This is a genomic window from Allobosea sp. UNC402CLCol (assembly GCF_000745475.1).
In the GTDB taxonomy this organism is placed as follows: Bacteria; Pseudomonadota; Alphaproteobacteria; order Rhizobiales; family Beijerinckiaceae; genus Allobosea; species Allobosea spartocytisi.
In genome coordinates this window covers 1-54823 of record NZ_JQJJ01000002.1, presented here as the reverse complement: position 1 = coordinate 54823, position 54823 = coordinate 1, and the positions used below count along the sequence as shown (strand labels likewise).

The following is a 54823-nucleotide window of genomic DNA, read 5'->3' as shown; positions in this document are numbered from 1 at the left end:
CAACGCGCTCGGTATCAAGGGCGTCGGCGAGATCGGCATTACAGGTTCGGCCGGAGCCATTGCCAACGCGGTTTGGCACGCGACCGGCATTCGCTGCCGCCGCTTCCCGATCGGGCTGGAGCAGCTGATCGGAACGGCCTGAGCCTGGCGCGCCTGTATCAAGCACAACGTCATCGCGGCCGGGCGCTGGACGGCTCCGAAACGCGGCCACGATGCTTCAGTGCGCCATGGTCCAACCGACGCCGGCTTCATCGATTTGGAGCCGCGGTCCGCCGGCGCTCTGCGCCAAGCCAGCGTTCGAGGCCAGCTGGAAAGCGGAAGTTGGTAGGTCCAAGCCATCTCCGTGCGCTTCCAACCGGGGCGGTGATTGGGTGATCTTTGGCGCTCAACCGCAGACGGAAGCGCTCCAGCTCAGCTTTCTCGGTAAAAGATCGCCGGTTCATGGGCGCGGCTACGCGACGATCTCGTCAGGCTTGTGACGCTTCCTCGGCATCGCGGTCCTCCTGTCTGCCAAAAGACATACTTCAGGGTGGACCAATTCAACGGGGGTGGATCAGTGCCACAGCCATCCGGGCGCAAGGGGAGTAAGAGCCCGCATTTGACTCCACTGACGCGCGCAATGGATTGTCATCCCCTACGGATCGGGAGGAAACCATGGCTAAGAGCAATGAGATCCCCGCAGTTCGCGTCGCCGGATTCCAGGTCTTCCGAGGACCTGACGCCATCGCTGTTCGCTTCGAACTGATGACCGCGCCTGGCAGAAACGAGTCGATTACCATCGCACTGACACCGACCGGGGCGCAGGAGTTGGCCAAACAACTCGCGCACGAGCCTACTGCGGGAACCCCGGAGACCACGCCTGATACCTCGCGCCAGTAGCTGCCGAAGGCGCCCTCGCCCCGGGCTAAAATCGCCGAAGACTTGATGACGAGCGACATGCGGATGGGGAGTGAGATGCCTGATCCCGACTACGAGGCCAAATATGGTAAGGGTCCGCACCTAACGGCCGATGCAGTGGTCGTGCGCGGGAACGAAATTGCGCTGGTCCGGCGAAAGAGCAGCGGGCAATGGGCTTTGCCTGGTGGTTTCCTCGACCAGGGCGAGACCTTCAGCGATTGCGCGATCCGGGAGTTCAAGGAAGAGGCAGGGGTCGACTTGCGGGCCACGCCGGGGCTCATCCTCCGTGTCTATCGGCCTCTGGCGTTCGATGCGATCGAGAGAGATCCGCGGAGCCGCATCATCTCGGGTGCCGTTCTGATCACCCTGTCGGAGGAGATTAAGCGGCCGGAGCTCTTTGCCGGCGATGACGCTGAAGCGGCGCAATGGACGAGGTGGTACGCTATCCCAAAGCTCTATGCCGACCACAACACCATAGTGGAGGCATTGTTGGCACCTTACCGCGCCCAGGAGATTGGTGAGGTCGGCGAAGACACTGGCTTCTAATGGCTCCGAAGAGCCTCGGCAGCGAAGCGCCGCAGATTCACGGGCTTGGCGAATGGGTCGCGCTCTCCCCAGCAGCCGGTCCGTGGAATGTGGCAAAACCTTGCTAAGCAGGTGAGTGAATGCTTGTCTGCGCCTCGTGCAAGGGGGAAATGGGGCAAAGCGGCGGCATGGCGTCCGAACCACGGTTCGACAACTTGCAGGGTTTGAGAGGATTTGCCGCCCTCCTGGTGCTCGTTGAGCATACCGCGAACGCCATTTCGACGCGCTTCCTGGGCGTTAGTCCGTACGACTCGCCGTTGGCGATCTTTCCCTTCGCTGCCGGCGTAGACATCTTCTTCGTCATTTCCGGTTTCATTATTGCTTTTTCCAGCCGTTCGCTGTTCGGAAAGCCGGGGGCGTGGAAGAGCTTCCTCCTGCGTCGTCTTGCGCGGGTCGTGCCGTTATACTGGTTGATGACCGGCGTCATGATCTGCGCCTTTATTTTGATCGGGAGCCGTGCCTGGAGTGACACTTCGTGGTCGTCAGTTGCGGCATCTTTCCTTTTTCTACCGGCCGTTAATGTCGACGGGATTACCTCTCCTATCCTCGCCATCGGCTGGACGCTCAACTACGAGATGGCTTTCTATGCCTTATTCGCGGTCGCACTTTGTTTTTCCCAAGGGATAGCGTTGGTATTTATTGTGGGAATGCTTGTGCTGCCGGCTGTGCTGGGAAAGCTATTTGAGCCGGCGACACTGGCGCTGCAATTTTGGACCAATCCGATTGTCCTGGAGTTCGCAGCAGGTGTTTGCCTCTACGAGCTCCATCGCTCCGGCAAGCTTGCCCTCCCCGGCATAGCGCAAATCTGCCTCTCCCTGACAGCTCTTTTCTGTTTCGCCATGACCGCTAGCGAGCCCGGGCCATGGCGCTGGATCGTGTGGGGCGGCCCCGCGGCGCTTCTCGTGGCCGCCGCGCTTGGAACGGCTGCGTTGCAGGGCAAACTCGCCAGGGGCGGCAGCCGGGCCGGGGACTGGTCATACGGCATCTATCTCACGCATTTCCCGATCGTGATGATTGGTTCCATGACCTGCCAGGTCCTGTTCCCGCAGACGAATTGGGTTTGGTTCGGCCTCTTTCCTGTTTTCGTACTGATTGCAACGCTTGCCGCCGCGGCGCTCCTGTACCGCGTCGTCGAGCGGCCTTTCATGGATCTGGCGAGCCAGGCCGGTGCCCATCAAAATCGGCCACAAGGTCCGCATGCAGGGGAAGCGCTGATCTCGGCTACAAGGCCGAATATGGTAAGGGACCACATCTGACAGCCGATGCCGTGTGGCGCGGGGAACGATCACCGCTTCAGCGAAAGACCGGCGGCCTAAGACGATGGCTTCTAGACAATCTCGAAGAGCCTGAGCAGCGAAGCGGCCATCACGATCCATGCCGCTGCCACAAGGGCCGCCCTTCCCTGATTGCCCAAAGCCCGGCGCCAGCGAGGCAGGGCCGCCCTGCGCGCCCTCCCCTCGGCATTGTCTCGGCCGATCTGCTCCCAATGGCCCATCTACAACTCGCTTATTGCCGGCCGAGGGCGGACAACGCGAGGCTTGACCTTCGCGCCGGCCGAAATGACTCAGGCTGAAGCCTTGGCCCGATCACGCTTCGGAGCCGCCGGCACCGTCTTCCGACGCTGCAGGCCTAGGCCCAGGGACTTGGCCAGATTAGAGCGGGCCTCAGCGTAGTTCGGCGCGACCATCGGATAGTCCGGAGGCAGATTCCACTTCACGCGGTACTGATCGGGCGTCATGTCGAACGCTGTACGAAGGTGACGCTTAAGCGATTTAAACTTCTTGCCGTCTTCCAGGCAAATCAGGAAATCGGACGTAATGGATTTCTTGATTGATACGGCCGGGGTCGCCTTTTCTTCGGGAGCCGACGCCGGAGCCTGACCAAGCCCAGTGAGCGCTGCGTGCGTGCTAGCAATCAACGCCGGAAGCTCGGCCATCGGCACGCTATTGTGCCCGACGAATGCCGAAACGATATGCGCGACCAAGTCGACGAGCGCTTCGTTGTTTTCCGACATTTCCAAACTCCGTGGGCATTGCAGAGAGCTTACGCTTCGCTCCTTTTATTATAGAGTTTTCATTTGGCAATAGATCTGCAAAACCCAGCTTTGATTTCTGACGTTCAGAACAGGTCGCCTTGCTGAGGCGGGGCGACTGCGGGGGGGCAGCACCTCGCCTGGGCCATCCTGCTTGACGCCGCGCGCTACGATGTCGAGCGACCCATTTGGGAGCGGACGTTGCAGCGTCCTGGCCTGTTCCCATGGCGCCGTCACCCCCGGGCAGAGCGTCGGCAGCCAATCAGCTCAGGTCTATCGGTATCGCTGGGACCACCACGGCCGCAAAGGCCAGCGCTGTTGGGTCTTCGCGCGCGGCACGATGAACAGCGTCGATCTCGAGTTCGAGGCCGGCTTTCGCATGGTCTCCTCCGGCAACGCGCTGAGGAGGGCATAGCCATGGCGCGCGCTCAGGTTCAGCGCGTCTTCGTCGATCGAAAGACGGCCGCTGAGATGCTGATGATCAGCGTCGATACCTTCGACACATGGCTTCGCGCTGACTTCATCCCACAGCCGCAGATCGATCGCGGCCAAATCTCTTCAGTCGAAGCTTGCCGGGGAGCCGGCACCTAATCGACTATCTGAGGGGTCAATGGGGAGCCTCGCACATCTGATCCCTTGCAAACCTCGGACTCGGCAGATCAGGCAACAGGTCATGGGCCCGATCTTGCCAGATGTCCCGGACTCTGCCCTCGTGAAGTCAGCGCCGCTTTGCCGCGATGACCTCAATTTCCACGAGCCAGCCCGGCCAGACAAGGCTGGTGACCTGGGCACGTGTGCGGACCGGAATATTGGGGTTCTGGGATGTGCCAAAGAATTCGAGATAGGCTTTCGAGAAGGCCTGAAAATCGGCTTTGCCGCCTTTCGCAGGATCGCCGACGAGGAAAGCCTGCATCTTGACGACATCGCTCATCGCAAATCCGCGCTTGGCGAGCGTGGTAGCGATGTCTTTGAGTATCTCTCGCGTCTGCGTCTCGGTGTCGCCGTAGGCGGCGACGGTGTCATCTGGAACCGTCGCGTCGACGATCGGCGGAGTCACGCCGCTCAGCATCAGAAGATCGGTCCCCGAGGGAACCAGCAGCGATTCCAGGAACTGGTTCTTGTACGGCGATGCGTCATCCAACCGGAAACGTTCGATATCGGCACTCATGGCAACCTGTGTTCCTGTCAACAGCCATACGACGGCGAAAGCCTTGAAGCCCGGCATGATTGTCCCCTCGTTTCGTTGCCTGAAGCAGCACCGAAGCAGAGCCGGTTCACAATCGAAAAAATAGCCGCTTATCTATGAGGCTGGCTCATGCATCATCGCTGGCAGCGCCTCCCGCGCCCGGAAGGCCTCGGCGAGCGCCCAGGAGCGGAACTGTTGAACGTGGCGCTCATCCAGCCGTGTCTCGTGGATCAGCAGATAGTACTCGCCTGCGCTTTCGAGATCGCCGGCCACCGGCATGACGAGCCCCCGCATCCCGTCCGGATGCGCCAGCACGATGTCGGGCACGAGCGCGATGCCGCGGCCCTGCCGTGCCGCATCCAGCGACATGAAGAAATGTCCGAACTGCAGCGTCTGCTCGATCTCGACCGCTGCGCGGACGCCATGGGCCTTGAGCCAATCCGGCCAGGCATGGCGGCGCGTCGAAGTATGGATCAGCGGCCAGCGCACCAGATCGGCCGGAGTGATCTCTGTTTCGCCGATCAGGCCCGGTGAACAGACCGGCACGAGCCGATCCGGGAAGAGTTCGTCGGCATGGACCCCGTCCCAACGCGTCAGCATCGACAATTCAATGCGCGGTTGGTTGCGCTCATAGTGCCGACCCGGCAGGCGGCCGACTCGGATCGCGACATCCGCGTCGTGCGCGAGCAGGTCGGCCGGCTCGATCGACGAGACGACGCGCAGCTCGATCTCCGGGTGCTGGCTGGTGAAGTGATGGAGCCGCGGCATCAGCCAGACCGAGGCGATCGTCGGCAGGACGGACACCGTCAACGTCGCTCGGTCGCGGCGGCGGGTGAAACGGCCGGCGGCGCGCTCGAGCTCGTCGAGCATGCTTTCCACGCTCTGGAAGAACTGCTCACCCTCGGCGGTGAGCTCGATCCTGCGGGTCAGGCGGTGAAAAAGCTCCTGCCCGAGATGGAGCTCGAGTTCCCTGACCTGCCGGCTGACCGCGCCCTGCGTCAGGTTTAGTTCCTGGGCCGCTTTGGTGAAGGAGAGGTGCCGCGCAGCGGCGTCAAAGCCCCGCAGCGCATTCAACGGCGGCAGTCGCCTCTTTCGCATGCATCACCTCACTCATGCATGAGAGTAGATCATGCATGAGCGCCGAACAATTCGTTTGTGACGATCGAGCGGCAGTCCCATCGTCACGACAACACCGGTGCAGCCGAAAGGCCCGCTTCAGGTGAATGGGGAATTGCCGATGACGATCGAGCCAGCGATCGCGCTCGCCATGCGCGACATCGCCAAACGCTATGGCGCGACCTGTGCGCTGCGCAGCACTGATCTCACGCTGCGCGCCGGTCGCGTCCATGCACTCCTCGGCGAGAACGGCGCTGGCAAGTCGACCTTGGTCAAGATCATCGTCGGCGCGGTGAAACCTGACAGCGGCAGCCTCTCCCTTGGTGGGAAGCCGGTCGCCTTCCACTCGGTGGCCGAGGCGATCGCCGCTGGGATCGTACCGATCTACCAGCATCTCAGCCTGTTTCCCGAGCTCTCCGTCCTCGACAATCTCTCTGCCTTCCAGCTCGCCGCCGGCCAGGCCGGCCTCAGCGGCAGGGCACTGGTGCCGCGCGACGAGGCCAAGGCGTGGCTCGCCCGGGTCGGGCTCGACCTCGATCTCGATCGCCCGGTTTCGTCGCTCTCGCTCGGCGAACGCCAATTGCTCGAAATCGCCCGCGGCGTCGGTCGGAATTGCCGGATCCTGGTCCTCGACGAACCTACCGCAGCGCTGAACGGCGCAGAGGCCGACCGGCTCTTCGCCGTGGTCCGCGACCTCTGCACGCAGGGTGCAGCCGTCCTTTTCATCTCGCACAAATTCGACGAGATCGAGCGTCTCGCCGACGAGGTCACGGTGCTGCGCGACGGCGCGACCGTAATCGACGCCGCCCCGATCGGCCGGCATGACAGCGCCACGCTGGTCAAGGCGATGCTGGGCATGCACATCGAGCACGAGCATCGTTCCGGCAGCGCCCGGACGGAGCCTGTCCTGACTGCAGTCAATGTGCGCATGGCGACCGGCCACAGCCTCGATCTCTCGGTGCGTGCCGGCGAAATCGTCGGCCTTGCCGGACTGGTCGGCTCCGGAGCGCTTGCCATCGCCGCCACCATGGCCGGCGCCGCGCCCGGCACAGGCGAGATCGCCGTCGGCGAGCGGCGCTTCGCGCTTGGAGACCGGCGTGAAGCCGTCCGGCTCGGCGTCGCCTATGTCCCGGCCGACCGCCATGCCGAGGGGCTGTTTCCCCCGGTCAGCGCGATCGGCAACGCCTCCGCCAGCGCCCTGTCGCGTTTCTCCGCCCGCGGCCTTCTCGGCAAGGCACGCGAACGCACGGCGATCGAGCCGCTGCTGCGCCGCCTGCACCTTCATCCGGCCCGTCCTGATGCCGAGGCCGCAAGCTTCAGCGGCGGCAATCAGCAGAAGCTGCTGATCGCGCGTTGCCTTGCGCTGCCGGACCTGCGGGCGCTGGTCCTGCTCGAGCCGACGCGCGGTGTCGATGTCGCCGCCCGCGCCATGATCCATCGCGCCGTCATTGAGATGGCCCGCAGCGGCGTCGCTGTCCTGATCACATCGAGCGATCTCGATGAGCTGACCGCGCTCTGCGACCGTTACCTCGTGGTCCGCGACGGGGTGATTGCCAAGGAATTGCCCGGCGACACCTCGACCGAGACGATCATGGCCGCGCTCGCCGGAAAGGCCGCCGCATGAGCAGTTTCCCTCTCGGCGACCGGGGCCCGTCCGGCATGCCCGCCTTCCTGCGCCCGCCCGCCATTCTGATCGTGGCGGCGCTGCTCTTCGGGCTGGCGGCCCTCGCGGTGCCGCGCTTCGGCACGCTCGGCAATGTCGAGAACGTCCTGCGCATCGCTGCGATCCTCGGCATCGTCGCCTGCGGCCAGGCTATCGTCGTCATCCTCGCCGGCATCGAGTTCTCCTTCGGCGCCTCCGCGGCGCTGGCGAGCGTCGTCATCGTCATGGCCCTGCCGACAATCGGCGTCGTCGGTGCCTTCCTCCTCGGCAGCCTGCTGATCGTCGCGATCGGGATGATCAACGGCCTGCTCGTCGCCCGCTTTTCCGTGCCGCCGGTGATCGCGACGCTGGGCATGCTGATGATCGCCTCGGGCCTCGCTGCCTGGCTCGCCGGCGGGCTGCCGATCGATGCGCCGCCCTCGAACGCCTTCTCCTTCCCAGCCCGCGGCCGTGTCTTCGGCATCCCCGTGCCGATCCTGTGTGCCGCCATCGCCTTCGCCGCACTGCATCTGCTGCTGGCGGAGACCCGGCTGGGGCGCGGCTGGTATCTGGTCGGCGCCAATGCGACGGCCGCCAGGCTCGCCGGACTGTCCGTGCCTCGCCTCGTCTTTGCCGGTTATGCCGTGGCCGGCCTGTTCTGCGCGCTCGGCGCCGTGATCCTGACCAGCCGCGTCGCCTCGGGCCAGCCCATGCTCGCGCCGAACCTGCCCTTCGAGACCATCGCCGCCTGCGCCGTCGGCGGGCTGCCGCTCGGCGGCGGGCGCGGCAATGTCCTGCAGGTCGCCTGCGGCGTGCTGATCGTCGCCATGCTCAACAACATCGTGGTGCTGCTCAACCTGCCGACGGCCTACCAGCTCATCCTGCTCGGCATACTCGTCATCGGCGCCGTTTTGCTCCAGCGCGACTGGGCCTTCCTCGGCAACGCGGTCCGCGTGCTGACCGCCGGGAGGCGCGGATGAACCAGATCATCGCTCCCCGCCTCCTGGTCGCCCCTGCCGGCATCCTCGCCGCCAGCCTGATCTTCGGCGCGATCGCACCCGGCTTCCTCTCGCTCGGCAATGCCGCCAGCATCGCCGGCCAGGCCTGGGTCCTCGTCCTGCTCGCAACCGGCCAGATGTTCGCCCTTGCCGCTCGCGGCTTCGACATCTCGGTCGGCGCGATCGCGGCGCTCGCGGGAACGCTCGCCGCCATGGCGGCCAACAGCTTCGGGCTGGCGGGTCTGATTGTCGCCCCACTGGTCGGCCTGGCCTGCGGCACGCTGAATGGCTGGCTCGTCGGCCGCCTTGCCCTCCAGCCCATCGTCGCGACGCTCGGCTCACTCGTCGCGCTGAAGGGCGTCGCCTTGCTGGTCAGCGATGATGGCCAGGCCGTGCCGCTCGCCGAGGCCGGCCATGCCACCAGCCTCGCCTTCGATCCCGCGCTCGGACTGCCACCCTTCGCCTGGCTCGCCCTTGCCTGCGTCCTCGGCGCCCAGTTCCTCCTGGGCCATGCCACGCTCGGCAAGCGCATCCTGATGCTAGGCGCCAATCCCGAAGCCGTGGGCCTGGTCGGCGCCGATGCCGGCGCCCTCCAGATCCGCGCCTACCAGCTCTGCGGCCTCTTCGCCGGCCTGGCAGGCGCGCTGATGACGGCCCGGGCCGGCGCCGGCCTGCCGACCGAAGGCGCCGGCATGGAGCTGCAGGCGATCGCCGCGGCGATCATCGGCGGGACCGCTTTGTCGGGTGGCGTCGCCAACGCCATCGCGGTCGCGGCCGGTGCCTTCTTTGTCCAGGTCGTGCTGACCGGGCTCAACCTCACCGGTGTCTCGCCCTTCCTGGCGCAGGTCACCGTCGGCCTCGTCATCCTCGGCTCCGGCCTGATGGATACCGCCCTCCGCTCGCTTCTCACCCGCAACCGCCAGCCCAAGGACGTATCGCCATGACATTCCTGTCCCGCCGTAGCCTCCTGCTCGCCTCGATCGCTGCCGCCGCGCTGGCGCAGCCGGCCCTCGCCCAGGAGAAGACGATCGGCATCGCCGTGCCGAACCTCGCCTCCTCCTTCTGGATCTCGGCCGTCTACGGCATGGAGAGCGAGGCGAAGGCGGGCGGCGCCAAGGTGCTGAAGCTCAATGCCGGCGGCGACGCCAACGCCTCGCAGCAGATCGCCCAGGTGCAGGACCTGATCCAGCGCAAGGTCGCGGCGATCGTGATCGGCGCCACCAATGGCGATGCGGTGAAGCCGATCGTCGAGCGCGCGATCGAGGCTGGCATCCCGGTCGTCGGCATCTCCTCGCCACCGAACACGCCGAAGCTCGCTTCGCTGGTCAGCGCCGACCATGCCGACATGGGCAAGCTCCAGGCTGAATGCCTTGCCAAGGCGGTCGGCGGCAAGGGCACGATCGCGATGATGGCGGGCCCCGCCGGCCAGGCCTGGTCGGACCTGCGCGCCAAAGGCTTCCGCGAGGCGCTGGCGAAAGCCGCGCCGGACGTCAAGATCGTCGCGGAATCACGCCTCGCCGACAACCGCAATGCCGCGCTCGGCACCGCCGAGGACTGGACGCAGCGCTTCCCCGACCTCGCCGGTATCTATGCGGCGACCGATGACATGGCCGCGGGCGTCGTCTCGGCTTTCAAGTCGGCAGGCAAGCCGGTGAAGGTCTCGGCCTCGAATTTCAGCCCAACCGCCCAGCAGATGCTGAAGGACGGCGACCTCGCCTGCACCTCGATCCAGCAGGTTGTCGCCCAGGGCAAGGCCGCGATGGCGCAGGCGCTGAAGGCCGCAGCCAAGCAACCGGTCGAGGCCCGCGTCGTGCTGCCGGCCCTGCTGGTGACGCGCGAGAACGTCGCGACCGTCGATCTCTCCTCGGTCGTCGCGCCGGCCGATTATCGCCCCTGACGGACGCACGCTCATGCTGCCTACCCCCGGACGCTTCCCCTACTCCCCGATCGTCGACCGGCCGGACTTCACCTGGCCGGGCGGCAAGCGGCTCGCGGTCTATGTCGCGCTCTGCGTTGAGCACTTCGCCTATGGCTCGGGGCTCGGCCTGCCTTATTCGCCCGGGCTCCAGCACCCCAACACCTACAACTGGGCCTGGCGCGAATACGGCAACCGCGTCGGCGGCTGGCGGCTGATCGAGCTGTTCGACGAGTACCGCCTGCCGCTCTCGGTGCTGCTCAACACCGAATGCTACGAGCACTGCCCGGAGCTGGTCGCGGCCCATCGCCGCCGCGGCGACGAGATCGTCGCCCATGGCCGCACCAATTCCGAGCACCAGAACGGCCTGGAGATCGAGGCCGAGCGGCGCCTGATCGCCGAGGCGACGCAGGCGATCGCGAGCCATGAGGGCGCCGCGCCCGCCGGCTGGATGAGCCCCGGCGCCCATCCCAGCGCCAACACCGAGGACCTGCTGGCTGAGGCCGGCTACGGCTACACCATGGACTGGCCGATGGACGACCAGCCGGTCTGGCTGAAGACCAAGGGCGGTCCCCTGCTGGCGATGCCCTATCCGCACGAGGTCAACGACGTGCCGATGGTGGTCCTGCATGACGGCACGGCGCAGGCCTTCGCCGATATGGCGATCGACAATCTCGAGGAGATGCTCGTCCAGTCCGAGCAGCAGGCGCTGGTCTACGGCATGACGATCCACACTTTCATCGTCGGCCAGCCCTTCCGCATCCGGCAGTTTCGCCGGGTGCTCGACCATCTCAACAAGCACCAGGACCGCATCTGGTTCACCACGGCCGGCGCCTGCGCGCGCCACTATGCCAGCCTGTTCCCGGCACCGTCTGCCGGCTGATCGCAAGGAAACGCCCATGACTTCCCCTTCCTCACCCGGCGCGCATCCGCGCCGGCGGGTCGCCATCGCCGGTCTCGGCGCCGTCGGCCTCAAGATCGCCAGCGTGCTCGACCAGGGCGTGCCCGGCTGCGAGCTCGTCGCTGTCTCCGCCAATGACCGCGACAAGGCGCGCGAGCGTCTCGCCCATCTCTCCCGGCCGATCCCGGTCGTCGCGATCGAGGAGCTCGAAGCCCTCGCCGACATCGTCGTCGAATGCGCGCCGGCCGCGCTTCTGCCGGCCATCGCCGAGCCCTTCCTGCGCGCCGGCAAGACGGTGATCGTGCTGAGCTCCGGCGCCATCCTCTCGCATGAGGGGCTCATCGAGATCGCCCGCCAGCATGGCGGCCAGATCGTCGTGCCGACCGGCGCCCTGCTCGGCCTCGACGCGGTCACCGCCGCCGCCGAGGGGGTGATCCGCTCGGTCCGGATGATCACGCGCAAGCCGGTGCGCGGCCTCGTGGGCGCGCCCTATCTGATCGAGAACAACATCACCCTCGACGACGTGACCGAGCCGACGCGGGTGTTCAGCGGCACGCCGCGCGAGGCCGCCATCGGCTTCCCGGCCAATCTCAACGTCGCCGTGGCGCTCTCGCTCGCCGGCATCGGGCCGGACCGGACGACGCTGGAAATCTGGGCTGACCCGGCGCTGACCCGCAACACCCACACGATCGAGGTCGACGCCGATTCCGCCAGCTTCTCGATGACCATCGAGAACGTGCCGAGCGACAACCCGAAGACCGGCCGCATCACCGCGCTCTCGGTCATCTCATATCTGCGCAAGCTCGACGCTCCCCTGCGCATCGGCTCGTAAGCCAGGACTCACAAGGAACCCATCATGGATCTGGGAATTGCTGGACGCACGGCGCTCGTACTGGGCGCCGGAGGCGGGCTCGGCCGCGCCATCGCCAGGATGCTCGCAAGGGAAGGCGCCAGGGTCGCGCTCGCCGACATCGACGAAAAGGCTCTCGCCGCGACGGCGGCGGATCTCTCCGCCCTCGGTGCGCCGCATCTGGCGCGGCGCTGGGACATCGGCCGCCTCGACGAGGCTGACGGGCATCTTGCCGCGATCAACGGGGCGCTCGGACCGGTCGACATCCTCGTCAACAACACCGGCGGACCGCCGCCGAGCCTCGCTGCCGGCGTGCCGTCCGAGACCTGGACGGCGCAGTTCCAGGCGATGGTGCTCTCCGTCATCGCGCTCACCGACAAGGTGCTGCCGGGCATGCGCGAGCGCGGCTTCGGGCGGATCGTCACCTCGACCTCCTCGGGTGTCGTCGCGCCGATCCCAAATCTTGCGATCTCGAACGCCTTGCGGCTGTCGCTGGTCGGCTGGTCGAAGACGCTGGCGCGCGAGGTCGCGGCGTCCGGCATCACCTGCAACATCATCCTGCCGGGGCGGATCGCCACCGACCGCATCCTCTTTCTCGACGAGCAGAAGGCCAAGCGCGAGGGCCGCCCGCTCGCCGACATCGTCGCCGAGAGCACGGGCTCGATCCCGCTCGGCCGCTACGGCACGCCCGAGGAATACGCCGACGTCGTCGCCTTCCTCGCCAGCGCCCGCGCCGCCTACATCACCGGCTCGGTCATCCGGGTCGATGGCGGCTATCTCCAGAGCATCTGAAAGGACTTGAGATCATGACCGAATTGCCCCAGCGCGACGCCATTTGGCGCGAGGACATCCGCCGCCGCTTCCTTGCGGTCGACACCTCCAATGTCGCCGACGTGCTCGACACACTCGGCCTGCCGGACCAGGGGCTGGCGCCGCAGTTTGCGCCCTATCCGGCGACGACCGGCCGGCTCGCCGGCTTCGCCTATACGATCCGCGGCCAGATGACGCCGTTCCCGCTCGGCGGCGACGCCGAGAAGATGAAGGCCTGCCAGGGCGTCTCGCCCGGCGAGGTCACGGTCTGGAGTGGCGACGGCGAAGGCATCTGCTATTTCGGCGAGCTGATCGCGATCGGCATGAAGGAGAAAGGTTGCGTCGGCGCACTTGTCGATGGCGGTATCCGCGACATCCGCTGGATCGGCGAGCAGGCCTTCCCGGTCTATGCGCGCTACCGCACGCCGGTCCAGTCGATCGGCCGCTGGAAGGTCAATGCCAGCCAGGTTCCGGTGCTGATGCGCGGCGCGACCAGCCGCTATGTCGAGATCAAGCCCGGCGACTTCATCCTCGCCGATGAGGACGGCGCCATCGTCATCCCGGCTGACCGGATCGAGGAGGTTCTGGCAGAGGCCGAGCGACTAACCGCCGTCGAGGTCAAGATCCGGCAGGAGCTCTCGCGCGGACTCTCGCTCGCCGACGCCCTGGCGAAGTACGGACACGTCTGAGGTTCGGACAAGCAGCGCCCGGATGCTGGTCCGGGCGCTTCACCTCGCTGTTCTGAAGACGAAAATCAGCAATCGGTCTCAGAGCCTGTAGCCGCGAGCAACAGCGAACTGAACAACAACGGTGCGGTATTGTCCTGAGAAGGTCATTATCCAGGGGTGCGCGCATGCTCCGACTTTATGGCCGCTCGATCAGGCTGGCGACAGGGATCAGTGATCATGGAGGAATGTCTGCGGCCACTCCAGCCGGGCGCCAGGATGGGAGCAGTCAGGCAGCCCAGCGCCACTTGCCGACGTTGGCGCTTCGGCTGGGGGAGGAAGCTGCGACCGCGATCGGCCCCGAGCAGCGCTATAGGCACCAGCGACCTGACGATCTCGTGAGCGGAACATTTTAGAACGATATTGAACTAGTCGCTCTTTCGGTTGTTCTCTTCCGCGAAGCGGCCTGCTCGGAAGCGAGCCTTCGCCGCGGTTTGCCAAAATCGGAGGCGGATATGCCAACTCCCCGAGAACTGGACATGAACCGGCGTGACTTGATGGTCGTCGCTGGCGCTTGTGCCGCCTTTCCCGCCACGGTGACGGGCACGCGGGCGCAGCCGGCGCCGAGCGGGAAGCCAGTGCTGAGCGAGGTCTCGTTTAGCGTAAATGGACAAAGCTACCAGCTCGAACTCGATACGCGCACGACGCTGCTGGATGCGCTGCGCGAGCATCTTCACCTAACGGGCACCAAGAAGGGCTGCGACCACGGTCAATGCGGCGCTTGCACGGTGCTGGTCGATGGGCAGCGGATCAATTCCTGTCTGACGCTGGCGATCATGAACCCTGGAGCCGAGGTCACAACCATTGAGGGGCTGGGTGGCGTCGAAAACTTGCACCCGATGCAGGCTGCCTTCGTGAAGCACGACGGCTTCCAGTGCGGTTACTGCACCCCCGGGCAGATCTGCTCCGGCGTTGCCGTGCTCGACGAGATCAAGGCCGGCGTCCCGAGCCATGTGAGTGCCGATCTCACCGGCGCGATGGCGGTCACCGAAGCCGAAATCCGCGAACGCATGAGCGGCAACATCTGCCGCTGCGGCGCCTATTCCAACATCGTCGAGGCGATGACCGAAGTCGCCGGGAGGCGCGCGTGAGAGCTTTTTCCTACGAGAAAGCGGCTTCGCCCGCCGATGCGGCAGCGGCTGCAGCTAAGCATCCGGAAGCGAAGTTCATTGCCGGCGGCACCAATCTGCTCGACTTGATGAAGCTGCAGATCGAGACGCCGGCGCACCTGATCGATGTCAACGGGGTCGGCCTGGACAAGATCGAGCCGACCTCAGAAGGCGGTTTGCGTATTGGCGCGTTGGTGCGCAACACCGCTCTGGCAGCCGATGAACGGGTGCGGCGCGATTACGCCGTGCTGTCGCGGGCTTTGCTGGCAGGCGCATCCGGCCAGTTGCGCAATCGCGCGACGACCGCCGGCAACCTGCTGCAGCGGACGCGCTGCCCTTATTTCTACGACACGGCGCAGCCTTGCAACAAACGCCAGCCGGGCAGCGGCTGCTCGGCGATCGGTGGGTTCTCGCGCCAGCTCGCCGTCGTCGGCGTCAGTGATGCGTGCATCGCGACGCACCCCTCCGACATGGCCGTGGCGATGCGGGTGCTCGACGCCACCGTTGAGACGGTCAAGGCGGATCGATCGACGCGTTCGATCCCTGTCGGGGAACTGCACCGTCTGCCGGGCAAGGCCCCCGATCTCGACACTATTCTGGACAAGGGCGAACTGATCACGGCGGTGACGTTGCCGAAGCCAGTTGGCGGCACGCAGATTTATCGCAAGGTGCGCGACCGGGCCTCCTACGCTTTCGCGCTGATCTCTGTCGCGGCGATCGTGCAGCGCGACGGCAGTGCGCGGATCGCGCTCGGCGGTGTCGCGCCCAAACCCTGGCGTGTCGGAAAGGCCGAGACCGAGATCGGCCGCGGGGCGAAAGCGGCGACGGACGCGCTTCTGGCCGATGCGAGGCCGACCCATGACAACGCATTCAAGCTGCCGCTGGTCGAGCGCACGCTCGGCGCGGTGCTGACGCAGGCGAGGGGTTGAACTTATGAAATTCGACAAGCCCGCAACCAACAACCCGATCGACCGACAACAGGTGGTCGGCCGGCCGCATGACCGGATCGACGGGCCGCGCAAGGTGACCGGCACGGCGCGCTATGCCTATGAGCAGCACGATGTCGTTCCGAACCAGGCCTACGGCTATGTCGTCGGCGCCGGCATCGCCAAGGGCCGGATCGCTTCGATCGATTACGAGACCGCGCGCAAGGCACCGGGCGTGCTTGCTGTCGTGACGGCGAAGGAGGCGGGCAACCTGAAGAAGGGCAAGCGCAACACGGCTCCCCTTCTCGCCGGGCCGGAGGTGGGGCACTATCACCAGGCCGTCGCGCTGGTCGTGGCCGAGAGCTTCGAGCAGGCCCGCGCCGCGGCGAGCCTGATCAAAATCGACTATGCGGCCGCCAAAGGCGCCTTCGATTTGAAGGCTGCGAAGGATAAAGCCGCCAAGCCCGAGGGCGACGATCCCAGCCTCGACGATACCCATGTCGGGGATTTCGCAGCGGCTTTCGCGAGGGCGGAGGTGAAGCTCGACGAGACCTATACGACGCCCGACGAGAGCCATGCGATGATGGAGCCGCATGCCACGCTCGCTGCCTGGGAAGGCGAGAAACTGACGCTGTGGACCTCCAACCAGATGGTTGCCTGGGGTGTCACCGATATGGCGACGACGCTCGGCATTCCCAAGGAGAACATCCGTATCGTGTCGCCCTTTATCGGCGGCGGCTTCGGCGGCAAGCTTTTCCTGCGCGCCGACGTGCTGCTGGCGGCGCTCGGAGCGCGCCTCGCCAAGCGCCCAGTCAAGGTGGCGCTGACGCGTCCGCTGATGATCAACAACACGACCCATCGACCGGCCACGATCCAGCGGATCAGGTTGGGCGCGACGAAGGAGGGAAAGCTCACAGCGATTGGCCATGAGAGCTGGTCGGGGGATCTCAAGGGAGGTGGGCCGGAGCTCGCGGTACAGCAGACGCGGCTGCTCTATGCCGGTGCCAACCGGATGACGGCGATGCGCCTGGCCGAGCTCGACCTGCCGGAAGGCAATGCCATGCGCGCTCCGGGCGAGGCTCCGGGTCTGATGGCGCTGGAAATGGCGATGGACGAGATGGCCGAGAAGCTGGCGCTGGATCCGGTCGCCTTCCGCCTGCTCAACGACACACAGGTTGATCCCGAGAAGCCGGAACGACCCTTCTCGATGCGGCGGCTCGACGAGTGCTTCAGGATCGGCGCCGAGCGCTTCGGTTGGTCGCGCCGCCCGGCACGGCCAGGCCAGACGCGCGACGGCAACTGGCTGGTTGGCTTCGGTGTCGCGGCCGCCTTCCGCAACAATCTTGTGATGAAGTCCGGTGCGCGGGTCAGCCTCGACGCCGGGGGCGTCGTCACGATCGAGACCGATATGACTGATATCGGGACCGGCAGCTACACCATCATCGGCCAGACCGCCGCGGAGATGCTGGGTGTCGGGCTGGACAAGGTTGTCGTGAAGCTCGGCGACTCCGCCTTTCCCGTTTCGGCCGGATCCGGCGGTCAATGGGGTGGCAATAGCTCGACGGCCGGCGTCTACGCAGCCTGCGTCAAACTGCGCGAGGCCGTGGCGCAGAAGCTCGGTATCAATTCGGACGAGGCAGTGTTCGCCGATGGCGAGGTCAGAGCCGGCAATCGCAGCCTACCTCTGGCGAGCGCGGCCGAGGGCGGGCCGCTGACCGGGGAGGATACGATCGAATATGGCGATCTCGACGAAACCCACCAGCAGTCGACTTTCGGTGCCCATTTCGTCGAGGTCGGCGTCGATGTGGCAACGGCCGAGACGCGCATCCGGCGGATGCTCGCCGTCTGCGCAGCCGGGCGCATTCTCAATCCGAAGACGGCGCGCAGCCAAGTCATCGGCGCAATGACGATGGGCGCAGGCGCGGCGCTGATGGAGGAACTGGCGGTCGACAAGCGCCGCGGATTTTTCGTGAACCATGACCTCGCCGGCTACGAGGTACCGGTGCACGCCGATATCCCGCATCAGGAGGTCGTGTTCCTGGACGAGACCGATCCGATGTCCTCGCCGATGAAGGCCAAGGGCGTCGGCGAACTCGGCATTTGCGGGGTCGGGGCGGCGGTTGCGAACGCCATCTACAACGCGACCGGCGTGCGCGTGCGCGACTACCCGATCACGCTCGACAAGCTGCTGACCCGTATGCCCGATGCCGCTTGAGTGCCGCTGCACCAGGTCGGGTGGCACTTGCCCATAGGAACTGTGCGACAACGGATCCTGCAGGTGCGCGGCGAACATGCGCTGAGTCAGTTCTGCACGGGCAGAGCGGTTCGGCGAGACCTAGAGCCGTGCCCTTGCGGGTTGAATCGCTTGGGATAGGCGATCTTGGACACGGGCACGTTTGGCCGCCCCAGTAGGGCTAGAAAAATTGTAATCTTCGTGCTACATATCTAGCCAGTCTGTAGTGCGAAGGTAGCAAATGCCTACTCCACATACCCCCCCAGCGGCCGTGCGCCGCGCCCTGCGGAAGCTCGGCGCGGATATCCACGACGCCCGCCGTCGCCGCAAGCTGCCTATGGCGGTCGTGGCGGAGCGTGCTTTCACCTCGCGCTCGACCCTGCAGAGGGTCGAGGCTGGCGACACCAATGTCAGCATCGGCATCTATGCCGGCGTCCTTCAGGCCCTCGGTCTACTCGAAGCGCTGGGCCAAATCGCCGACATCAGCAACGACAGCGTCGGACAGGCGCTGGCCAGTGCCGATCTGCCCAAGCACGTTCATCTCAAGCGGCCAACCAGATCGTCCCGCGATGGCTGACTTCGAGGTGCACATCGATCTGCACGGTCGCACGCGCCCAATCGGATTGGCGAGGAGCAATCGCGTCCGCGGCGCAGAAACCATTCTCTTCGAGTACGACGGTCCATGGCTTTCGGATCCGGATCGCTTCTCGCTGGAACCAGCACTTGCATTGACGCGCGGCGCGTTCGCTCCTCCTGCTGGCCTTGCGACCTTCGGCTCAATCGGCGACTCCGCGCCAGATACGTGGGGCCGCCGCCTGATGCAGCGCGCCGAGCGTCGCTTCGCCGACCGCGAGGGCCGCGCAGTCCGAACGCTTGCGGAAAGTGACTACCTGCTCGGGGTCGCAGATGAGACGCGACTCGGCGCGTTACGGTTTCGCTGGGTCGGCGAAGAGGCCTTCCAGGCGCCGATCAGGGCCGGCGTGCCGGCCCTGATCGCGCTTGGCCGTCTGCTTCAGATCACCGAGCGAATTCTCCGGGACGAGGAAACGGACGAAGACCTTCAACTGATCTTCGCGCCCGGCTCCTCCCTCGGCGGTGCGCGGCCGAAGGCCTCGGTCATCGACCAACATGGCCATCTCTCCATCGCCAAGTTTCCGAAGGAGACCGACGACTACAGCATGGAAACCTGGGAGGAGATCGCGCTGCGGCTGGCCGGCCAAGCCGGCATCGCCACCCCACAACACGAACTTGTCGAAGTCGCCGGCAAGTTGGTGATGCTATCACGACGCTTCGATCGCGATGGCGCGATCCGCATCCCGTTCCTGTCCGCCATGGCGATGATGGGCGCTAGGGACGGCGAGCGTGGCAGCTATCCCGAGATCGTCGACGCCCTGGCTCAGCATGGCGCGCAGGGAAAGACGGACGCCCAGGCACTCTATCGGCGTGTCGCCTTCAATGTGCTGATCTCCAATGTCGACGATCATCTGCGCAACCACGGTTTTCTCTGGCTCGGTAAGGCGGGGTGGTCCCTCTCGCCCGCCTATGACCTCAATCCGGTGCCCACCGATCTCAAGGCGCGCGTGCTGACGACGAACATCGACCTCGACGAGGGCACCTGCTCGCTCGATCTGCTCGAACAAGCGTCGGAATATTTCGCGCTCACGCTGGCGCAGGCCCGAACGATCATCAAAGAGGTCGCGACCGTGACCGCGACATGGCGCGAGACCGCGAAGGCCGTCGGCGCCCGATCGGCCGAGATCACCCGCATGGCCAGCGCCTTCGAGCACGACGATCTCGCGCGGGCGCTGGCGCTATGACGAGGACCTTCTTTCATAGCTTCGATCCGCCAGCCTCAAGCCCGGTCTCCGGGGCCACCGTCGATCTGGAAGTCTCCGAGATTGAGGATGCCGGTATCCGGGAGGTGCTCCAGACGCCGGGCGCGACCTATGGCGCCTGGTCCATTCTCGATGCGCTGCTGACGCCGACCGGCGCAGGCACGCCGTTCGGCTTCAGGGAGCCGCTCGGTCAAGCACGGGAAGTCAGCGCCTGCTGTCGCACAAACTGGCGCCCTATCAGCATTGCTGCCTGGCATCGCCGGCCATCCTCAAGGCTGTACGAGCCGTCCGGCGGCGAAGTCGCGCGCGAGCGCGATGAAGGCCTGAAAGGCTGCCGAGGAGTTGCGCCGATTTGCGTAGTATAGGCAAAGCGGCGCGAGCGACGTCGAGCTGGCGCCGGATGATCCCCGCACCGTTGATCGTGTCCTGACCGCCGTTGCGGATTGTCTGGATCGGCCGGTCATCGTCATTGGTGGCAAGTTCGGCGCCGACGCTGAGCAGGGTTGAAAGTCGGCCGCCTTTGCGTGAGAAAGCGAAGGATGGTGCATAAAAGCAGCGTGGGTCCGCTTGCGCAGGGCTGGCGCCCAGGAGAGCAAATGGCGGTCTGAGGGGGCGCGTGATGGCCAGGTTGGACAAATATCAGGGCACAGATGCAGGAGCCTCATCCCTGTCACCGGCTGGCCAAGGCCAAGGGTCCACATCGCAGTCCTCGGTGAGCAGGCCGCCGTCTTCGCCCGCCGCGGCCGACAGCGCTCTCGCACCGGACCCGCGTGATTGGCTTGCAGCCATTATCGAGGGGTCCGAGGACGCCATCGTCAGCAAGAACCTCAACGGCATTATTCAGAGCTGGAATGCCGGCGCGACGCGGCTGTTCGGTTATGCGGCCGAGGAAGTCATCGGCAAATCGATCACGATCCTGATCCCGCCGGACCGACTCGACGAGGAGCCGATGATCCTGGCGCAGATACAACGCGGCCAGCGTGTCGAGCATTTCGAGACCCGGCGTCGCCGCAAGGACGGCACGCTGGTGGATATCTCACTGACCATCTCGCCCATTCGCAACGCGAACGGCCTCATCGTCGGCGCGTCGAAGATCGCGCGCGACATCACAGAGAGGCTGATGGCGCAGGAACAGCAGCGGCTCCTGATGGGCGAGATGCGTCATCGCGTGAAGAACCTATTCGCGCTGGCCAACGCGATCGTCTCGATCAGCGCGAAGTCGTCGGCGAGCGAACGCGACATCATCGCGAATGTGCAGGCTAGGTTGTCCTCGTTGGCGCGAGCGCATGACTTGATAATGTCGGACCGATTGCTCGGCCCTGCGAACGAACAGCATGTCGCGCTGCTCACGCTCGTCCGGACGATCCTCGAACCCTATGCGACGGACAACCGGATCAGCATCCACGGCGACGATTGCGACGTGGGCGGCAAGGCGGTCACCAACCTGGCGCTGCTGCTGCATGAACTGGCGACGAACGCCGCGAAATATGGATCGCTATCGGTGGAGACCGGCCGGCTCGACGTTAACGTGACGATAGACGGCGATCAGACCCGCCTGGTCTGGTGCGAAACCGGCGGCCCTGAGCCTTCGCTTGGCGGTGCCGCCGGGTTCGGCAGTCGCCTGGAACGGGGACTGGCGAGCGCATTGGACGCTACGATTGAGCGCGAATGGCGGCCGACGGGGCTGGTCGCCTCTATCATCACGTCCCAGGCGGCGATCTGCGTCTGAGTGGAGGCCCTTTGGGCGGCATCGGCTGGTCGTGTGTCGAGGACATGCCTGCGGGCCTCAGGCCTTGGTGAGCGGCTTGAAGACGTTGATGGCGTTGCTGTCCGGATCGCGGAACAGCGTCGAGCGATTACCCCAAGCCATGTCCTTAGCTGTTGCAGCCACCCAGTCGACGGGCTCCGACGCTTCGGCCGAGCGTTGCTTGTTGGCGTAGGCCTTGATCAGGCTGGCATCGATCGCGAAGCCCTCGCCACCGACGAGCCCCTCCGCGATGCAGCGCCGAACGGTCGTCTCAAATAGCTCCCTCAAGAGATCGCTCTCGCGGAAGTGGTCGTGCCGGCTCCTCGAAAAGGTCGAGTGAGCGGGAACGGCCCCGAGCCCTTAAGGTGTTTTCAAACAAAGGAGAGTTTCGATAGAGTCTCTGCCCACGATGTCGCTATTGCTGCGCCTCCCTCATGCTTACTCGAACGACGCATTCGTCGGCACGAGGCACCGGCCAGTGCTCATTGGATCAGGCGTGGGCTTTCGCGGTCAGCTCGACGCCAAGGGCCTTCATCACCGCGATCGTCGTCTTTAGCGTCGGATTGCCGCTAGCGCTGAATGACCGGTAAAGCTGCTCGCGCGAGAGACCGGTCTGATGGGCGATCTGCGCCATCCCCTTCGCCCGGGCTACCACGCCGAGCGCGTGCGCGATATAGCCGCTGTCTTCCGTTTGAAAGGCTTCAGCCATGAAAGTCGCGACAGCCTCATCAGAGGTCAGATCCTCAGCCGGGTCGTATGTAGCCAGTTTTTCAGCCATTTGATTTACTCCATTCTGTCGCCAGCCGTTTGGCAATCCTGATATCTTTGGCCTGGCTGCTTTTGTCGCCCCCAGCACAATCACGGTCGTGCCGCATTTCTGGAAGTAAACCCGGTAGCCAGGACCGTGATGGATCCGCGGCTCACTGATCCCCTCTCCGACAGGCTCAGCATCGCCGGCATGTCCATAGGCGAGACGTTTCGGTCTGCTTAAGTTCGAACATGGATCGATGTAGTTTTCAAACTACAAAATGTCAACCGGCAACATTGACGGGTGTTCCGCGGACCCGAAACCAAACCAGCGCCGATCTCAAATTGGCTGACAGGTCCAACCTATAAAATCCCCCAAGCCCGATAGCGCTTTCGGCCGGTGAGTTCGCGCGGCAGGCTGCCACCGAGCTCCTTCAGCATGGCCTCGACCGCCTGCGACGTCACATTTAGCCGCGCCGCCGCCAGTTGCACCGTGACGAGTGGCGAGGACACGAACAGGTCGACGAGATCGACAAGTCTCGAATTCCCCCGCCGGCCCTCGCACCTCCGTAGCATCAGCGTTCGCGCCAATGACAGCCGATCGAGATCCCGTTGCCCGAACGCAGCGGCCTCGCCAAAAGCGCCGAGCAGCCCCTCAACCCGGGCGCTGAGCGCCAAATGCGGGCTCCACCTGAACTTTCCCCGTCTCAGCCCAACCCCGACTGTTGGCAGATGCGCCTGCGCCAACTCGCGCTGTCGCAACACGGTCGCCGCGAGCGCGAACCCGAGCTCGCCGGCGCGTTCCGACGGCTCGAGCCACAGCCACGCATCGAGCGCGACCGCGGCTGCGAGCGCCGCCGGCAGCCCCCTGCCCTCCTCCAGGATGTCTTGCCACCGCGCGAACCGCCCGGCGGCGTCATAGGTGGGATCGCGTAGCATCAGGTTTTTGCGGCCCTCGTCGGAGGAAAAATCGTTCCAGGCGTCGAGTTTTTTCCGCGTCCGGACCAACAAGGCGTCGATGTCGGCGAAGGCCGGATCGCCGAGCCCCTCCTCATCCTCCAGGCCCAAATCATCCTCGCCGGCGGGATCTTCATCGTCGTCATCCCGTTCGATCCGGTCCCAGGGGGCCACGACCTGTTTCGCGGTCCCGGGCGGGCTCGTCACCCTGTCCGTCCGATCCGATTCCTCTGATTCTGCGATGCCTAGCCGCTGCCGCAGGGCCGTCGGGCTCAAGATAGCGGCGGGCTCGCGCCGGGCCAGGCGCCGGCGCTCGTCCAGCATGGTCGCGGCGCGGGTGATCTCGCGGGTCGGGCTGCGCACGTCCATGCCGGAATCGTGCAGGACGAGATCCTCGAGCGGACAGAGCCCCCCAGAGAGCCCGACCAGGGCTTGAGCCTCAAAAGCGTGGCCGCGCTGGCGCGCGCCATCGGCCAGGACGGGCTCGGCCCGAAGCAACCGCTCATCAAAGCGGACGAGCGCGATCGCCGCGGCTTCGGCGGCTGCGGCGCAGTCCGAAACCAGGGCTTGGCGGCCCGCCCGGGAGAGTTCGTACCTGACTGAATTCACATCCATCTCTATATCATAGCCAACCAAAATTGCCATTAACTTGCTTCACATCGACACCCGCTTTCGAACCAACATCACTATCGATAATTACCTCTTATCGATAGTCATGGACACGCCTGCGGAAATCGGCGATTCTGGCGTTCCAAAAACCTGCCGGCGACGTCAGCCGAGCGTCCGGTCGACGAAATCGGCCCTCGTGAGCCACAGCAGGAGCGCTGCTTGACAACAACCGCCTTGCTCTCGGCCGATTCCGAGACCCGCCGAGCTCTGCAGCTCGACGCGCTTGCCGCGATCCTGCCGCTGGAGCGGCGCGATCAGCTCGCCAAAATCCTGACCGACGACGATGTCGCGACGCTGCGCCACCTGGCCCAGGAAGGCCTGGGCGAGAATTCTTTGCGCGCGCTCGCCTCGGATCTGGCCTATCTCGAAGCCTGGGCGATCGCAGCAACCGGCTCGCCCCTGCCCTGGCCGGCGCCGGAAGCGCTGACGCTGAAGTTCGTCGCGCAGCACCTCTGGGATCCTGCGCAACGCGAAACCGATCCCGCGCACGGCATGCCCGACGCGATCGCCGCAGCCTTACGCTTGGACGGTCATTTGCGCAGCGACGGTCCCCACGCGCCCTCGACCGTCAAACGCCGGCTCGCCCACTGGGCGACGCTGCACCGCTGGAAAAGTCTTACGGGCCCGTTCACCGCGCCATCACTGCGGACGGCGGTGCGTCTGGCGGTGCGGGCCAGCGCCCGGCCCCGCCGGCGCAAGAGCCAGCGCGCCGTCACCCGCGATATCCTTGACCGCTTGCTTGCGACCTGTCGCAGCGATCGCCTGAGCGACACGCGCGATCTGGCGCTGCTGCTGATAGCTTTTGGCTCAGGCGGTCGTCGCCGCAGCGAAATCGCACGATTGCGCGTCGAACAGCTTTCGGAGGAGGCGCCGGTCCCGCTCGATCCCGAGGATCTCAATTCCCCGCGCCTGCCCTGCCTGGCGATCACGCTCGGTAGAACCAAGACGGCAATGGCCAATGACGATGCGCGCGTCCTCATCGTGGGGCCGCCGGTCGAGGCCCTGCGCGAATGGCTCGAGCGCGCCAATATCAGCAAGGGCGCGGTGTTTCGGGCGATCGACCGCTGGGAGGGTCTCTCCGACCGCGCCCTGACCCCGCAGGCGGTCAACCTGATCCTTAAGCGCCGCTGTGCTCAGGCCGGGCTCAATCCCTGGGAATTTTCCGCCCACGGCCTGCGCTCCGGCTACCTGACCGAGGCCGCTCGCAACGGCGTCTCGCTCCCCGCGGCGATGCAACAGTCGCAGCACCGCTCGGTGCAGCAGGCGGCGTCCTACTACAACGACGCCGAGCGACAATTCAGCCAAGCCGCCCGCCTGGCACTTTGAAACGTTGAGTCGACGTGGTCGGCGCGAGCTCCGTCAGGCTCAGCCGAGATGGACGGGCGCCTCGCCCGGAATGCCGCTGCGAGCGACCGCTAGACACCCAGATGTTTCTTGAGCTGATCACCCACCTCAGCCATCAGGGCGGGGTTGATACGGCCAAGCTGCTGAGCGTGGGCGGCCTCGATAGTCGTGACCTTGACAGTACGGATCACACTCGGAGCCGGCAAGCCGGCCTCCTGATAGAATCGTCCCAGCGACACATCCCCGACCCATGGCCGGTTCTCGGCGCTGGTGATCATGACAACCCACAGCAGTGCATTCCCCTCCCCGATCGCGCCGTTGCTGACGACAAGCGCCGGGCGGTGTTGCCTTGTGTTGCGGTCGCTATAGGGAAATGGCACCCGGACAACGTCGCCCTGCTGGAAATCAGAGGGAGGCATAAGCTCTGCGATCGGCTTCACTGTCCCATTCGCCAAACGTGCCGAACGGATCCTCGACCACGACCGGCGCCGGCGCCTTGCGGATCACAACAGCTCCGCCTTCAATGCTGTAAGCGATTTCGTCGCCTTCCCGCAGCTGCAGCGCTGTCCGAATAGACTGCGGGATCGTCGTCTGCGCCTTGCTTGTCAGCTTGCTCGTGATCATGACGAGCCCTCGTAAGGAAAATCCTTTCTCGGCGCAACCTACGGTGGTTATGCTGTCAGCATCGTTCGTACAAACGTCACGATCACATCCGCCAGACTAAAAGCCTCATAAATGACCGCTGGGGGCATTTAAGCGCTTTGCCTCATCACCCTAGCCGCCACATACCCGAAGGGCACTCAGCGAGACGCCTACGAGGTCGACTTTTCGCCTCCGGCCGACTTTGCGCGCTTTCGGAATACCCGACTTAGCGGAGCAGCGGCAGCACGACGGTCGCAGCAATCGCCACGGCGATAGCACTCCGAATGAGGATGCCGTTGATCCGAGCCATGGAGGCTTCCGAGCTGTCGGGCGTAGGCATAATCTCGCCTCCCTCTCTGCCCAGCTTCGGTCTCATCCCGGCCTCGTGCAATCGGGATTGCTGACAAACCGGCAGACTCTCCTCTCGTGTGGCTAGGCAGCAACGCGGCCAGCTCCCTTCCTCCTCCCGCGACGATCCACTCGCGGAGCGAACAAGGCAGCCTGCCGCAGGGATTGAGGGCTCATCTCGGGCCCGAGAGGAACGATCGCGCAGCCTTGTTTGCCCATCGCGCTGAATGCTAAACGCCCAACCCGGCCGGTAGCTCAATGGTTAGAGCTTGTCGCTCATAACAGGGCGGTGCCGGTTCGAGTCCGGCCCGGCCTACTATGCCATTCTAAAAAGTGGCCGCCCCAACATCGGGAGCTTTCCGGCTATGCCCGATCGTTCGTCACCGAAGCTGCTACGACGCCGTAGCCACGTCGGGTCTTCCGAAGGAGCCAGTCCTGCAGCGCCTCGGCTGCGGCTTCTTGATCCCCATAGAGATCCAGCCGCCGCCGACCGGAACAGCCACGGCGCCCCCATTCGCGTACAAGCGCGACATCGCCAAATAGTGTGGGCTCAATCGCAAGGACATAGAACCGGGCCATATTCTGCGCTGGATCGGATCGGTCCAACACCAGCATCTGCAGGCGCGGCACGTCTTTGGCGAAGGAGCTGTCCATGCGCGCATCTCGCGCTCATGGCAGACACCCGTCCAACGCAAAGGATGAATCAATCTCGCGTTGACGATTCACATCATTGATGAACCGCGAGGCGTCCTGCAGAACCTCGCCCTCGCCGCGAGGTCAGATCCCGGATTTGGCGCGCAGGTCCTCGACTGTCGCCGCGCTCACGAGCTCGGCTTGCCCCACCAGCACGCCGCCCTTCATCACCGAACAAGCCGTCACACCCGGACGTGTCTGGATATCCCGGTAGCGGCGAAGCGCCTCCACCGCAGAAGGAGCAGCTTCCTTGACCTTGCTACCCCGGATCGTGGCCTTGATCTGAAACACGTCTATTCCTTTGAAACACCGAAACTGCAGCACCAAGAGCCCGCCTCAGCCGCATCGTTCATGGGAGCTGGCGGCGCCGATATTGAATCGACCGCCTTGCAACACAAGAGGTCATCCGAGGCGATATCAGATCCGGATCAAATTGGCGTCGGTATAAGGCTTGAAGTTGCGGTCGACCTCGTTAGGGGCGGTGCCGCCCCCGTACTCCTTGGCGAGCAAGTAGCCACGGACATCCATCAGCCCAGGTTCGAAGCCGGACAGCATCAGCTCCATTGGCGCTTTCCCATTGAAGGGGTTTTCACGATTGATGCCTCGGAGCCGTTTCGAGCCCTCGTCGTTAGTCCCCTCCAACAGACGGAGGAATTTATAAATCCCGAGCACCGCCGAAATCCGCAATAGGACGTCGGTTTCAAGGGTTAGAGGCTCGTCGGCGCGGGCAGTATCAGACCAGGTCTGAAATTCGTCCGATGTGGGCATACCCAGGAGCGTTCGGATCTCGGCAACATCGAGCTTCCAGACGGGCGCGACATTGAAGAGCGTCCGTAAGCCAGGCCCGCTCACCCGGGCCCGGTTTTCCGGACTGGCGTCGATCGGCGCCGGCGGCTTCCAATTCATCGAGCAAACTTCATCGCCATAGGCCCGTTGTACCAGTCTATTGTCAGCGACGGCCCGCACATGTCAGCGATCCACGGATGCGCTATGCTCGTTTCGGTTCACGCCGGCGGCTTCCGATCAACGCCATCAGCATCGGTCCGATCGAAAATTCGTTGGCTTCCGCTTTCCGTGTCAGGCCGCGCAGATAACCGCCCGCGCTCGAGATCGCTTCCCCGCGCTGCAGGATTGCCGCAACGACAATCGAGGCTTCGGTTTCGCCCATCGCATTCTGGGCATCAAGCCAGGCGCTCGGGCTGATTCCGAGCATCGATCGCACCATCGCTGCCGTCACCAGGAAATCTCGCCAGTTCGAAATCCCGCCCCGAGCGTAATCGATGATGTCCGGGCAGGCATCGAGGACCATTCCTAACGGGAACGGCCGTTCGGTCATCCTCCCCGGGTCACGATCGATCTCGACCTCCCCACCCCCGCTTTCTGGAAAGCAAGGTTCAAAATCAGTAGAGAGGTCTGGATTTGAATTCTGTTTGTGACGCTCAGAATGAGACTCATTGCCGCTTAGATTCTGAGTTTTTGTATGAAGTTCCAACAGGTTGAGGATCTCATCCGCCAGCATCGACATCTCATCGGCGATTGGCTCCAGAACCTCGCGCGAGGCAGTGCGCGGAATCCGGTCTATAATCGCCCGATAGAGCGTATGAATCTCTTGCCAGGTCGACGGCCCTTGGCCCGCCTGATGTGCCGGGACATTCTCCTCGATCGCGGCAGCGATCATCTTGGCGATGTCCCGCCGGCAGATGGTGATGCGCTCGCGCACGAGCTTCAGGGCGCGCTCATCGAGCCTGACGTCCTCGGCCGCGCTCTCGATCTCGGCAGAACGAACAACCAAAGGCGACAGATCGAAGCCGAAGGCGAGCTCGATATCTCCTCCCCTCCCCTTCCGTGCGTAGCGCTTCCCGTTCGGACTATCCCGCCGAATGATGAGACCGGCATCGACGAGCACCGCTAGATGCCGCCGCAAGGTCGCCGGCGACATTCCGTGCGCTCTTAGCGCCAGTTGCTGGTTAGAGGGGAAGACGACGAGTTGGTCGCCCGTCAGCACTGTCTCTGGATGAAAGGTCAACAAGGCGTCGAGCACAGCCAGGGCGCGCTCGTTCACGCCCAGCCGTGCCTTGGCCGTGCAGACATCCCGGAATAGATTCCATTTATGGACCGCCTTATCGGGCGACCGTTCCTTCGCGAGCGCTTGAGTTGCCACATGGGCAAGCGTCAGCGTCCGCCGCCCAAAGGGCGTCGATGCAGCGTGATTCACCACGTTCCTTCACCTATGGTTAGGCAAAAGAATCCCGCCCGCCAAAATGGCGTTTCGTCTCCAAGAGACTCTTGACGGCGATTCGAGGAAGTGCGATTCTCAGGTCACCACACGAGAGAAGGGCTTCCGGGACACCGTTTCGGGGGCCTTTTTCTTTTGCTGGATTGGTTCGCTCACCGCGCGAAGATCATCGTTCCGACCTTGCGCAGCGAATGGTTCTGTCTTTTCCCTCCTGCTTCAAGCTTGTCACCTGACAAGGTTTCCATATTCAGCGTCCGCGGCGTGTCGCCTCAAAACGCTTCATCAACTCTGGCAACTCGGCGCGAAAGAACGAAGCGAACTCGTTCGCTGAATGAGCATCGACCTTCAGCCGAATCTCTCGGCTACCAAACAGCGCCTTGCCCACACTCCGCCCATCACTGGCCATCAGATCGAAAGCCTGCTTCTCTAAGGGCTGCTTGGCCGCAGACACCGCGCCTAAAACCAACTGAAATCTGACGTCGGAGGGTTCCGCGCGAACCTTGTCAGCTGACAAGGTTTCTCGAGCTACGGCAATTTGAGACGGGGCCTTAGCGAGCTCAGCCGCCAACTCAAGCCATCTCGGACGCCCAACCTTCGGGGCTCGCCCGATGGCGACAATTAAGTCCCCAGGCAAGGCTCTCCATACCGACCGCATCTTCGCCAACTCCGCGTCATCGATGGCGAGCGCCCCCCTAATGTCTCGGGCTCGAACACCGGCAGCCTCCATCCGACTCGCGAAAACCGCACGCTCGACCCAACTCAAATCCTGCCGGCTAGCGTTCTCCAAGCCTTGCGACACGACGAGCTCACCGTCGTCCAGGTCTCGGATGATGGCCTTTACCGGAACGCCGAGTTCGCGAGCGGCACGTACACGGCGATGGCCGTAGACCACTTGGTAGCGTCCAGGCGTCTCGGGATGACGTCGGACCTGAACCGGAACCCGCTGACCATCCTCGGCAAGCGACCGCTTGAACTCCTGAAAATCAGCATCATCGTCGTCGGGAAGGCGATCGGGAAAGGGTGAGGGGTCAATGCTGCTGGAATCGAGCTCCACGATTCCACCGACGCCGGAATCCACAATCGCCTGGAGTCGATCGCGCTCTTCTCGGATGTCCGAGAGGGTCCGCTGCGTAGCTCCAATCACGCCCGCAGGAACCCGCGGAGCTGGCGGAGTAAAATTCTCAGACGCAGTGTCAGAACGCCTGCTCTCGCTTTCCGCTTCCGATGCCGTCTGAGACAACAGCCCGAAGCTCGCCACGATTGATTGACGCGCGGGTTTCTTCATCGCCGGCCCCAACTCTCGTTGATGAGATCGACAATCCCTTCATTGACAGCGTCAAACGATTCGCGAGCGCGCTTGAACGCCTCGCGTCCGATCTCTCCTGCCTCCAGTTCATAGATGCTTCTCTTCACCAAGCCCGCGGCCTCAACGGCAGTACTTTCGACGGCCGCCGGCACCAAGACGTCATCGGGGAACAACATCCGGAGCATCGAGACGATCTCAGTTTGCGGCTTGTCGTACGGATTGTGGCGCGTGATGAGATAGCGGAAGAAATCTTGGCGCATCGAAGCTCGCTCACGCGAGATTACGTCGATGAGATCGCCCATCATCAGCAAGAACTGACCCATCGACGCGACGTCGAGCATCGCGGGATGGATCGTTATGATCATTCCTGTTGACGCATAAATCGCGGCCAGCGTCAGGTACCCGAGCGATGGCGGCGTATCGAGAACGACCACGTCGTAATCGTCCTCGACTTCCCGAATAGCCAGCCCGAGCCTCTCGAAGAAGAGCGAATCGGCTTTTCTGGCTTGAGCCAGCATGCGGGGCGTTTCGTACTCGAACTCCATCACTTCCAAATTGCCCGGTATGAGATCGACGCCCGGAAAGTAGGTTTTCCGGATCACGTCTCGCAGCGGGCGGCGGAGCTCGTCATATCGAAGAGCGGCCCAAACTGTCTCATTGGCAGCAACGTCCATTTCGGGCTGCGCACCGAACATTGCTGAAAGCGAGGCCTGCGGATCGAGGTCAATCGCGAGAACTCGATACCCATGCAGCGCCAAATAGTGCGCAAGGTGCACGCTGGTCGTCGTCTTAGCCGAGCCGCCCTTGAAGTTGGCAATGGCCAGGATCTGCAAATGCTCCCCCCGCCGCCGATGCGGAAGAAAGCGAAGAGCTTCGGAGGGCTTCTGCGCGCCAAAGAGCTGCCTCAGCTCGTTGACCTGAGCGAGAGTGTAGGCTCGGTGATTGTTTTCCAGGCGAGCGGGCAGGGGCCCCTTGCCCTCATTCGACATAAGCTTCAGCGTCGAATCGGGAATCGAGGTGAGCTTCGAAACCTCATTCGTCAAAAAATGACGGAGGCTCTTCTGCGCGTGCGGCGGGTACATGCGTTCGCGCAGCGCATTTAGCTGCTGCGAAAGGACCCGCGCGTGCTTCCAAACGCGCTCGGCAGGTGCCAGCGACTGTATGGATTTTTGCGCCACGGCTTCGGGCATTGGCGTAAGAATTCCTCTTTGTCGGGCAAAGGCCGCTTTATCGGCCTTCTCCCGATAAGCTACGCCATGATTCTAGCTGTCGGTCCAGAGATTTAAGGTTAACGACCTGTTGACGACCAAAGATATTTGGCCAGTTTGAATGCCATCCACGCAGCAAAGGATCACCGCATCCCATCGAAGGATCAAAACGCCGCTGCTTCTTCCTGCGGCTCAATGAACTTGCCGGAGGGGAGGGGAGGAGGGGAGGCGGCAAGTCCCAGCAGCACCAGACGTTCTGATTCGGCGCGGCACCATCGTTAGTAGCCATTGCGACCGCGCTCGCAATCGAAGAACTCGCCGTCTGCCGTGGCTATCGAGAGCGGCCGGATCGCGTGTGAATCCTATACGGGGAAGGGGGCCTTCGAACCCTCGAAACCCGCAATGGTCATTTCTGACCAGTGAGGGAAGGCCAGCCATGTGCCTCACTCGGCGTCGCTTTCAGCCGAGGAGCTTCACGATGCTTGTGGTCATTCCCGGCTCGGACATCGATAGGCATGTCGCCCTGATGGATCGGGTCTTCCGCTTCCGCCACTCGATTTTCGTCGACGAAAAAGCCTGGATAGACTTACGCCGGCCAGATGGGCTTGAGCGCGATCAATTCGACGATGAGCATGCGGTCCACCATGTGTGCCTACGAGGCGACGAGATTGTTGGATATCAGCGGCTGCTGCCGACGACACGCCCCCATCTGCTGACGGAGGTTCTCGGCGACCTCTGTCGTGAGCAGCCGCCAACCGGGCCGCGCGTCTTCGAGTGGACGCGGTTTTGCGTTGCGCCCGGATGGCGCGACTTTCGCCCGCGGCCCGACGGACCCTTCCTCGAACTCGTCCAGGGTCTTGTGGAATGGGGTTTGAGGCGCCGGGTCGACACCGTCACGGTTGTGATCGATTGGCGCCTCATGGTCAAAGCGATGCAGTTGCGCTTCTTCGCCAGGCCGCTTGGGTTTCCGAAGAAAATTGGTCGAGACGAAGTTGTCGCGATGCGCATGTCCTTCAATCGTGAAACCCTCGACACGATCCACGAGGCGCGCGGTTCCAAAACTTCCGTGGTTTCCGAGATCCCCCTCCCGACGGCGGCTTGATCTTCTGTTCGAGCAGGGGGCAGACGATGATCCGCATGACCGATGCGAAGGTCGTGGCCGGCGAGTTGCGCACCCGATATGAGCACGTGCGCGCCGTCACACTGATGGGAAGAACCATGCAGAAGGCTTTGTTCGGTGGCCGGTCTGACGAGGTGGTATTCTGGGCGCTGGTTTACGCTTACTATTGTGACGAGGATCTTAGCCCCGCCGTCGATAAGCAGATCGATGCATTCGGACCGTTGATCCTAAGGGATCTCCTTGACCCGCCTGCGCCAAAGTAACAAGCGTACCAAGAAGCGATACCACGACGCTTCGCCTCGATCGGCGACAGGCACCGGCCTTTCTCCATGACGGCCATGTCGAATTGCAGTATGCAATGGGAGCTGCGCCAAAGTGTTGCGTCGGTATAGTGACTAGCGATCTCGAAGTGATAGCGAAAGTCTTGCCGAGCGCAGAGTTCGCAGGTTTCGATGGGTTGCTCGTGATCGACCGTGTCGTCAGTGAAGGACCATTCGTCGAACGCAGCCGGCAGGGTTCTCGTCACTGAAAGGGGAGAGAATGCTGTCAGGAAACCAACTCGCCCATGATCGTGTCGCCCGTTATTCAAGAGCGCTTATCTTAGCTGAACCACTGTTTAAGCCAAGCGCGAATTGCTTAAATAGTGCTGTGCTCACATAATGGGGCATGTCCGAACCATCTCCTAACCTCCGGCTAGGCCGCTTCATGTCAAGATGAGTAGCCATCAACCGCGATGATCTTCAACCCAGCATCGTAAACCGATCGCCTCCGCCGACGGGATAGTCGCGCTGCATTCGAGATGTAATACCGACGCCCTCAAGCGGTCTGCGATAATCTATTTGGAGTTTCGCCGAGAACTGAAAGACGCAAGCAAGGGCCCCGATTTCCGCGCGGTCAGGCTAACCCGACGAGATGGCACCGAAAGAAGCCAGCGGCTCGATAGCTACGGGCGAAACCAACGCGCCGCTAAACTTCCGTCGAGCGCACGATGACCGACGCATCGAAAGGGGAAGGTGGGTTGGCCGCGACCCCGATCGACGTCGGATAGTCGCCCGGCTCTGTGGGCGCTGGCACACAGCTCGTCATTGGATCACCCGTGAAGCAGGAGGCATCGTAGCCAGCGCCTTTGACCAGATAGGTACAGACGCTGACGCCGTTGCCGTCCTTGACGTTGCGCGCATTGCAGTCGCCGCTCGCGGCATAGTTGGAGAGCTTGCCGCCTTTACCGCAACCGAATTGGCAGGCCATGAGGATTGCCGACTGGTCGATCGTAGCGCAGCGGCCGCCGGAGCAGACCTGCTGGCCGACGAGTGAATCCATGCCGTTCTTCTGGACCTGCGACCAGGAATTCTGCTGATAGCGCGTCCAGGCGGCGACCTGCGCCTGCGGGTCGTTGAGAAAGCTTTGGGCGCTGCCAGTGTAGTAGCGCTCGAAGGTTCCGGGACAGAACTGAAAAGCCCCGAGACAGCCATATTGATTGGTCGTACCGAAGTTCCCCTCGGCCGCAGAGACCTCCGCCGCGAAAGGCGCGCAGTTCGCCGGGATGCCCGCGGCGATCAAACTCGCGGCGGATTCTCCGGCGAAAACGAGCGCCGAGGAGAGGCAAAGCGCGACGCCGGCTTCGAAGAGGGCAGGGCGCTTCATCATCGCTTGGCCTCGTCGACGTCGAAGCGGAAATCACCGTTCAGCAGCGTCTTCCCGTCGTCACTCAGCCGGAAAGGATTCCTGGCGAACTCGGCCTGCGGACCATTGACCGGCAGGCCGGCCAAGCGTGGATCGTTCGGGGGGATGATCTGGCGCATCATGTCGTCGACGAGCACGACGCGGCCGCCACCAGGCTCGAGGCGCAGCAGCCGAGTCGGGCAGATGGCGGGCGCACAATCGTCGTTCCAGATTTGCGAGATCAGGAATTCGCGGCCCATTGTGCGGAGCTGGTACTCGTGGATCGTCACGGGGCCGCCAGAAAGGGCCTCCCCTGTCCAGATCCCCTCGGGATCGGCCGCAACGTTGCGATAGCTCACCTTGTAGGTGAAGTTCGCCTCGGCCGCATCGGACAGGTTCGCGATCGCGATGCTGGCGGCAGCCAGGGCGACAATCCCGAACAATCCTGGTCTCATGGGTCCCTCCTTGGGTGGTGGCTGCTCATGGGCGCACGAGCGGAATGTTGAAGGAGCAGCCGTCGACGACCCGGTGATTGACGACCATGCCGAGCTTCAGGCGCCTCGCGCCAACGTCATAGGCGCCGTAAGCGGCTGCGACAGACGGATTGATCGTGCTGTTAGCCTCGGGTTCGAGATAGCAGCCGCGACCGGCATCGAGTGTCTCGACGCGGATGCCGTTGTAGATCGCAATCCGCATCGGGCAGAGCTTGACCAGGACCTGCGCCTTGGCGTCGCGCAGCTTGGGTGAGCAGCCGAGCGCGGTGTTCAGCACCGTGAGGACGACCGATCGCTGCTCGCTCCAGATGACGAAATGCGCCGCCGTCGCCGGCGCATTGCCATCAACAAATCGCCGATCGCCGCGCGCCCTATAGGCTTCGTTGTTGGCGTCGAGCTGATCCTTCCAGATGTCGGCATAGGTCGCATTGCGCGGCGTTGGCCGCTGCAAGTCGGAATAGGCGAGGGGGCGCCACGCTCCCGGATCCGGCGTTAGTGTCTGTGCCAGCAGCGGCGCGGTATTCACCGGGTTCAGGGCCAGCGCGATCAGGACCGGCATGCGGTGCCGGCGAGCCGAGCCGTGCGGCGGGCCCTTGTATTCGCTGTCCCTTCTCCCCATCGCAGCCTGATCAGCCATCACCGGCCCCTATTGGTATCGAGACCGGCCAGGCAGCCACCGCCAGATATCGCGGGGCGAACCCTCCCGATCCCGCCAGGCGACGGGTGCGCGCGGCGGCTCGAGCGGCTGCATCGTCCAGGCCGAGCGGTGGTAGTAGACATTCACCGTCTCGCGCCACAGCCGTCGGCCATCCCCGTCGAGCAAGTCTGTCGCGCAGTGAACGACGGGGCCGCGATAGCGGGTCACCCGCGCGGTCTGCGCGTCGACGGCGCCCGGCTTGCAGCCGAACAGGCGTACTGCCGAAGGATACGAACGGCCTGGAGCGGCCGCGCTGATCCATCGGAGATAGGCGGCGTTGGCGTCTGCTTGCGTGGGGTAAGGGAAGCGCTCCGTCAGGATCGGCGCAAAGGTCGAATTGTCGGGCGCGTATTCGAGCCTTCCGGGAACGACATGCGCCGGCGTCTGCAACGCGTGCCGTCCCAGGGCCGTTTCCGTGGCGATCGATGGCACCGGCTCCGGGGCCGACGTCGAACATCCGGAGACCGCCATCGCGAGCGCGATGATGGACCACGTCGAGCGCACCATCATGGCATAGCCTCGCGCCCGACAGCCCGAGCTCCGTCGGGCCAGCGCGCCCGCCAGTCCCAGGGCATCTCGAACGTGCTCGACCACAGACCGCGGTAGGCCTTGCGTGCCTGCTGTTCGGCCTGGCCATAGCTTGGCGGGACTTCCCGGTCGTTCCTGGCCGAGGGAGTCAGAACCGCGACGCCCTCGCGCAGCATTGAAGCTGCGAGATCCAGATGATGGGCGGTGGCGCAGCGCGCGAGGCGCTCGTCGCCCTCTTCGCGGATCACGGCACAGGCGAGCCAGCGGTTGAGGGTCGCGTTCACCAGCCAGGCCGCAGCAACCGTTCCACAGGGCCAAGCCTGGCGCCCCAGAGTCGCGATCTGGCCGGGCGCGCAGGTCTCGATGCCATGGAGTCGAAAGACCGCCTTCGTCTCGATGTCGCGGAGGCGGGTGCCGTCGATGACCTCGACGCGCAGGGGCGGCGACTGCGCCGGCAGCTTTGGACGATAGATTCCGGTGCTCGAGGCCTGCGCCAAGCACGGCGCGACAAAAGCAAGCGCACTGAGGCAGCCGACGCCGGCGTCACGCAGCCGCGCCATTGCGAGATTCCCATATCGAGCTCGAGGCGGCAATCCGAAGTCTCCTGATGGAACGATCAGCGTGGTGACGGCATGCCGACCGAATGCGAGCTGTCCTCACGCAAACCGCGCAGGATGACGGCATTGGGGTCGGGGAGATCGGGAAAGGCCCAGAGGCCGGCACGGGCTTGTCGGGCGATGCGCTGGGCCACGAGATAGGGTTCATGCACCGGCTTGCCGTCCGGCTTCAGCGCGGCAAAGGCGAAGCCCGTGGCGATCAAGGCCGTGCCGAGATCGATCCGCGAGCCTGCGCCCGATCCTTCGCTGCGCGCGGCGATGCAGAAGACGAAGACCGTGCGGCTCTGTGGCAGTGCGGCCGCGTCATGGCACTGCGGCTTCAGATCGCGGGTCAGTGCGACGAGCATGGCAAGCGACGCTTCGCCGCAATCTCGGCGGATGCCCCGAGCGTTTGTGAAACTGGTGCCCCGCAGACAGGACTGCACGCCGTAGAGGCGATAGGTCGTGCCCGCATCGGACCAGCTGTCGCCGGTGAGATACTGCGCCTGCGCCGGAATCGGGAACCAGCGTGACGCCGTCTGCGCCGACGCGCTGGCGGTCGCGAGGATCGCCATCGCGATCGCGACGGATTTCGCTCGCCTCATCTCAATAGCCCTGCAGCGAGAAGTAGAAGCGCTGGGCGCCGTTCGCCGTGACGATGTCGACGAAATACGGTTCGCTGCGCGTCGCGCGCGGGGTCGTCGGATAGCGCGTGCGGCAGCCCGCATCCGTCGAGCAGTCCTGCCGCGGTTTCGACAGGTCGGCGCAGAGATTGCCGTGAGGGGTTTCGGTTAGCGCCATCCCGGCATCGTCCCCAGCCAGGACAGGCGTCTGGCCAGCGGAGCAAGCCTGATAAGGCTCATAGCCAAGGCCGCTGGCGCGGGCTTCCGGGCAGTTCGGCCAACTCCCACCCTTGGCGAGAATCCGAAACAGGGTCTGCATGACCGGCACGCAATAGGGGATGCTCGGCCAGCCCGGCGAAGTTGCGGCCGAGCAGAGCAGCACCTTGCAGCCGAACGAAGCGTCTTGGCCTGCCGCGGGGCCGACCAAGAGCGACCCGCATGCACTAAGCATCACCATCATCCGAACAGCTCTCACGCGTTCCTCCGCGATCGGGGTTGACCAGTTCGTGCCGAAGCAGCTATGTCTAACATCTATTATAATAGATGTTAGATTGGAAGAGCCGAGAGATGCGGATTCGAGGCCTGACAGTCGGATTAACGATCTTCGCCATCGCCCCCGCGGGCGCCCGCGCGCAGGAGCGTCCACCGCCGCAGCTGGCCACCGTCGATGCGTCGGGGCGTGTGATCCCGGTGTCGCCGATACCCGCACCAGCCGCACGCAGCGACAGAGCACAAGCCACGCCGCCCTGCTCCATCGACAAGGCGTTGCCTGCGGCGGAGGCGCGCGCGCTGGTGACCCGTGTCGCCACGGAGGAGGACTTTTATCCCGACTTCGTGCTCGCGGTCGCCAAGATCGAGAGCCGGTTCAATTCGGTGGCGATCTCCGAGAAGGGAGCCTTCGGGCTGATGCAGCTCATGCCGGAGACGGCAAAGCGTTTCCAGGTCGATCTCTGCGACCCGGTCGGCAATGTCCGCGGCGGTATCCGCTTCCTGCGCGCTCTGCACGAGAAGTACCGCAACCCGTTCTACATCCTCGCCGCCTACAACGCCGGCGAGGATGCGGTCGAGAAGAACCGCGGCGTTCCGGCTTATCCGGAGACCGTGCGTTACGTCGCCGAGGTCATCAACGACTTCTACACATTGCCCGCGCCCGGCCGCACGGTCGCCGGCAGATCTCCGTCGAAGGCACCGCCAGGCGCCGGCTGGAACGACGGCTTCGTCATGCACATCGACTGAATGGAGGCACCGATGATCCTATCGTCTACCTTGCGTACCCTTGCCGGCACCGTTCTCGCCGGCACCGTTCTCGCACTCGGCGCCAACGCCGCGTCCGCCCAATCCGGCGGCACCCTGCAACCGGTCCAGTCGACCCTGCAGCAACTGGTCTCGACGATGACCGGACCGATCGCGACCTCGCTCGCGACGCTCGCGGTGATCGCCTGCGGCTTCTTCGCCTGGACCGCGCGGCTGACCTGGGGCATCGCCGGCAGCGTCATCTTCGGCATCGTGCTGGTCTTCGGCTCCGCCCAGATCGTCCAGTTCTTCCAGTCGGCAGTCGGCCAATGACGGGTAGCGAGCTCGAGGATCCGCTGATCACACCTTTGGTCAAGGCGCTGACACGGGCGCCTACGCTGATGGGCGTGCCTTACATGTATTTCATGCTGAACGGCGTCGTGACCAGCGTCTGCTTCCTCGTCTCGCACAATCTGATGATGCTGCTCGTCGCAATCCCGCTGCATCTGCTCGGCTTCGTCATGACGCTGCGCGATGATCGGATCTTTGAGATCCTTTTCGTCAAATCAGCGAAGTGCCCGCCGCGTTCACGCTCCTTCTGGAGCGCCGACAGCTACAGTGTCTGAGGTGGCGTCGTGGTCGCCCGCGCTCTGCTCGATGAACTCACCTTCGGCGCCGTCGCGCGGCGCGAACGCCCGGTTTCCTCGCATGTGCCCTATACCAGGCATGTCGACGACCATATCATCCGCACGCGCGACGGTCTGGTCCTGACCATCTTCAAGCTCGAAGGCTATTCCTTCGAGACCTCCGATCTCAGCGAGGTCAATGCACGCCTGCTCGGCCGCAACGACGTCGTGCGCACCTTGGCGAATTCTCGCTTCGCCCTCGTTTCCCATATCGTGCGGCGCGAGGTTCAGCCCCGGATCGACTCCAGCTTCGACAATCCGTTCTGCCGGGAGCTCGACGAACGCTATAATGCCGCGCTGTCGAAGCGGCGGATGTTCGTCAACGATCTCTACCTGACGCTCGTCCGCCGCCCGCTGCAGGGCCAGGCAGGGACCTTCGAGTTCATGCTGGCGAAGCTGCTCGGCCGCAAGGACGAGTCAGGCGCATCGGTTGCGCAGCAAACAGCGCTGAGCGAGTTGCGCGACGTCGCGACCGCGATCCGCGAAAACCTGTCGGGCTACGGCATCCGGCAGCTCGGCGTCGTCGATCGCGAGGGCGTCTGGTTTTCCGAACCGCTCGAGTTCCTGGTCCAGTTGCTGAATGGCGGCCTGCCGCGGCCGATGCATCTGCCGCGCATGGATCTGGCAGAGGCGCTGGCGATGAAGCGCATCTTTTTCGGCCGCAACGCGATCGAGCTGCGCGGTGCCGGCCCCACCGACACCCGCTTCGGCGCGATGGTCTCGATCCGCGAATATCCGGCCCAGACCGGGCCCGGCTCCTTCGACAATCTCTTGCGCGTCCCGCACGAATTCATCGCAACTCAGAGCTTTGCGATCGTCGACCGGCCGGAAGCGGCCAAGCAGATCGAACGTGTCTCCCGTCAGGTCGACATGTCGGACGAGGCCGGCTCGATCGTCGCCGAGCATCTCGACGCCGCGCGCGACGAACTCCTCGCCTCCGAGGCGATCTATGGTGAGCACCACATGACGGTGATGTGCCTTGGTCGCGATCTCGCCGAGGTCGGCGCGGCCGTCACAGCGGTCGGCGCGGCTCTCACCGATCGCTCGGTCATCTGGGTGCGCGAGGATCTCAATTGCGAGCCGGCCTTCTGGGCCCAACTTCCCGGCAATTTCGCCTATATCGCCCGCAAGTCGATCCTCTCGTCGAAGAATTTTGCGGGACTGACCTCGCTGCACAATTATCCCAGCGGCAGGCCTGCAGGCAATCATTGGGGACCGGCGATCTCGGTCTTCGAGACGACCTCGCAGACGGCCTATTATTACAACCATCATATCCGCGACATCGGCAACTTCACCGTGCTCGGCCCGACCGGCTCGGGCAAGACGGTGTTCCTCTCGTTCATCGCGGCGCAGACCCAGCGGATCGAACCGCGGCCAAAACTCGTCTTCGTCGACAAGGATCGCGGCGCCGAGATCTTCATCCGCGCGCTTGGCGGCCGGTACGAGACGCTGGTGCCTGGCGAGCCGACCGGCTTCAACCCGCTCTCGCTGCCGGATACCGCACCCAATCGCGAATTCCTGTTCCAGCTCTTTGCCTTCATGCTGAGGCCGAGCAATGGCGGCGAGCTCTCGGCCTCCGAAGAGCAGGTGATCCGCAATGCGATCGCGGCTTCACTCGGCGCCGGCCCCGAAGGTCGAACGCTCAAAGCCTTCTCGACCCTGCTGCGCGGGCGGATCCGGGCGGGAGAGGGGGATCTGCTTGCCCGGCTCGAAAGCTGGATGCGGGCCGACCAGCGCGGCTGGCTCTTCGACAATGACGAGGACCGGTTCTCGATCTCGAGCGTGTTCGGCTTCGACATGACGCGGGTGCTCGACGATACCGTCATCCGCACCGCGGCGCTGATGTACATCTTCCATCGGACCGAGGAGCTTTTGACCGGCGATCCGGTCATGATCTTCCTCGACGAGGGCTGGCGCCTGCTCGATGACGATGTCTTCGCCTTCTTCATCCGCGACAAGCTGAAGACGATCCGCAAGCAAAACGGCATCATCGGCTTCGGCACGCAATCGGCGGCCGATATCGTTCGCTCGAAGACGTCGAACACGCTGATCGAACAGACCAGCACCAACATCTTCTTCCCGAACCCGAAGGCCGACGACGACAGCTACGCCCAAGCCTTTCGCCTGTCCGGCCGCGAGATCGCGTGGATCCGCTCGACCGCGCCGGAAAGCCGCTCTTTCCTGATCAAGCACGGGCGCGACAGCGTCGTGGCACGGTTGAACCTCGCCGGCATGCCCGATCTCATCAAGGTCTTGTCCGGACGCACCGAGACGGTGGCCGAGCTCGACGCGCTGCGCGCCCGCGTGGGTGACGACCCTACAACCTGGCTGCCGATTTTCCTCGGGAGGGAGGCTTCATGAAGCGGGTACGCCTCGTTATTGCGCTCGTGACTTCGCTTGCCGCGGCGCCCGCACTCGCGAATGTCCCGGTCAACGATGCCGCCCTGCTGACGAAGCAGTCGGAGACCGCCGGGACGACGGTCAAGCTCGTTCCGATCACGAGCCAGCGCAAGGAGGCCAATAAGGGGGTCAAATGCGCGCTGACGACGGGCAAGAAGGCCAACCTCACCAACCCGGCCGTGCAACCGCAGAGCGGTGACGGTGCCCGCAAGATCCAGGCCTACAGCCCGCAGAGTTCCGTCACGCCGGCTGCTGGTGCGAAGGGCGCGGCCCTCAACAACCAGACGCTCTTCCAGTCCGCCGGCAATGTCGTCGGTGGTCTCGATGCCAGCCGTTCGACCCTGCAGGCGGCGCAGAATGGCTTTCGCGCAACGGGTCAGCAGGTTGGCGCGACCGACACGGTGATGGCGTCCCTTGATGCAAACAGCGCGGCCCGGATCCAGAACAACCTCGCCTGGAACGAGGCGATCAACTCCGCGACTTTATGGGTGACGGCGCTGAATGCCCTCAATCTCGCGCGCAGCAGCGACGGAAGCCGCGCCGCCGGCGGGATGCGGGCAGGTGGCGCCACCCATCCGGCGGCAACGGGAACGGTCTGTCCGACCGGCACGACCGGTTCGGGGATCGCCCCCGATCCATGCCGCACCCCGTCGAGCTGTCGGTTGCCGGAAGCCGGCACCTCAGGCGATCCGGCCTGTGTCACGCCCCGCTATGTCGATGCTGCCGGCAACGTCCTGTTCTTCCTTGAGCAGATCCAGAACGCGGCCACCGCCGCCAACAGCCGATAAGGGAGAGATCGATGCGTCCCCGCTTGCTGCTCTCAGGCCTTGCGATCGCCATCGCGAGCCCGGTCTTCGCGCAAGTCCCGACCCGCGACGACGCCAATCTCGCCAAGGCCCAGGAAATCGCCTCCACGACGCGTCAGATCCTCACCGCCGACCAGCAGATCATGCAACACACGCAAAGGACGCTGGCCGCAGTCACCGGAGACCGCTCGTCTCAGGCGCAAGGCTCGCTCGCGCAGATGGCGCTCGGCGGTGGCTTCTCCATGGGATCGGCCCCCTCACTCGGCTCGGTTATCTCGGGCGGGACGCTCTCCTTCGCCGGGATGGGCTCCGGATCGCAGAACATCGTGTCCTCGCTGATCAACGGGCTGCAGCTGGTGCAGACCATCACCGGGCTCGTCGGCGGCAAGACCCATCCGGTCGACACCGCCTACAAGAACTCGGTCAATGTCGCGGCAACCCTGTCAGGGCTGATCGATTCCACGCAAGGCGCGGTGAGGCAGCGTTCTCAGGCCTTCTCCCAAGGCGGCCAGGAAATCGGCAAGGCCCAGGATCTCAAGGGCAGCGTCGATCAGAACACGCAAGTTCAGATCCAGACCGGCCAGACCATCAATGAGCTCAGCGGCACGGTGAACACGGCCGCGGCCGCCGCCAACCAGGCCAATCTCGATCGCCTCGCGGCGGAATCGGCAGCGGCCCGCGCCATGAAGTTCACTCCATGACAGGCAACATCGGCAAGGTCGTGCTGTGGTGCCTCGGCGGGTTGGTCATCGCCTTCGTCGCGGCCGCAATCGGCTTCTCGACGGCTCGCTCCATCCGCCCCGCGACATCCGCCATCACGCAGAGTTCGGACGACGCAGCGAAGGACGCCTCACGCGCCACGACGTTCACGCAACCGAAGGCGCCGAAACCGTGAAGGTCCTCCACAGGCTGACGACGCTCATGTTGCTGACCGGCCTCCTCGGCGGCTGCGCCTACAAGCCATTGAAGGCGCCGTGCGCCGCCGATGAGGACGGTTCCTCGATCGCCTCATACGCGGGAAACGAACCGCTGGCTCCTGCGGTGTTCACCTCGCTGACGCCCTGCGGCCCGATGCGGCCGATCTGAGGAGAGCGATGGGCAACAGCTTCAGCGTCACGACGCTTCTGCAATCCGTCGACCAGATCGGGCAGAACTATGTCTCGAACGCCTATCAGGCGCTGGCGAACGCGTCGACTTCCGGCGGCGCCACCAGCGTCGCCGGGCTATTGCTTACGCTCTACGTGATCTTCTGGGGTGTCGGCATCTGGCAGGGAACCGCGACCGGCGGCCCGGCCGAGCATGCCTTCAGGTTGCTCCGGGCCTTCATCATCTACGCACTGGCCACAAGCTGGAACGATTTCCAGACCCTGATCTACAACGCCATGAACAGCGGCCCCTCGGCCATCGGCAACGCGCTGCTCAGCGTCGTCACCACCGCCAACGGCACCGGCACCTCGGCGAACCTGACCTCCGTCAACGGCGTCCAGAATGCCCTGCAGAACATATGGGATACGACGAACAGCGCCACCGAAGCCTTTCTGCAGAATGCCGGCATCACCAATTGGGGACCCTACATCTTCGCCGCGGTCTTCTATGTCGCGATGGCGATCCTGATCGGCTTCGCGATTTTCCTGATCATTCTCTCGAAGATGTTCATGTGGCTGCTGCTCGCGCTCGCGCCGCTCTTCATCATCCTGCTGCTCTTCGGCGTGACGAGCCGCTTCTTCAGCGGCTGGCTCGGCGCGATCGCGCAGTATTTCGTGGTACAGGTCCTCGTCTACGCCTTCCTCGCCTTCTACGTCTCGCTGATCCAGCAATCGATCGATGCGCTGAACGGCGTCGCCGGCAGCAAATCCGCGACCTGGGCCACGATCGGTCCGGTCGTTCTACTCGCCATCATCGGCGTCCTGCTGCTCGCTCAGATCAACAACGTCGCCGCGGCGATCGCCGGCGGCGTTCCGGTCCACGCTCCGCGGATCGGCGCCGTGCTGGCGACAGCGACCGGCTATCGTCTCGGCCTCGCCGCCAACCGGATCCGGCTCGATCTGCGCAATCCCTTCAAGCCAGCATCGCTGTCGCGGCGCGAGGAACTGACCGCTCGTCAGCGCGCCCGCGTTGGCCTGCGCGCCGGCTCCTGGGCTGAGACGGCCGAATTCCGCCGGCTCGCCGACCAGATTCGCAACCAGGCTGCCGCGCCGCGAACCCGCGAGCGGGGAGGGCAGTCATGAGCGAGGTCGCCGCATCGGAAAAACCTCGGGTCGATCCGCGCTATTATGCTGAGGGCACGAGCTGGGAACATGATCTCGCTCGCCGCAACCGCAATTCGCGGGCACTTGCCTGGGTCGTCGCGGCGGTGATGTCGCTTGTCGCGATCGTCGCGCTCGGCCTGCTCGCCCTGCTCGTGCCGCTCAAGACCTACGAGCCCTATATGGTCGTGGTCGACAAGACCACGGGATTCGTCGAGGTCAAGCGTCCGATGGCGGAGGGCGCGCTGACCCAGGACGAAGCCGTCACCATGTTCAGTGTCGTGCGCTATATCAAGGCGCGAGAGACCTATGATCCCCGCGCGCTCAAGGACAATTTCAACCTCGCCCAGTTGCTTTCGGCCGGCGATGCCTCGCGCGAGCTCACGGAGATCTACTCGCCGGCGAACCCGAACAATCCGGTCAAGCTTTTCGGCTCGAACACCGAGGTCGCGGTCACCATCAAATCCGTGACTTTCCCGAACAACCGCACGGCGCTGGTGCGCTTCTCGACCGACCAGAAAGCGGCGACCAACATCCTGACCCGCCACTGGGTCTCGCTCGTCCGTTTCCGCTACACCGCGACGCCGATGCGCAACCAATGGCGCTTCGACAACCCGCTCGGGTTCCAGGTGCTCGAATATCGCCGCGACCAGGAGACGGCTCCTTCGCCGGGCACCGCCGGGAGCCAGCCGTGATCCGGCGCATCCTGCTTGGCCTCGCGATCTCGGCCCTGCCAATCTCCGCAGCTTGCGCCGAGGCGACGCCGAGGCCGGGCCGAACCGACGCGCGCATCCGCGACGTCGCCTACAACCGCGACAATGTCACGGCGATCGACGCCAGCTACGGCACCTCGACGATGATCCAGCTCCAGTCGGACGAGAAGATCGAGACCCTCGCGCTTGGCGATGCGATCGCCTGGAAGGTCGAGCCCAATCGCAAGGGCGACATCATCTTCGTCAAACCGGTCGAGAAGAACGCCCAATCGAACCTGAATGTCGTCACCACCAAGCGTGTCTATGTCTTCCTGCTGCGCTCGAACACGCATCCTGTCCAAAACCAGACCTACGCCGTGCGCTTCCGCTTCCCGGATGACGAGGCCGATGCGCGCCTGCTCGCGGCCGCCAAAGAGCGCGCCGCCCATCCCAATCTGAAGGCCCTCAATATCGCCAATGCCAATAGCGAGTACGGCTACAAGGGTGCTTCCGCCAACAAACCCGTGACCGTGTTCGACGACGGGACCAAGACCTGGTTCCGTTTCGAGGGTGAGACGCCGGCGATCTATATCGTCGATGGCGACCGCAACGAGAGCCTGGTCAATTTCCGGACGGAAGGACCGTATGTCGTCGTCGACAAGGTCGCGGCGCAGTGGACGCTGCGCAATGGCCAGGACGCGACCTGCATCTTCAACCGGCGCCGCACCAATCTGCACGAACCGACCGGGCTCGAGCCCTATGGGCCACGGCGCGTCGACGCGACCGGACAATGAGGAGGAGCGATGCCGAGCGCCGAGGACTATCGCGCTTTCGAGCTGGAGGCCGCCGCCGCGACCTCGGTCGCGCGCAGCCGCACCGTGCTCGGGCGCCTGCTTACGGTCGGCGTTCCGGTCGGAGCGGTCGTCGTCGCCGGCTGGCTGATCTATCGCACCACCAGTCAGCGCTCGGCCGTCATGACCGCGCCGGACAAGGAGGAGTTCACGACGACGCAGTTTCCCGCGCCGTCGCTGTCGACGCCGCGGCCTCAGACCGACCAGGGCACGATCGTCATTCCGCAAGCGCCGGTCGAGCCGGCGGCGCCTCCGCCAGCACCACCGCAGACCATCCACCCGCCGCCCGCGCCCGAGCCTCCCTTCCCGGCCGCAATGCCAAATGACGACGAGGCACGCCGTCTGGCCGAGCTCGAACGCCAGCGTCTGGCGGAGGAGGAGCGCCGCAAATGGGAGCGCCTGCGCGCATCACAGGTTATCTCGGACAATAGCGCGACGGCCGCCGGCGCGATGAATCCCGAGAGCGCATCCGGACCAGCGGCAGCCGCGGACGACGACCCCAATCGTCGCTTCCTCGCCTCGGTCTCCGCCGCCGGCGTCGATGTCGCGCCCGCGACCAGGAACAACCGGATCGACGCATTGGTAGCCCAGGGCACGATGATCCGCGGGGTGCTCGAGACCGCCGTCCAGAGCGATCTGCCGGGCATGGTACGTGCCATCGTCGCCGAGAATGTCTGGTCCTTCGACGGCCGGCGTATCCTGATCCCGGCCGGGAGCCGTCTCGTCGGCGAATACAAGTCCGGACTCACCCGTGGTCAGACCCGTGTCTTCGTCGTCTGGACGCGATTGCTGCGCTCCGACGGCGTCTCGGTCCAGCTCGGTTCGAACGGCACCGACGATCTCGGCCGGGCCGGCAGCGCCGGCACCGTCGACAACCACTATCTCGAGCGCTTCGGCGCCGCGATCATGTTGTCGCTCGTCGGCGGCGCCGCGCAGTTCCTGAGCGGCTTTGGCCAGAACTACGACATGACGGGCGACGGCACGGTCATCACCACGACCGATCCCGCGACCGGCGTGGTCACGCAGACCCAGACCGGCGTCGGTCAAAACCAGCTCTCGCTTCAGGCGAGGCAGATCGCTGCCCAGAATGTCTCGCAGACCCTGACCAATATCGCCCAGGAGGCACTGAAGAACTCGATCAACATCCCACCGACGATCCATCTCGACCAGGGCACAAGGATCATCGTCTTCGTTCGGCGGGACCTCGATTTTTCGTCCCTTTACCCCGATCCGGTGAAGGAGGCGCTGCGGGAGCTCAGGCGTGAGCGCACCATCCAGAAATCTCACGGTCTTCCTTGATCGCGCGCTTGGGCCGCTCCGTCCCTGGCTCGACGACGATCAGGTCGTCGAGATCTGCGCGAATGGTCCCGGCATGGTCTGGGTCGAGCGTTTCGGTCAATCGGAGATGGAGCGCCACGAGCTTCCAGAGTTGACCGAGCAGGCGATCCGCCATCTCGCCGAGCGCATCGCAGGCCATTCCGGGCAGAGCGTGAATGAGGAACACCCGCTGTTGTCGGCAGCGCTGCCGACCGGTGAGCGCTTCCAGGGCGTCATTCCGCCGGCGACCCCCGCCGGCGGCGCCTTCGCGATCCGCAAGCAGGTGATCAAGGAGATGCAGCTCGACGATTACCGCAGGCTCGGCTCGTTCAGGCAGGTGGAGAGGGTCGGGGAGAGAATGCTCAGCGAGATCGACCGGGCGCTTTGCGAACATCTCGATGCCGGGCGGATCGAAGAGTTCATCCGGCTCGCCGTGGTCAACCGCTATTCGATCCTGCTCTCGGGCGGGACGAGTTCCGGCAAGACGACCTTCCTCAACGCGATCCTGAAGGAGGTACCGGCCGATGAGCGGATCATCACCATCGAGGACACCCGCGAAGTCAGGCCAATGCAGCCGAACTATCTGCCGCTGATCGCCTCGAAGGGTGATCAGGGCGAGGCGCGCGTCACTGTCGAGATGCTGTTGCAGGCGTCGCTGCGCTTGCGCCCCGACCGGATCTTCCTCGGCGAGATCCGCGGCGCCGAGGCCTATTCCTTTCTGCGCGCGATCAATACCGGCCATCCCGGCAGCATCACGACCGTTCATGCCGATAGTCCCGCCGGCGCTTTCGAGCAGCTTGCCCTCATGGTGATGCAGGCCGGGCTCGGCCTGAAGCGCGCGGAGATCATCGCCTACATCAAATCCGTCCTGCCGATCGTGATCCAGCAGACCAAGATCGGCGGCTGGCGCGGCACGTCCGCGGTTTATTTCGCGCGGATGGCGGAATGGCTGGAGGAACGTCAGCGAGGGCAAGAGGGCCATGGCGCGCATCGTCGCCTATAGGATCAGCGTTGCCGTCCTGGCGCTGATCGCCTTCTGGCTGCTGTGGAGCCTCGCCTATGAGGTCATCGTCGGTTTGCGCTGGGCGCCATCGCGCTTTCCAGCCGAAGGGGCGCAACGCTGGGCCTTGCTTCGGATGCAGAACGCCGACCGCTCGTCCGGCTTCGCCTTGATCGCCTGGCGGCATTTCTGCGAGCGGCTCATCTATCCGCCGACGCAAACGGAGGCGTTGATCCGCGGCGGCTATGCTGCCGGCACCGTCGTCGCGATTGGCATCGGCCTCGTCATCGTCGGATTGGTCAACCGCCGGCAGATGCCCTTTGGCGCGGCCCGCTTCGGCACCATCATGGAGGCCGCGAAGCAGGGACTGACCGGCAAGCAGGGCATCATTCTCGGCACGTTGAACGGTGTCACCTTCCGCTCGGACGAGCCGGCCCACATCCTTGTCGTTGGCCCATCGCGATCGGGCAAGGGCACCGGCTTCGTGCTACCGAACGGCTATCTCTGGCAGGGTTCGGCCGTCTTCTTCGATCCGAAGCGCGAGAATTTCGAGGCGCTTGCAGGCCATCGGCGGCGGCAGGGCGACAAGGTCTTCATGTTCTCGCCGGGCTCGCCCGACACCCATCGCTATAATCCGCTGGATTTCGTGCGGCGCGACGAGCGCATGGCGACCGATTGCTTGGTCGTCGCGAGCTTCGTCATTCCGGAGAAGGCCGACGACACCTGGGCCGGGGCAGGGCGCCTGCTGCTCTCGGCCCTGATCGGCTATGTGCTCTCGTCGCCACTGACGGCATCAGCCCAGCATATGCGCAGCGTCGCCCGCATGACGACGACCGGCAAGGACATCTCGACCGTCCTGCGTGCGATCGTGCAGACTGAATCCCAGCATCTGCCGACCTGGGTCATCGACAGCTTCAATCAGTACATCGCGCTGGAGCCCGAGACCCGCAACAGCGCCGTGTTCAACGTCAATATGGCGATGAGCCTTTGGAACAATGGGCTGATTTCAGCGGCGACCGAGACCTCCGATTTCGATATCCGTGAACTTCGCAGGCAGCCGATGACGATCTTCATCGGCTGCACCATTGCCGAACTCGCGATCTTCCGACCGCTGATCCGAATCCTATTCCAGCAGATCCACGACCTGCTGATGGAAAAGATCCCGGGCCCGGATGAACCGCATCGGGTGCTGCTCATGCTCGACGAGTTTTACCATGTCGGGCGCATGGACTCACTGATCTCGAAGATCACCATTTCTGCCGGCTACGGCTTTCGGATGGCGATCATCTTGCAGGATATCGCCCAGCTCGACGAGCTCTATGGCCGGAATACGCGTATCACCACGCTCTCTGGGTCGCAGATCAAGCTTTTCATCCAGATCAACGATCTCGAGACGGCGGAATTCGTGTCGGAGATGCTCGGCGAGACCACCCAGATCTACAAGACGCCGGTGATGCGACCGGGACAGGGGATCTTCTCGCCTCGCGTCTGGGCGCCCCACTATACGCCGCGGTCGCTCCGCAGCCCGCTTGAGCTGCGCGAAATGTCGGCGCGGCTCTCGATCCTGATGGTGAAGAACTCGCCATCCTTCGAGCTTACCAAGATCCGGCATTACCTGGATCGGCCGTATCGGCGGCTCTATGAGGCCTCGCGAGGAGCGCCACCGCAGCTACCGAGGCTGCGCCCTTGGCATGACGAGGAGGTGGTGGGAGCGATCAACGCATCGGCGGCGATGAATCAATCCGAATTGGGACAGCCGTCCGGGGCTGCTCCCAAGCCAGAATGGAACGGAGGAACCGCGCCGCCGACAAGCCGGGAAACACCGATACCGCATCCCGAACCTACGGCGGGCCGCACTGAGCGCTCCGTGGTTGGCAAAACCGCTGGGGCCCGGTCGAACGCGAAACCATCCAGAGAATTGAGCCTTGGCTCGCCGCCCGCTACCGTTGGAGAAAATTGCGATCTACGGGCGATGATCGCGTCTGCTAGCGCTGAACAGGACGCTGTCTTCGCAACAATGATGCAGACTCTTGAAAGATCTGCTCCAAACAGCTCCATTACTCAAGCTGTGGAGACCTTTGCGATGCTGCAGCGCGGGTTCGGTGACCCCGGCCTACCGCGCCGCTAATCCCTCAGAACGTCGGCACCTCTCGTAGCGCCTACGTTTTGAATGGGCGAGTTTGGCCCTTTGCTGACATTCGGAATGACCGCTTTTGGACAGTCAGATTAGTCCTTTTGCTGAGCTTGGCGGACTATGACGTGCCTTCGCGCGTTCCGGTTGCCTTATTGCGAACGCCGGCACCGTTTTTGTTTCGTCGCGTCCGTGACGCGAACATGAACGAGGCGGCTTTGATTCCCGCCTCGTCCTCGCGGTTCAGCCTCGGACGAAGGCCAGGATATCCCTGTTCACGACGTCCGCGTGGGTGGTCGCCATGCCGTGGGGCAGCTTGTTGTAGATGTTCAGTGTCGCTCGCTTGAGCAGCTTGGCGGTGAGCGGAGCGCTGTCGCCGATCGGGACGACCTGATCGTCATCGCCATGCATCACGAGGGTCGGGACCTCGATCACCTTGAGGTCTTCGGTGAAATCGGTCTCGGAAAAGGCCTTGATGCCGTCGTGATGGGCGGCGAGGCTTTTGCGAAAGCCGTCGAAGACCTCGATCGGGAGGCCGCACGCCTTCGACGAGCAGCCCGCCGACATGGTCCATGTGCATATGCGTCAGCACGACATCGGTGACCGATGCGAGGTCGATACCAGCAGCCGCCAATCGCTTGATCAGCTGGCCTGCCTTGGGCAGATTCAGGTTCGGGTCCAGCCCCAGTCCCGCATCGACCAGAATGGTCTGGTCGCCGCTGCGGACCACGACCACGTTCAGCGACCAGTCGAACGCGTCCTGCGGCAGGAACATCTCGTTCAGCCAGGTCGCCCGCTCGGTCGCGGCGACGTTGTGACCATCGCCTCACCCCAGCAGGACAGGACCCGAGGAGCTCGTTCCATCGCGCTACGCGGTGCGGGTCGGCGAGATCGATGTACTCGTGATCAGCGACGGCGTCCTGGAGCCGCCGGCCGAGTCGATGGCGACCAATGCCGACCCGGCGACCCGGAACGCGTGGCTCGACCGTTCATTCCTGGCGCATGATACATTCGATTGGGCGCTGAATGCGGTCGTGGTGCGCAGCGGGGCTCAAACCATTCTCGTCGACAGCGGGATTGGCGGTGAAGTTCCGGACTTCACGCGGGCCGGGCTGTTAGCGCATCGGCTGGCGGCCGCAGGCGTCGATCTGGCTTCCGTCACAGATGTCGTCCTGACACATATGCACTTCGACCATGTCGGCGGGCTGCTGGTCGAAGGAGTGAAGGAGCAGCTGCGTCCGGATCTGCGGATCCATGTCTCCGCCGCGGAAGCCTCATTCTGGAAAGCGCCCGATTTCTCACGCACCGGCATGCCGCCGGCGCTTGCAGAGATTGCCAGAAATGCGTCAAGGCGCTTCTTGGATACGTACCATGCCGAGTTGCGTACGTTCGAACACGAGCAGCAGGTTGCGCCGGGCGTGGTCGTCACGCGCACCGGAGGTCATACCCCTGGGCACAGCGTGGTCCGCATCGCATCCGGCAGCGACAGGCTGATGTTCGGTGGCGACGCCATCTTCCCGGTCTCGTTCGACCATCCCGAATGGCATAACGGTTTCGAACACGATCCCGAGGAGGCGACCCGCGTTCGGCTGCGCCTGATGCAGGAACTGGCGACGACCGGTTCCTGGCTGGTGTCCACGCATATGCCATTCCCATCCGTCGGACGCGTGGCGGCGGAAGGGAAGCTCTTTCGCTGGGTGCCCGCCTGGTGGGACTACTAAGCGGTTGTTCGGGCGCTGCCAGCCTGGAAGCTGGCAGCGCCGGAGCGTAGAAGATCTCAGCTAACCTCGCGAAAGTACCGAGATCGCGCCCGCTATCCATCTTGAGTGGAGCGAGTCAATCGTAGCTCACGTCGCTGAGGTTCGATGGCTCCACCGCCCTGTAACGCAGACTTGACGGTTGCGTACTGACATCAGTCGTCCTGGCCGGGCACCGGATGTCTGCTTCCAGGTAGGGATCGAATGTCTGGTTATGGCGCCAACCTCCCGGTTCCGACTTTCTCTTGCGGGGGAATGCTCTGCTGTAGGAAAGCGAAGACTCGCTCGGACTGGCTCGGCAGGAAGTGATAGCCGTCCTCAATGAAGCATATCTTCGCATGCGGGGCGTTCTGCTCGAGCCGCTCGCGCGTCTGCACAGAGTTGATCAGAGCATCTCGCCTTCCGACGACGGCAAGGATCGGCATCGCCAACCTGCGAAGCTCTTCATCCGTCAGCCTGGGGATGTTGACGATCCGCGGTTTGGCCGCACGGCCGATACTCTCCATCAGATTCGCGATCAGCTGGAGCTCGGCAGGCAGCTCCTTCGGCGGCGGTCCGAACACCATTTCGCGGATCCTGCGTTTGCCCCAGGATCCCAGGAGGAGCAGCGGAGCGGCCTTCAGCAGCAGGTTCTTCTGCCGGCCGATGCCGGCCGGGCAGATGAGGGCAAGCGCCTGGACAGCCATCGGCCTGCGCTTGGCGTAGTCGAGCGCCAGCCAGCCGCCGAGCGATGTCCCGACGATTCCGGCAGTTCGAAGCCCGAGTCCTTCGAAGACGTCGTCGAGCCATGAGGCATGGGCATCGCCCGCCAGCGCAGGCCGTGCAGGGGCGCTGAAACCGGGCTCGCCGATCATATCGACGGCGTAGAGGCGGAACCGCGAAGCCCATAATGCGGTGTCGGGAAGCCAGGCGGCACTGTTCGCCTGCGCGCCATGGAGCAGCAGGACAGGCGGCGCACCCTTTGGGCCGCATGCGAGCACAAAGGTCCGGCCCTGACATGTGGGCAGATAGAGCTCTTCCTTCGGAACAGGCCAGCGGTCGAGGACGTCGCGATAGAGGGCAGCAGCAGCCGCGGCCGCGCTCTTGCTGCGATAGATGGCGACCGTCATTTGAGCGCTCGCATTTGCAGATCCACCAGCTCGAGCAGCCTCGCTGCATCCGAGGGATGGGCGATCAAGACGATCTTGAGATTGCGGCCGGCTGGATCGAATGCTGTGCTGAGATGCAGCGGCGCCGTCCGCGCGTCCCCCGTCGCGCCGGCCGCGTTGAGCAGCGAGGCCATTCGCTCTGCTCCATCGGCCGAGATGTCCGTGACCTCGACGATGCAGGTCGCGCGGACATGGGCGGCCGAACTCGAATGGCCGCGCACGATGCCGCCAAACGCATCCAGCGTTCCCCGATCGATGCGGTAGGCCTTCCCGACCTTGGTCGCCGAGAGGCGCCCCTCGCGAATATGGCGAAGCACGGTCTTGGGATGCAGGTTGAGCTCCTCGGCCGCCTGCTCGACCGTCACGAGTTTACCCGACATTGTAATTCCCTACTGCTCCCTATATAGGTACTATAAGGAACATTTTATGGCAAGATAGCGGATAATGAGGAGCCAATGGCAGCAACCACGATGAAAGCCCGGCTACGCACCGACCTCAGGCATGCTCTGAAGGAGAAGGATGGGCTTAGAGCTGCTGTGCTCCGAAGCCTAGTCGCGGCGCTCGACAGTGCTGAGGCGCCAGCAATTGCCGCAGCCCCGTCATCGGGCCAGGAATTCCGAAGCGGCACGGCGGAGGTAGAGCGACTGGTTCTCGACGACACCGACGTCCGACGCATCCTCACAATGGAGATCGAGGAGCGCGAGGACGCCGCCGCTCAATTCGAGCGCCTGGGTCAGACTGACCGCGCTGTCGCTTTGCGGCTCGAAGCGATGCTGGCGCGGCAGTACCTCGGGTGACTCAAGCCCACCACAGATCGTTTTGATCTCTGCTGAACAGCGCTGGATGAGAGTCCGCTTCTGGGCAAGGGTCCAATGGCCGGTCGTGGCAACGCAACCTCAAGGCTGTAGCCGCGGCACCGACCAGCTCTGCCGCAGTCCAACATACCGTTGCCAACGGAGAGTACGCATGATGCAAGGCGCCACTAGTAGGTGTGCGAGCCAAGAAATAGCGTCGATTTGCGCCCATCTAGCGTCGGCGCGACGCCAAGTCATAGTTCCATAAGATACCTTATGCGAACACCGAGTGTAGGCCCCCGTTAGAAAGGTCACCAGTCTCCCCGTTAGAGATGTCACTCGTTCTGAGTGCTGGCTTGCTGGGAGCTTTGCGTGATGACGGTGG

At 64.1% G+C, this 54823-nt stretch carries 61 protein-coding genes, 1 tRNA gene and 4 pseudogenes (1 of these 66 cut by a window edge); 39 read left to right on the top strand and 27 right to left on the bottom strand.

The window, feature by feature from the left end:
• The 4 genes from GY40_RS00845 to GY40_RS00830 form a co-directional block, all read left to right on the top strand.
• Window positions 1-142: the 3' end of a xanthine dehydrogenase family protein molybdopterin-binding subunit gene (locus GY40_RS00845; protein ID WP_038357885.1), read on the top strand. 2117 nt of this gene lie to the left of the window's left edge; 142 of the gene's 2259 nt are visible here — the last part of the coding sequence; its start codon lies off the left edge, out of view; it ends in the stop codon at window positions 140-142.
• Between the two features lie 512 nt (window positions 143-654).
• Window positions 655-879 carry a hypothetical protein gene (locus GY40_RS00840; protein ID WP_038357884.1) on the top strand — a complete coding sequence of 75 codons (225 nt, stop codon included), beginning with the start codon at window positions 655-657 and terminating at the stop codon, window positions 877-879.
• Between the two features lie 45 nt (window positions 880-924).
• Window positions 925-1443 carry an NUDIX domain-containing protein gene (locus GY40_RS26340; protein ID WP_051987394.1) on the top strand — a complete coding sequence of 173 codons (519 nt, stop codon included), beginning with the start codon at window positions 925-927 and terminating at the stop codon, window positions 1441-1443.
• A 119-nt stretch (window positions 1444-1562) separates the two neighbouring features.
• Window positions 1563-2738: an acyltransferase family protein gene (locus GY40_RS00830; RefSeq protein WP_051987393.1), complete on the top strand. Its 1176-nt coding sequence runs from the start codon at window positions 1563-1565 to the stop codon at window positions 2736-2738.
• Window positions 2739-3046: 308 nt separating this feature from the next.
• Here the strand turns inward: GY40_RS00830 and GY40_RS00825 are convergent, their stop codons facing one another.
• The 4 genes from GY40_RS00825 to GY40_RS00815 form a co-directional block, all read right to left on the bottom strand.
• Complete coding sequence (locus GY40_RS00825; RefSeq protein WP_038357883.1) at window positions 3047-3496, bottom strand: Ros/MucR family transcriptional regulator; 450 nt, start codon at window positions 3494-3496, stop codon at window positions 3047-3049.
• A 291-nt stretch (window positions 3497-3787) separates the two neighbouring features.
• On the bottom strand, window positions 3788-4066 hold the full coding sequence (locus GY40_RS27380; RefSeq protein ID WP_156115827.1) for a hypothetical protein: 279 nt from the start codon (window positions 4064-4066) through the stop codon (window positions 3788-3790).
• A gap of 166 nt (window positions 4067-4232) precedes the next feature.
• Window positions 4233-4739: a RidA family protein gene (locus GY40_RS00820; RefSeq protein WP_197062679.1), complete on the bottom strand. Its 507-nt coding sequence runs from the start codon at window positions 4737-4739 to the stop codon at window positions 4233-4235.
• Window positions 4740-4814: 75 nt separating this feature from the next.
• Entirely contained in the window at window positions 4815-5798 is a 984-nt protein-coding gene (locus tag GY40_RS00815; protein WP_081925041.1) for a LysR substrate-binding domain-containing protein, read from the bottom strand.
• Window positions 5799-5937: 139 nt separating this feature from the next.
• On the opposite strand from GY40_RS00815, the gene GY40_RS00810 reads away from it, so the two are divergent.
• From GY40_RS00810 to GY40_RS28135, 14 genes are all read left to right on the top strand, one after another.
• Window positions 5938-7440 carry a sugar ABC transporter ATP-binding protein gene (locus GY40_RS00810; protein ID WP_038357882.1) on the top strand — a complete coding sequence of 501 codons (1503 nt, stop codon included), beginning with the start codon at window positions 5938-5940 and terminating at the stop codon, window positions 7438-7440.
• Entirely contained in the window at window positions 7437-8438 is a 1002-nt protein-coding gene (locus GY40_RS00805) for an ABC transporter permease (RefSeq protein ID WP_038357881.1), read from the top strand. Before GY40_RS00810 ends, GY40_RS00805 begins: the two co-directional genes overlap by 4 nt.
• Window positions 8435-9400: an ABC transporter permease gene (locus tag GY40_RS26335; RefSeq protein WP_051987391.1), complete on the top strand. Its 966-nt coding sequence runs from the start codon at window positions 8435-8437 to the stop codon at window positions 9398-9400. The genes GY40_RS00805 and GY40_RS26335 overlap by 4 nt, the downstream gene beginning before the upstream one ends.
• Complete coding sequence (locus GY40_RS00795) at window positions 9397-10353, top strand: substrate-binding domain-containing protein (RefSeq protein ID WP_038357878.1); 957 nt, start codon at window positions 9397-9399, stop codon at window positions 10351-10353. The genes GY40_RS26335 and GY40_RS00795 overlap by 4 nt, the downstream gene beginning before the upstream one ends.
• A 13-nt stretch (window positions 10354-10366) precedes the next feature.
• The gene (locus GY40_RS00790; RefSeq protein WP_038357876.1) at window positions 10367-11254 is read left to right on the top strand and encodes a polysaccharide deacetylase family protein; all 888 of its coding nucleotides are present in this window, start codon (window positions 10367-10369) and stop codon (window positions 11252-11254) included.
• Between the two features lie 16 nt (window positions 11255-11270).
• Window positions 11271-12104: an aspartate dehydrogenase gene (locus tag GY40_RS00785; protein WP_038357874.1), complete on the top strand. Its 834-nt coding sequence runs from the start codon at window positions 11271-11273 to the stop codon at window positions 12102-12104.
• Between the two features lie 24 nt (window positions 12105-12128).
• Window positions 12129-12914, top strand: coding sequence for an SDR family oxidoreductase (locus tag GY40_RS00780; protein ID WP_038357872.1), 786 nt, complete (start codon window positions 12129-12131; stop codon window positions 12912-12914).
• Window positions 12915-12928: 14 nt separating this feature from the next.
• Window positions 12929-13621, top strand: a complete 693-nt coding sequence (locus tag GY40_RS00775) for an RraA family protein (RefSeq protein ID WP_081925040.1) — start codon at window positions 12929-12931, stop codon at window positions 13619-13621.
• Window positions 13622-14112: 491 nt separating this feature from the next.
• Window positions 14113-14748 (top strand): aldehyde dehydrogenase iron-sulfur subunit PaoA, encoded by a 636-nt coding sequence (paoA, locus tag GY40_RS00770; protein WP_081925039.1) that lies wholly within the window; start codon window positions 14113-14115, stop codon window positions 14746-14748.
• Window positions 14745-15695, top strand: a complete 951-nt coding sequence (locus GY40_RS00765; protein ID WP_038357868.1) for an FAD binding domain-containing protein — start codon at window positions 14745-14747, stop codon at window positions 15693-15695. Before paoA ends, GY40_RS00765 begins: the two co-directional genes overlap by 4 nt.
• 4 nt (window positions 15696-15699) lie before the next feature.
• A complete protein-coding gene (gene paoC / locus GY40_RS00760; protein WP_038357866.1) occupies window positions 15700-17907 on the top strand; it encodes an aldehyde oxidoreductase molybdenum-binding subunit PaoC in 2208 nt (735 codons plus the stop codon).
• Window positions 17908-18166: 259 nt separating this feature from the next.
• Complete coding sequence (locus tag GY40_RS00755; RefSeq protein WP_038357864.1) at window positions 18167-18502, top strand: helix-turn-helix domain-containing protein; 336 nt, start codon at window positions 18167-18169, stop codon at window positions 18500-18502.
• Complete coding sequence (locus GY40_RS00750) at window positions 18495-19742, top strand: type II toxin-antitoxin system HipA family toxin (RefSeq protein ID WP_038357862.1); 1248 nt, start codon at window positions 18495-18497, stop codon at window positions 19740-19742. The genes GY40_RS00755 and GY40_RS00750 overlap by 8 nt, the downstream gene beginning before the upstream one ends.
• Window positions 19739-20125, top strand: coding sequence for a hypothetical protein (locus GY40_RS28135; RefSeq protein ID WP_248311064.1), 387 nt, complete (start codon window positions 19739-19741; stop codon window positions 20123-20125). Before GY40_RS00750 ends, GY40_RS28135 begins: the two co-directional genes overlap by 4 nt.
• Before the next feature lie 13 nt (window positions 20126-20138).
• On the opposite strand, the pseudogene GY40_RS28130 reads toward GY40_RS28135, so the two are convergent.
• Window positions 20139-20270: pseudogene (locus GY40_RS28130) on the bottom strand (conjugal transfer protein TraI); the annotation flags it as partial.
• 202 nt (window positions 20271-20472) lie between these two features.
• On the opposite strand from GY40_RS28130, the gene GY40_RS00745 reads away from it, so the two are divergent.
• Entirely contained in the window at window positions 20473-21489 is a 1017-nt protein-coding gene (locus GY40_RS00745; RefSeq protein ID WP_051987390.1) for a PAS domain S-box protein, read from the top strand.
• Window positions 21490-21651: 162 nt separating this feature from the next.
• Here the strand turns inward: GY40_RS00745 and GY40_RS26865 are convergent.
• From GY40_RS26865 to GY40_RS00730, 3 genes and pseudogenes are all read right to left on the bottom strand, one after another.
• Window positions 21652-21855, bottom strand: a pseudogene (locus GY40_RS26865) (IS5/IS1182 family transposase); the annotation flags it as partial.
• A 142-nt stretch (window positions 21856-21997) separates the two neighbouring features.
• The gene (locus GY40_RS00735) at window positions 21998-22285 is read right to left on the bottom strand and encodes an addiction module antidote protein (RefSeq protein ID WP_038357858.1); all 288 of its coding nucleotides are present in this window, start codon (window positions 22283-22285) and stop codon (window positions 21998-22000) included.
• A 332-nt stretch (window positions 22286-22617) separates the two neighbouring features.
• Window positions 22618-23856 carry an RHE_PE00001 family protein gene (locus GY40_RS00730; RefSeq protein WP_038357856.1) on the bottom strand — a complete coding sequence of 413 codons (1239 nt, stop codon included), beginning with the start codon at window positions 23854-23856 and terminating at the stop codon, window positions 22618-22620.
• A 183-nt stretch (window positions 23857-24039) separates the two neighbouring features.
• On the opposite strand from GY40_RS00730, the gene GY40_RS00725 reads away from it, so the two are divergent.
• Entirely contained in the window at window positions 24040-25206 is a 1167-nt protein-coding gene (locus GY40_RS00725; RefSeq protein WP_038357854.1) for a tyrosine-type recombinase/integrase, read from the top strand.
• An 89-nt stretch (window positions 25207-25295) separates the two neighbouring features.
• Here GY40_RS00725 and GY40_RS00720 read toward each other — a convergent pair whose 3' ends face one another.
• On the bottom strand, window positions 25296-25664 hold the full coding sequence (locus GY40_RS00720) for a type II toxin-antitoxin system PemK/MazF family toxin (protein WP_248311060.1): 369 nt from the start codon (window positions 25662-25664) through the stop codon (window positions 25296-25298).
• Complete coding sequence (locus GY40_RS00715) at window positions 25630-25848, bottom strand: AbrB/MazE/SpoVT family DNA-binding domain-containing protein (protein ID WP_038357850.1); 219 nt, start codon at window positions 25846-25848, stop codon at window positions 25630-25632. Before GY40_RS00715 ends, GY40_RS00720 begins: the two co-directional genes overlap by 35 nt.
• Before the next feature lie 610 nt (window positions 25849-26458).
• Here GY40_RS00715 and GY40_RS00710 point away from each other — a divergent pair.
• A tRNA-Ile gene (locus tag GY40_RS00710) sits at window positions 26459-26530 on the top strand.
• A gap of 47 nt (window positions 26531-26577) precedes the next feature.
• On the opposite strand, the gene GY40_RS00705 is transcribed toward GY40_RS00710, so the two are convergent.
• The 6 genes from GY40_RS00705 to repA form a co-directional block, all read right to left on the bottom strand.
• A complete protein-coding gene (locus GY40_RS00705; protein WP_248311059.1) occupies window positions 26578-26868 on the bottom strand; it encodes a WGR domain-containing protein in 291 nt (96 codons plus the stop codon).
• A 123-nt stretch (window positions 26869-26991) separates the two neighbouring features.
• Window positions 26992-27198 (bottom strand): hypothetical protein, encoded by a 207-nt coding sequence (locus GY40_RS00700; protein WP_112761562.1) that lies wholly within the window; start codon window positions 27196-27198, stop codon window positions 26992-26994.
• A gap of 126 nt (window positions 27199-27324) precedes the next feature.
• A complete protein-coding gene (locus GY40_RS00695; protein ID WP_051987389.1) occupies window positions 27325-27813 on the bottom strand; it encodes a hypothetical protein in 489 nt (162 codons plus the stop codon).
• An 82-nt stretch (window positions 27814-27895) separates the two neighbouring features.
• Window positions 27896-29125, bottom strand: coding sequence for a plasmid replication protein RepC (repC, locus tag GY40_RS00690; RefSeq protein WP_038357846.1), 1230 nt, complete (start codon window positions 29123-29125; stop codon window positions 27896-27898).
• A 265-nt stretch (window positions 29126-29390) separates the two neighbouring features.
• Entirely contained in the window at window positions 29391-30428 is a 1038-nt protein-coding gene (gene repB / locus GY40_RS00685) for a plasmid partitioning protein RepB (protein ID WP_038357844.1), read from the bottom strand.
• Window positions 30425-31639, bottom strand: a complete 1215-nt coding sequence (repA, locus tag GY40_RS00680; RefSeq protein WP_051987388.1) for a plasmid partitioning protein RepA — start codon at window positions 31637-31639, stop codon at window positions 30425-30427. Before repA ends, repB begins: the two co-directional genes overlap by 4 nt.
• 496 nt (window positions 31640-32135) lie before the next feature.
• Between repA and GY40_RS00675 the strand changes: the two genes are divergently transcribed.
• Together GY40_RS00675 and GY40_RS00670 are read left to right on the top strand one after the other, a co-directional pair.
• Entirely contained in the window at window positions 32136-32759 is a 624-nt protein-coding gene (locus GY40_RS00675) for an acyl-homoserine-lactone synthase (protein ID WP_038357966.1), read from the top strand.
• A 26-nt stretch (window positions 32760-32785) separates the two neighbouring features.
• Entirely contained in the window at window positions 32786-33040 is a 255-nt protein-coding gene (locus GY40_RS00670) for a hypothetical protein (protein ID WP_038357965.1), read from the top strand.
• Window positions 33041-33743: 703 nt separating this feature from the next.
• On the opposite strand, the gene GY40_RS00665 is transcribed toward GY40_RS00670, so the two are convergent.
• The 7 genes from GY40_RS00665 to GY40_RS28120 all read right to left on the bottom strand — a co-directional run bounded on the left by GY40_RS00665 (window position 33744) and on the right by GY40_RS28120 (window position 37555).
• Entirely contained in the window at window positions 33744-34337 is a 594-nt protein-coding gene (locus GY40_RS00665) for an acyltransferase (protein ID WP_248311058.1), read from the bottom strand.
• 83 nt (window positions 34338-34420) lie between these two features.
• Window positions 34421-34882, bottom strand: a complete 462-nt coding sequence (locus GY40_RS00660) for a hypothetical protein (RefSeq protein ID WP_038357841.1) — start codon at window positions 34880-34882, stop codon at window positions 34421-34423.
• 37 nt (window positions 34883-34919) lie between these two features.
• Entirely contained in the window at window positions 34920-35570 is a 651-nt protein-coding gene (locus tag GY40_RS00655) for a hypothetical protein (RefSeq protein ID WP_248311057.1), read from the bottom strand.
• Between the two features lie 9 nt (window positions 35571-35579).
• The gene (locus GY40_RS00650; RefSeq protein ID WP_038357840.1) at window positions 35580-36140 is read right to left on the bottom strand and encodes a hypothetical protein; all 561 of its coding nucleotides are present in this window, start codon (window positions 36138-36140) and stop codon (window positions 35580-35582) included.
• Window positions 36137-36718, bottom strand: coding sequence for a thermonuclease family protein (locus tag GY40_RS00645; protein ID WP_038357839.1), 582 nt, complete (start codon window positions 36716-36718; stop codon window positions 36137-36139). The genes GY40_RS00650 and GY40_RS00645 overlap by 4 nt, the downstream gene beginning before the upstream one ends.
• Before the next feature lie 56 nt (window positions 36719-36774).
• On the bottom strand, window positions 36775-37359 hold the full coding sequence (locus GY40_RS00640; RefSeq protein WP_038357837.1) for a thermonuclease family protein: 585 nt from the start codon (window positions 37357-37359) through the stop codon (window positions 36775-36777).
• Window position 37360: 1 nt separating this feature from the next.
• Window positions 37361-37555 (bottom strand): hypothetical protein, encoded by a 195-nt coding sequence (locus tag GY40_RS28120; RefSeq protein ID WP_248311056.1) that lies wholly within the window; start codon window positions 37553-37555, stop codon window positions 37361-37363.
• 614 nt (window positions 37556-38169) lie between these two features.
• Here GY40_RS28120 and GY40_RS00630 point away from each other — a divergent pair.
• Genes GY40_RS00630 through GY40_RS00565 form a run of 14 tightly spaced genes read left to right on the top strand, consistent with a single transcriptional unit; the run spans window position 38170 to window position 50736 of the window.
• Window positions 38170-38613 carry a lytic transglycosylase domain-containing protein gene (locus tag GY40_RS00630; RefSeq protein WP_248311055.1) on the top strand — a complete coding sequence of 148 codons (444 nt, stop codon included), beginning with the start codon at window positions 38170-38172 and terminating at the stop codon, window positions 38611-38613.
• 12 nt (window positions 38614-38625) lie between these two features.
• The gene (locus tag GY40_RS00625; protein WP_038357960.1) at window positions 38626-38943 is read left to right on the top strand and encodes a TrbC/VirB2 family type IV secretion system protein; all 318 of its coding nucleotides are present in this window, start codon (window positions 38626-38628) and stop codon (window positions 38941-38943) included.
• On the top strand, window positions 38940-39236 hold the full coding sequence (locus GY40_RS00620) for a VirB3 family type IV secretion system protein (protein ID WP_038357834.1): 297 nt from the start codon (window positions 38940-38942) through the stop codon (window positions 39234-39236). The genes GY40_RS00625 and GY40_RS00620 overlap by 4 nt, the downstream gene beginning before the upstream one ends.
• A gap of 9 nt (window positions 39237-39245) precedes the next feature.
• On the top strand, window positions 39246-41657 hold the full coding sequence (locus tag GY40_RS00615; protein ID WP_038357833.1) for a VirB4 family type IV secretion/conjugal transfer ATPase: 2412 nt from the start codon (window positions 39246-39248) through the stop codon (window positions 41655-41657).
• Window positions 41654-42484: a hypothetical protein gene (locus GY40_RS00610; RefSeq protein WP_038357958.1), complete on the top strand. Its 831-nt coding sequence runs from the start codon at window positions 41654-41656 to the stop codon at window positions 42482-42484. Before GY40_RS00615 ends, GY40_RS00610 begins: the two co-directional genes overlap by 4 nt.
• Before the next feature lie 11 nt (window positions 42485-42495).
• Window positions 42496-43203: a type IV secretion system protein gene (locus tag GY40_RS00605; RefSeq protein ID WP_038357831.1), complete on the top strand. Its 708-nt coding sequence runs from the start codon at window positions 42496-42498 to the stop codon at window positions 43201-43203.
• The gene (locus tag GY40_RS00600) at window positions 43200-43397 is read left to right on the top strand and encodes a hypothetical protein (protein WP_038357830.1); all 198 of its coding nucleotides are present in this window, start codon (window positions 43200-43202) and stop codon (window positions 43395-43397) included. The genes GY40_RS00605 and GY40_RS00600 overlap by 4 nt, the downstream gene beginning before the upstream one ends.
• Window positions 43398-43423: 26 nt before the next feature.
• On the top strand, window positions 43424-43588 hold the full coding sequence (locus tag GY40_RS27860; protein ID WP_197062678.1) for a hypothetical protein: 165 nt from the start codon (window positions 43424-43426) through the stop codon (window positions 43586-43588).
• An 8-nt stretch (window positions 43589-43596) separates the two neighbouring features.
• Window positions 43597-44730, top strand: a complete 1134-nt coding sequence (locus GY40_RS00590; RefSeq protein WP_038357827.1) for a TrbL/VirB6 family protein — start codon at window positions 43597-43599, stop codon at window positions 44728-44730.
• Window positions 44727-45443, top strand: a complete 717-nt coding sequence (locus GY40_RS00585; RefSeq protein WP_038357826.1) for a VirB8 family type IV secretion system protein — start codon at window positions 44727-44729, stop codon at window positions 45441-45443. Before GY40_RS00590 ends, GY40_RS00585 begins: the two co-directional genes overlap by 4 nt.
• On the top strand, window positions 45440-46234 hold the full coding sequence (gene virB9, locus GY40_RS00580; protein ID WP_038357824.1) for a P-type conjugative transfer protein VirB9: 795 nt from the start codon (window positions 45440-45442) through the stop codon (window positions 46232-46234). The genes GY40_RS00585 and virB9 overlap by 4 nt, the downstream gene beginning before the upstream one ends.
• A 9-nt stretch (window positions 46235-46243) precedes the next feature.
• A complete protein-coding gene (virB10, locus tag GY40_RS00575; RefSeq protein ID WP_038357823.1) occupies window positions 46244-47590 on the top strand; it encodes a type IV secretion system protein VirB10 in 1347 nt (448 codons plus the stop codon).
• Complete coding sequence (gene virB11 / locus GY40_RS00570) at window positions 47553-48611, top strand: P-type DNA transfer ATPase VirB11 (RefSeq protein ID WP_038357821.1); 1059 nt, start codon at window positions 47553-47555, stop codon at window positions 48609-48611. The genes virB10 and virB11 overlap by 38 nt, the downstream gene beginning before the upstream one ends.
• Complete coding sequence (locus GY40_RS00565; protein WP_038357820.1) at window positions 48589-50736, top strand: type IV secretory system conjugative DNA transfer family protein; 2148 nt, start codon at window positions 48589-48591, stop codon at window positions 50734-50736. Before virB11 ends, GY40_RS00565 begins: the two co-directional genes overlap by 23 nt.
• Before the next feature lie 246 nt (window positions 50737-50982).
• Here GY40_RS00565 and GY40_RS00560 read toward each other — a convergent pair.
• Window positions 50983-51276: pseudogene (locus tag GY40_RS00560) on the bottom strand (alpha/beta hydrolase); the annotation flags it as partial.
• Window positions 51275-51535: pseudogene (locus GY40_RS26855) on the bottom strand (MBL fold metallo-hydrolase); the annotation flags it as partial. The pseudogenes GY40_RS00560 and GY40_RS26855, both read right to left, overlap by 2 nt.
• A gap of 106 nt (window positions 51536-51641) precedes the next feature.
• Between GY40_RS26855 and GY40_RS00555 the strand changes: the two are divergent.
• A complete protein-coding gene (locus GY40_RS00555; protein WP_248311054.1) occupies window positions 51642-52460 on the top strand; it encodes an MBL fold metallo-hydrolase in 819 nt (272 codons plus the stop codon).
• Window positions 52461-52708: 248 nt separating this feature from the next.
• Here GY40_RS00555 and GY40_RS00550 read toward each other — a convergent pair whose 3' ends face one another.
• On the bottom strand, window positions 52709-53605 hold the full coding sequence (locus GY40_RS00550; RefSeq protein WP_051987384.1) for an alpha/beta fold hydrolase: 897 nt from the start codon (window positions 53603-53605) through the stop codon (window positions 52709-52711).
• Window positions 53602-54024 carry a helix-turn-helix domain-containing protein gene (locus GY40_RS00545; RefSeq protein ID WP_038357818.1) on the bottom strand — a complete coding sequence of 141 codons (423 nt, stop codon included), beginning with the start codon at window positions 54022-54024 and terminating at the stop codon, window positions 53602-53604. Before GY40_RS00545 ends, GY40_RS00550 begins: the two co-directional genes overlap by 4 nt.
• A gap of 75 nt (window positions 54025-54099) precedes the next feature.
• On the opposite strand from GY40_RS00545, the gene GY40_RS00540 reads away from it, so the two are divergent.
• Window positions 54100-54441 carry a GatB/YqeY domain-containing protein gene (locus GY40_RS00540; RefSeq protein ID WP_038357816.1) on the top strand — a complete coding sequence of 114 codons (342 nt, stop codon included), beginning with the start codon at window positions 54100-54102 and terminating at the stop codon, window positions 54439-54441.
• Window positions 54442-54823: the final 382 nt, after the last annotated feature.

Coding starts and splice junctions, on each gene's coding strand:
- repA (WP_051987388.1), bottom strand. CDS start 31,639: ATGCCCGAAGCCGTGGCGCAAAAATCCATACAGTCGCTGGCACCTGCC.
- virB10 (WP_038357823.1), top strand. CDS start 46,244: ATGCCGAGCGCCGAGGACTATCGCGCTTTCGAGCTGGAGGCCGCCGCC.
- GY40_RS00735 (WP_038357858.1), bottom strand. CDS start 22,285: ATGGCTGAAAAACTGGCTACATACGACCCGGCTGAGGATCTGACCTCT.
- GY40_RS27860 (WP_197062678.1), top strand. CDS start 43,424: ATGTTGCTGACCGGCCTCCTCGGCGGCTGCGCCTACAAGCCATTGAAG.
- GY40_RS26340 (WP_051987394.1), top strand. CDS start 925: ATGACGAGCGACATGCGGATGGGGAGTGAGATGCCTGATCCCGACTAC.
- GY40_RS00565 (WP_038357820.1), top strand. CDS start 48,589: ATGGCGCGCATCGTCGCCTATAGGATCAGCGTTGCCGTCCTGGCGCTG.
- GY40_RS26335 (WP_051987391.1), top strand. CDS start 8,435: ATGAACCAGATCATCGCTCCCCGCCTCCTGGTCGCCCCTGCCGGCATC.
- GY40_RS00715 (WP_038357850.1), bottom strand. CDS start 25,848: ATGATCACGAGCAAGCTGACAAGCAAGGCGCAGACGACGATCCCGCAG.
- GY40_RS00620 (WP_038357834.1), top strand. CDS start 38,940: ATGACGGGTAGCGAGCTCGAGGATCCGCTGATCACACCTTTGGTCAAG.
- GY40_RS00585 (WP_038357826.1), top strand. CDS start 44,727: ATGAGCGAGGTCGCCGCATCGGAAAAACCTCGGGTCGATCCGCGCTAT.
- paoC (WP_038357866.1), top strand. CDS start 15,700: ATGAAATTCGACAAGCCCGCAACCAACAACCCGATCGACCGACAACAG.
- GY40_RS00815 (WP_081925041.1), bottom strand. CDS start 5,798: ATGCGAAAGAGGCGACTGCCGCCGTTGAATGCGCTGCGGGGCTTTGAC.
- GY40_RS00600 (WP_038357830.1), top strand. CDS start 43,200: ATGACAGGCAACATCGGCAAGGTCGTGCTGTGGTGCCTCGGCGGGTTG.
- paoA (WP_081925039.1), top strand. CDS start 14,113: ATGCCAACTCCCCGAGAACTGGACATGAACCGGCGTGACTTGATGGTC.
- GY40_RS00755 (WP_038357864.1), top strand. CDS start 18,167: ATGCCTACTCCACATACCCCCCCAGCGGCCGTGCGCCGCGCCCTGCGG.
- GY40_RS00820 (WP_197062679.1), bottom strand. CDS start 4,739: ATGCCGGGCTTCAAGGCTTTCGCCGTCGTATGGCTGTTGACAGGAACA.
- repB (WP_038357844.1), bottom strand. CDS start 30,428: ATGAAGAAACCCGCGCGTCAATCAATCGTGGCGAGCTTCGGGCTGTTG.
- GY40_RS00780 (WP_038357872.1), top strand. CDS start 12,129: ATGGATCTGGGAATTGCTGGACGCACGGCGCTCGTACTGGGCGCCGGA.
- GY40_RS00545 (WP_038357818.1), bottom strand. CDS start 54,024: ATGTCGGGTAAACTCGTGACGGTCGAGCAGGCGGCCGAGGAGCTCAAC.
- GY40_RS28135 (WP_248311064.1), top strand. CDS start 19,739: ATGACGAGGACCTTCTTTCATAGCTTCGATCCGCCAGCCTCAAGCCCG.
- GY40_RS00540 (WP_038357816.1), top strand. CDS start 54,100: ATGGCAGCAACCACGATGAAAGCCCGGCTACGCACCGACCTCAGGCAT.
- GY40_RS00775 (WP_081925040.1), top strand. CDS start 12,929: ATGACCGAATTGCCCCAGCGCGACGCCATTTGGCGCGAGGACATCCGC.
- GY40_RS00805 (WP_038357881.1), top strand. CDS start 7,437: ATGAGCAGTTTCCCTCTCGGCGACCGGGGCCCGTCCGGCATGCCCGCC.
- GY40_RS00625 (WP_038357960.1), top strand. CDS start 38,626: ATGATCCTATCGTCTACCTTGCGTACCCTTGCCGGCACCGTTCTCGCC.
- GY40_RS00795 (WP_038357878.1), top strand. CDS start 9,397: ATGACATTCCTGTCCCGCCGTAGCCTCCTGCTCGCCTCGATCGCTGCC.
- GY40_RS00695 (WP_051987389.1), bottom strand. CDS start 27,813: ATGAATTGGAAGCCGCCGGCGCCGATCGACGCCAGTCCGGAAAACCGG.
- GY40_RS28120 (WP_248311056.1), bottom strand. CDS start 37,555: ATGGCGCTAACCGAAACCCCTCACGGCAATCTCTGCGCCGACCTGTCG.
- GY40_RS00610 (WP_038357958.1), top strand. CDS start 41,654: ATGAAGCGGGTACGCCTCGTTATTGCGCTCGTGACTTCGCTTGCCGCG.
- GY40_RS00825 (WP_038357883.1), bottom strand. CDS start 3,496: ATGTCGGAAAACAACGAAGCGCTCGTCGACTTGGTCGCGCATATCGTT.
- GY40_RS00750 (WP_038357862.1), top strand. CDS start 18,495: ATGGCTGACTTCGAGGTGCACATCGATCTGCACGGTCGCACGCGCCCA.
- GY40_RS00650 (WP_038357840.1), bottom strand. CDS start 36,140: ATGATGGTGCGCTCGACGTGGTCCATCATCGCGCTCGCGATGGCGGTC.
- GY40_RS00790 (WP_038357876.1), top strand. CDS start 10,367: ATGCTGCCTACCCCCGGACGCTTCCCCTACTCCCCGATCGTCGACCGG.
- GY40_RS00590 (WP_038357827.1), top strand. CDS start 43,597: ATGGGCAACAGCTTCAGCGTCACGACGCTTCTGCAATCCGTCGACCAG.
- GY40_RS00645 (WP_038357839.1), bottom strand. CDS start 36,718: ATGGCGCGGCTGCGTGACGCCGGCGTCGGCTGCCTCAGTGCGCTTGCT.
- GY40_RS00830 (WP_051987393.1), top strand. CDS start 1,563: ATGCTTGTCTGCGCCTCGTGCAAGGGGGAAATGGGGCAAAGCGGCGGC.
- GY40_RS00670 (WP_038357965.1), top strand. CDS start 32,786: ATGATCCGCATGACCGATGCGAAGGTCGTGGCCGGCGAGTTGCGCACC.
- GY40_RS00640 (WP_038357837.1), bottom strand. CDS start 37,359: ATGAGGCGAGCGAAATCCGTCGCGATCGCGATGGCGATCCTCGCGACC.
- GY40_RS00785 (WP_038357874.1), top strand. CDS start 11,271: ATGACTTCCCCTTCCTCACCCGGCGCGCATCCGCGCCGGCGGGTCGCC.
- GY40_RS00730 (WP_038357856.1), bottom strand. CDS start 23,856: ATGGCAATTTTGGTTGGCTATGATATAGAGATGGATGTGAATTCAGTC.
- GY40_RS00550 (WP_051987384.1), bottom strand. CDS start 53,605: ATGACGGTCGCCATCTATCGCAGCAAGAGCGCGGCCGCGGCTGCTGCT.
- GY40_RS00810 (WP_038357882.1), top strand. CDS start 5,938: ATGACGATCGAGCCAGCGATCGCGCTCGCCATGCGCGACATCGCCAAA.
- GY40_RS00705 (WP_248311059.1), bottom strand. CDS start 26,868: ATGGACAGCTCCTTCGCCAAAGACGTGCCGCGCCTGCAGATGCTGGTG.
- GY40_RS00655 (WP_248311057.1), bottom strand. CDS start 35,570: ATGGCTGATCAGGCTGCGATGGGGAGAAGGGACAGCGAATACAAGGGC.
- GY40_RS00605 (WP_038357831.1), top strand. CDS start 42,496: ATGCGTCCCCGCTTGCTGCTCTCAGGCCTTGCGATCGCCATCGCGAGC.
- GY40_RS00840 (WP_038357884.1), top strand. CDS start 655: ATGGCTAAGAGCAATGAGATCCCCGCAGTTCGCGTCGCCGGATTCCAG.
- GY40_RS00675 (WP_038357966.1), top strand. CDS start 32,136: ATGCTTGTGGTCATTCCCGGCTCGGACATCGATAGGCATGTCGCCCTG.